Origin of the sequence: Enterobacter sp. SM3 (assembly GCF_009811935.2) — a bacterium.
GTDB lineage: Bacteria > Pseudomonadota > Gammaproteobacteria > Enterobacterales > Enterobacteriaceae > Enterobacter > Enterobacter asburiae_D.
The window spans coordinates 1,895,967-1,951,591 of record NZ_CP099971.1 but is presented as its reverse complement, the minus strand read 5'-3'; the positions used below and the strand labels follow the sequence as shown (position 1 = coordinate 1,951,591).

Here is a 55,625-nt window from a genome sequence, read left to right as displayed (position 1 = left end):
CGTCGAAGTTATGGTAATCATCTTCGATTTCCGGGCCAGTCGCCACGGTAAAGCCGAGCTCACCGAAGAAACTTTCAATGCGATCGATGGTGCGGGTAACCGGGTGCAGACCGCCGTTTTCGATACGGCGACCTGGCAGAGAAACGTCGATCGTTTCTGCGGCCAGACGCGCATTCAGCACCGCGCTTTCCAGCTCGGCTTTACGCGCGTTCAGCGCCTGCTGTACCTGCTCTTTGGCTTCGTTAATCACCGCACCGGCTGCCGGGCGTTCTTCTGGCGGCAGCTCGCGCAGGGTTGTCATTTGAAGGGTCAGGTGCCCTTTCTTCCCAAGATATTCGACGCGGACATTGTCTAACGCGGCAACATCTGAGGCCTGATTAATGGCGGCTGTTGCACTGGCAACCAGCTCTGCGAGATGTGACATGATTTTCCTCATTATGTCGGTGCAGACACCGATTTGGTGGAGTTATTCTCTCAAATTCAGGCACAAAAAAAGCCTCCATCGGGAGGCTTATCTGGCGCTGTTTTTCGTTTCATCTTTCACGCGCTAGCCTCCTGAAATCAGGTGCTAAAGTAAAAGAAGAAGCGGAAAATAGCAGCATTCATGCTTGCGTTACCTTGTCTGGTAAAAACCGTTAAGACCTTATTGAAAAGCCTGGACGGGTAAAAGTCAATGTTCTGATGATGTTAAAACAAAAGAGGGAGCAAAGCTCCCTCTCTCAACTGGCTTATGCCAGTGCTGCTTTCGCTTTTTCGACCAGAGCGGTGAACGCTACTTTGTCGAATACTGCGATGTCAGCCAGGATCTTACGGTCGATTTCAACAGAGGCTTTTTTCAGGCCGTTGATGAATTTGCTGTAAGAAATACCGTTCTGACGTGCTGCTGCGTTGATACGCGCAATCCACAGTTGACGGAACTGACGCTTACGCTGACGACGGTCACGGTAAGCGTACTGACCTGCTTTGATAACAGCCTGGAAGGCAACGCGGTAAACGCGTGAACGCGCACCGTAGTAGCCTTTAGCTTGTTTCAAAATTTTCTTGTGACGTGCACGTGCAATTACACCACGTTTTACGCGAGCCATATGTGCTCTCCTGTATCTATATTCTTAGTAAAAAAATTAAACGTTAACGGCTTATGCGTACGGCAGGCACGCGATAACCAGACCCAGATCGCCTTTAGAAACGAGGCCTTTTGGACGCAGGTGACGTTTACGCTTAGTAGATTTTTTGGTCAGAATATGACGCAGGTTTGCGTGCTTACGCTTAAATCCACCACCACCGGTTTTTTTGAAGCGCTTAGCAGCACCGCGTACGGTCTTAATTTTTGGCATCTTAATAACTTCCACTTCGCATTGTTAAATAAACGAAACATAGGCGAACAAAACCTATGAAACCCGAAGGCTCCACAGATTTTGCTGCTTGAAGGCCTTACTGTTTCTTCTTAGGAGCGAGCACCATGATCATCTGGCGGCCTTCGATCTTCGTAGGGAAGGATTCGACTACTGCCAGTTCACTCAGATCGTCACGGACGCGGTTAAGCACTTCCATACCAATCTGTTGGTGGGCCATCTCACGACCGCGGAAACGCAGTGTGATCTTGGCCTTATCGCCATCTTCCAGAAAGCGAATCAGGCTGCGGAGTTTTACCTGATAATCGCCATCGTCGGTACCAGGACGGAATTTGATTTCCTTAACCTGGATAACTTTTTGCTTCTTCTTCTGTTCCTTAGAAGACTTACTCTTTTCATAAAGGAACTTGCCGTAGTCCATGATACGACAAACTGGCGGTTCGGCGTTAGGGCTGATTTCAACTAAATCTACTCCAGCTTCTTCAGCTTTTTCGATCGCTTCTCTCAGACTCACAATCCCCAGTGGTTCACCTTCAAGATCTGTTAAGCGAACTTCCTGGGCGCGAATCTCGCCATTGATACGATTCGGACGTGCCGTTTGAACTCGTTTTCCGCCTTTAATACCTTATTCCTCCAGTTGTTGAAGACTGCGGCTGCGAATCTCTTGTTGCAGCTTCTCAATCACTTCACTTACGTCCAGGCTCCCCAGGTCTTTACCACGGCGGGTGCGAACGGCAACTTTGCCTGCTTCCACCTCTTTATCACCACAGACCAACATATACGGGACACGACGTAAAGTGTGCTCGCGGATTTTAAAGCCAATCTTCTCATTTCTCAAGTCTGCTTTTACGCGAATGCCCGCATTTTGTAGTTTCTGCGTCAATTCTTTAACGTAATCCGCCTGAGAATCGGTAATGTTCATCACCACGACCTGCACTGGCGCAAGCCAGGTTGGGAAGAAGCCTGCGAACTCTTCGGTCAGGATGCCGATGAAGCGCTCCAGAGAACCGAGAATTGCACGGTGAATCATTACCGGTACCTGACGCTCGTTGTCTTCGCCAACATAAGAGGCGCTTAAACGCTGCGGCAGGGAGAAGTCCAGCTGTACAGTACCGCACTGCCATGCACGATCGAGGCAGTCATACAGGGTAAATTCAATTTTCGGACCGTAGAATGCGCCCTCGCCCAGCTGGTATTCGAACGGAATGCCGTTCTCTTCCAGCGCCACGGCGAGATCCGCTTCTGCGCGATCCCAGGTCTCATCGCTACCGATACGTTTTTCCGGACGCGTTGAGAGTTTGACAACGATCTTCTCGAAGCCAAAGGTGCTGTACATATCGTAGACCATACGAATACAGGCGTTAACTTCGTCACGAACCTGATCTTCAGTACAGAAGATATGCGCATCATCCTGAGTAAAGCCACGAACGCGCATCAGACCGTGCAGCGCACCTGATGGCTCGTTACGGTGGCAGCTACCGAACTCCGCCATACGCAGCGGCAGGTCGCGGTAGGATTTCAGACCCTGGTTGAAGATCTGAACGTGGCCCGGGCAGTTCATTGGCTTGATGCAGTATTCACGGTTCTCAGACGAGGTGGTGAACATCGCATCTTTGTAGTTGTCCCAGTGGCCGGTTTTTTCCCACAGCACACGGTCCATCATGAACGGGCCTTTCACTTCCTGATACTGGTACTCTTTCAGCTTGGAACGTACGAAAGTTTCCAGTTCACGGAAGATGGTCCAGCCGTCGTTATGCCAGAACACCATACCCGGCGCTTCTTCCTGCATGTGATACAGGTCAAGCTGCTTACCGATTTTACGGTGGTCACGCTTCGCTGCCTCTTCCAGGCGCAGCAGGTACGCGTTCAGGGCTTTTTTATCGGCCCACGCGGTACCATAGATACGCTGCAACATCTTGTTGTTGCTGTCGCCACGCCAGTAGGCGCCCGCGATCTTCATCAGCTTAAAGTGATGACAGAAGCGCATGTTCGGCACGTGCGGTCCACGGCACATGTCGACGTATTCTTCGTGATGGTACAAGCCAGGCTTGTCATCATGAGCAATGTTTTCGTCAAGAATAGAGACCTTGTAGCTCTCGCCGCGCTTCACGAAGGTTTCACGCGCTTCGTGCCAGCTGACTTTCTTCTTGATGACGTCATAGTTCGTTTCGGCGAGCTCGTGCATGCGTTTTTCGAGCGCGTCGATATCTTCCTGAGTCAGGGTGTGGTCGAGGTCAACGTCGTAGTAGAAACCGTTGTCGATAACCGGACCGATCGCCATTTTGGTGTTTGGCCACAGCTGTTTGATGGCATGACCTAACAGGTGCGCGCAGGAGTGACGAATGATCTCCAGACCTTCTTCGTCTTTCGCAGTGATGATTGCAAGCGTCGCATCGTTTTCGATCAGATCGGAGGCATCCACCAGCTCACCGTTAACACGGCCAGCGATAGTCGCTTTTGCGAGACCAGGACCAATGTCCAGGGCAACATCCATTGGGCTAACAGCGCGGTCGAAATGGCGTTGACTGCCATCAGGAAGAGTAATTACAGGCATTTTATATCCTTATTTGCAGTGATGCCCCACACATAAGAGCATATACAAAGAAAATAATTGTGATTTGACAATAGATTACGACACCATCTGACCAACAATCGTCAAATTGGTTCGTCATCATTCACCTGCCGAATTCAGATTAATGCGGATTTACGGCAAGCGACGTAATGTTAACACTAACGCAAAGGAGATTGCACCCTCTGCGGCCAGATTGATGGGCTGGCACTTTCGTACGAATTTGCAGGTTGCTTCTCCCCTGCGCTCGCATTTCGAAGATGCTGGGCTACTCTTGAACAGGTCCTTAAACCCAAAGGTGCATACCATGAACGTATCCAGCAGAACGGTTGTGATATTGAATGTCCTTTCCGCCACAGGTTTATTGTTGATTCTAGCCGAACGATTCCATTGGTTCTGAGCCGCCCCCTGCGCTGGCATAACCTAATCGATCCTGAGAAGGGGCATATTTCGGCCCTGTTTGGTAGACTGTGGATATCAATGAACAAGGATTAGGTTATGCCAACAAAACGATTTGCCGTAAAACACTGGAAAATGGTGCTGGTGCTGATTGCCATCTGCGGCGCAATGCTGCTACTCCGTTGGGCGGCAATGATTTGGGGCTAGGGGCGAAGACAGGTCATCAGAAGGGACGTCAAAAAACCACAGACAATAAACGGGCCGACATCATCGTCGGCCCGCTTTCATTACATTCTATAACCCAGTGATACCGTGGTTCTGCGGTCGGTATGATCCGGCGCAGATTCTGGTGGTGAAGAGTTCCAGGTCACGTTGTAGGCCACTTTCAGACCAAAGTGTTCGTTGATAGCCACGTTCAGCGCCGTCTCAGAGTTCAGCGTCGTGTCGTCGGCACCAAATACAGAAACACCCTGGGTAAATTTGGTGTTGTCAGTCATCTGCCAGGCATAGGTACCGGAAGCGTAACCGAGCGGTTGGGTTTTGGTATCGCCATTGGTGTACTCGTCATAACGCACACCCGGACCGAATTCAAAACGGAGGCTGTGTACCGGACCGTTCAGGAACTGGCGACCATAACCGGCGGTGAACACATCGCGCTGGCGATAACCGTTGTAACGGTCGGTTAACCAGCTTGCCTGTCCAAACAGGTAGTCATAGTCGGTCATGTTGTAACGGCTACGTCCGCCTACCGCATATTTCTCGGAAGAACGTTCGTCATTAGCGGACGTGTTGCTGGCATTACCCCACAGAGACCAGGCGGTGGTGTTGCCGTACCAGGTGAGCGTACTGTCCGCCGTCAGAGAAGAGCTTTTCGTGTTACCGGATTGTGCCAGGTATCCGGCGTTCAGGTTACCTTCAAACGGTTTTTTCGCGGTGGAAGGATCGTCCATGACAGTAAAAACGGTATCATCAGCGGTCGCGTTCATAGCCGCAAACACGCCACCCGCCAGCATCAGTGCAGCGGGCACTGTCTTTAAAAGCTTCATTTTATTAAGGAGTCCGTACAACAAAAAAAGAGACCACACGGTCCCGGAATCTTTCTTGAGGATCAATGACAAGGCGTCCAGAGAAAGGTAACAAATTATAAAAAGCCGCAAATAACATAGCAATGTTTTCTTATTTCATTTTTTGAATAAGAACGATCTCAAAAAGCGTTTTATTTTATATATCCCCCGCCCCACTTTTTGTCAGTATTCATATTTAAAATCATACTGTTATTTACATTGCCTTCCTGTCAAATGGTGCCAGGCTAATAAGAACCCATGCTAAAAGGAGGTAATGATGGTTTCTATCTATACTCTGACGCTCTCCCCTTCCCTGGATTCCGCCACCCTGACGCCGCAGATTTACCCGGAAGGTAAATTGCGCTGTAGCGCCCCGGTCTTTGAGCCCGGCGGCGGCGGGATCAACGTGGCGCGCGCCATTACACACCTCGGCGGCAAAGCTACGGCTATTTTCCCCACCGGCGGTGCCACCGGCGAACACCTTGTCTCTCTGCTGGCAGATGAACAGGTGGCCGTAGAGACCGTCGAGGCCAAAGACTGGACGCGGCAAAACCTGCATGTCCACGTAGAATCAAGCGGCGAGCAGTACCGTTTTGTCATGCCGGGCGCGAAACTCAGCGATGACGAGTTTCGTCAGCTTGAAGAGAAAGTGCTGACCATAGAAAGCGGTGCGCTGCTGGTGATAAGCGGCAGCCTGCCGCCCGGCGTAAGCACGGAAAAATTAACGGCTCTGATTCAGGCGGTACAGCAACGCGGCATCCGCTGCATTGTCGACAGCAGCGGCGAGGCCCTGCAGGCGGCCCTGGTGCCGGGCAATCTGGAGCTGGTCAAACCCAACCAGAAAGAGTTAAGCGCGCTGGTCAACCGCGAACTGACGCAGCCTGATGATGTTCGCACCGCCGCGCAGGAGCTGGTACGCAGCGGCAAAGCGCGACGCGTAGTCGTCTCACTTGGCCCTCAGGGGGCGCTGGCCGTCGATGAATCATCGTCCGTTCAGGTTGTCCCACCGCCAATGAAGAGCCAGAGCACGGTTGGCGCGGGCGATAGCATGGTGGGCGCGATGACGCTAAAACTGGCGCAGGGTGCGTCGCTGCTGGAAATGACACGCTACGGCGTGGCGGCGGGTAGCGCCGCAACCATCAACCAGGGCACGCGTCTCTGTTCACTTGCCGATACGCAAAAAATCGTCGATTACCTGTCCCGAAATTAACCCCTTTTCCCCTTCGTCTTTACGGAGGGGAATGTCCTCTCTGAGTCGCCAAACGCAAACTATCGACTATGCTAAGAAAACTTCCATGATAACAATGAGGTGAATTATGAGCAGTGGTGACATCACACGTTACGTCGTGACCATCAACCTTCATGAAGCATCGCTGACCGAGCTGAATGAGCTCAACAATGCTTTCACCCGGGCTAATTTTCTCCTCACCCTGACGGATGACGAGGGCAATATTCATGATTTAGGCACCCTGGCATTTGGTCTGATCGGCGCCCTGAGCCAGGAAGAGGTTCATGCGCTGGCCGCCAGTCTGGTGGAGAGCGTGACCGACAAGCCTGCCGAAATCGACGTGGATACCTGGGAAAGCTGGCGGAAAAAAGAACAATAAGTGCGCTGTATGAATTTAAACCGCTCAGGTGTGCGTTAGTTCGTATTTTTTTACCGCCATTATGCGCTAACTTTATGATCTGGCAGACAACATGGGAGAGACAACATGTGGCAGGCTATCAGTCATCTTTTACGTGAGCAACTGGGTGAAGGTGAAATTGAACTGCGTAACGAACTGCCAGGCGGTGAAATCCACGCCGCGTGGCATTTACGCTACGCAGGGCGCGATCTTTTCGTTAAGTGCGATGAGCGAGAGCTGCTTCCGATATTTACCGCCGAAGCTGACCAGCTGGAGCTGTTGTCGCGCAGTAAAACGGTGACGGTCCCGCAGGTTCTGGCCGTGGGGAGCGACCGCGACTACAGCTTCCTGGTGATGGAGTATCTCCCCGCCCGGCCGCTGGATGCCCATAATGCGTTCATCCTCGGCCAACAGCTAGCGCGCCTGCATCAATGGAGCGACCAGCCGCAGTTTGGTCTCGATTTTGACAACGATCTCTCTACCACGCCACAGCCCAATGCCTGGCAGCGTCGCTGGTCGACATTTTTTGCCGAGCAGCGCATTGGCTGGCAGCTTGAGCTGGCCGCCGAGAAAGGGCTGGAATTTGGCAATATTGATGCCATCGTCGAGCACGTTCAACAGCGTCTGGCATCCCACCAGCCTCAGGCATCTCTGCTTCACGGCGATTTGTGGTCCGATAACTGCGCGCTGGGTCCCAACGGCCCCTACATCTTTGACCCGGCCTGCTACTGGGGTGACAGAGAGTGCGATCTTGCCATGCTGCCGCTTCATCCCGAGCAGCCGCCGCAAATATACGACGGATACCAGTCTGTTTCTCCCCTGCCGCCCGGTTTCCTCGACCGCCAGCCGGTGTATCAGCTTTATACGCTGATGAACCGAGCCATTCTTTTTGGCGGAGAACACCTTGTTAACGCGCAGCGGGCGCTTGAGCGTATGCTTGCCGCCTGAGAAGAAAAGGGTGGCCTTGCCGCCACCCCTATCGCTTACAGAAAACCGAGCAGTGAGAAGAAGAAGTATCCCGCCACAATGATGATGACGGGAAGGATATAGAGCGGGAAAATTTGCAGGAAAATGGTGTGACGCGGCACAACAATGCGGGATTCAATCTGCTCCCGACTCATCCCTTCCGGGCCTTTGGCCTGCTCCAGAATCAACTGATCCTCAACGCCTTCGCGTAAAAAGCGCGTCTGGCGACTCATTCTCGCGCCAGAGGCCTGCAGTGCCAGCGCGACAAAGATGAGGGCGTATATCACCCAAAAGCCGATGTTCAGCTGTTGATGAAAATCCGGGGTGGGTGAGTTAAACCAGAAAACATTCAAAAATGGCGTATTAAAACGCATCATCTCAATCATGACATGAGCGAAATCAAGCATTACCGCATTGATACCCGGCTGTTTTTCACTGTGATCGTACATAAATTTGAGTACAGAAATCAGCGTAGAAATGACGGCAGGAATAAAAATAACCCAGCCAGCAATGCGTTTTAAGACCGCAATGCGTCCAGCTTGTTGATACGTCATCAGTTCCTCTTCATAAAGACGCGTTATTTGTGCCTAAGTCTACCTGCTGGCCATCAATTTCGCCCGATCTTTGAAAGCAATATGCTAAATTGCAGATTGTGCTTAGCACGTATCGTCTGTCGAACACCCTGGATAAGGAGACGTTGTGATGTCGACACCGCGCCAAATTCTTGCCGCAATTTTTGACATGGATGGATTACTGATCGATTCCGAACCGCTTTGGGATCGCGCCGAACTGGATGTGATGGCCAGCCTGGGCGTGGATATCAGCCGCCGTAATGAACTTCCCGATACGCTGGGCCTGCGCATCGATATGGTGGTTGACCTGTGGTTTGCCCAACAGCCGTGGGTGGGTCCCGATCGCGATGAGGTGACCGCACGCATTATCAGCCGCGCCATTTCTCTGGTGGAAGAGAACAGGCCGCTGTTGCCCGGCGTACGCGAGGCCGTTGCGCTGTGTAAAGCCCAGGGGCTGAAGGTTGGCCTGGCCTCGGCTTCACCGCTGCATATGCTGGAAAAAGTGCTCACGATGTTTGAACTGCGCGACAGTTTCGACGCGCTGGCGTCCGCTGAAAAATTGCCTTACAGCAAGCCACACCCGCAGGTCTATCTGGACTGTGCCGCGAAGCTCGGCCTGGATCCCCTCAACTGCGTTGCGCTGGAAGATTCCGTTAACGGTATGGTGGCGTCGAAGGCTGCGCGGATGCGCTCCATTGTGGTGCCCGCTGAAGAAGGCCGTCACGATCCCCGGTTTGCGCTTGCCGATGTGAAGCTTAATTCACTTGCAGAACTCACGGCGCATCATCTGCAGGGCGGTTAACGCCCTCCTCCGGTTTGTGACAAACAGTTACACCGTCACCTCTTCCGCCTACTGTATAAAAACCCTATACTGTATGAATTGACAGTTTTGTGGGTTTTATCATGACGGCGGAAGGCCACCTGCTTTTTTCTATTGCGTGCGCGGTATTTGCCAGAAACGCTGAACTCACCCCCGTGCTGGCACAGGGGGACTGGTGGCATATTGTCCCTTCCGCCGTATTGACCTGCCTGCTGCCCGACATTGACCATCCCAAATCCTTCCTCGGGCAACGCCTGAAGTGGGTGTCGAAACCCATCGCCCGCGCGTTCGGCCACCGGGGGTTTACGCACAGCCTGCTGGCCGTGTTTGGCCTGCTGACGCTTTTCTATTTAAAGGTGCCCGAAAGCTGGATAGTCCCCGCCGATGCCATCCAGGGGATGGTGCTGGGCTATTTAAGCCATATTCTCGCCGATATGCTGACGCCTGCGGGCGTGCCGCTGCTTTGGCCCTGCCGCTGGCGCTTCCGTTTTCCCATCCTCGCCCCGCAGAAAGGAAACCAGCTTGAGCGCGTATTGTGCATGGCGCTGTTTGCTTACGCCGTCTGGATGCCGCAAACTTTGCCCGAAAACAGTGCAGTTCGCTGGTCATCCCAGATGATTAATTCGCTGCAATTTCAGTTTAATCGCTTTATTCATCACCAGATTGAACAGTAAACCAACAAAATTATCTCATTTGTCATAACCCATTCCATTTGGATATAAGCGCTACATCACACTTCTGCTAACCTTCCGCCAACAGGATCGGTAAAAACCGACCCAATAATAAATCAGGAGAACGGGGATGAATTTTCCACTCATCGCGAACGTCGTTGTGTTCGTTGTATTGCTATTGCTTCTCGCGCAGGCGCGCCACAAACAGTGGAGCCTGGCGAAAAAAGTGCTGGTTGGTCTGGCCATGGGTGTCGTATTTGGTCTGGCATTACAGGCAATTTATGGCTCCGATAATCCAGTTCTGAAAGACTCTATTCAGTGGTTCAACATCGTCGGTAACGGCTATGTCCAGCTGCTGCAGATGATCGTTATGCCGCTGGTGTTCGCCTCTATTCTGAGCGCCGTGGCCCGCCTGCATAACGCCACTCAGCTGGGAAAAATCAGTTTCCTGACCATTGGTACGCTGCTGTTCACCACGCTGATTGCCGCGCTGGTGGGTGTGCTGGTCACCAACCTGTTTGGCCTGACCGCAGAAGGTCTGGTTCAGGGTACCGCTGAAACGGCGCGTCTTACCGCGATTCAAACCAACTACGTGGGTAAAGTGGCTGACCTGACCGTGCCGCAGATGGTGCTCTCCTTCATTCCGAAGAACCCGTTTGCTGACCTGACCGGTGCGAGCCCAACCTCGATCATCAGCGTGGTTATTTTCGCCGCGTTCCTGGGCGTAGCGGCGCTGAAGTTGCTGAAGGACGACGCGCCAAAAGGCGAACGCGTGCTGACCGCGATTGACACCCTGCAAAGCTGGGTGATGAAGCTGGTTCGTCTGGTCATGCAGCTCACCCCTTACGGCGTGCTGGCGCTGATGACCAAAGTGGTTGCTGGCTCTAACCTGCAGGACATCATTAAGCTGGGCAGCTTCGTTGTCGCCTCTTATCTGGGCCTGGGCATTATGTTCGTGGTGCACGGCATCCTGCTGGGCGTGAACGGCGTCAGCCCGCTGAAATATTTCCGTAAAGTCTGGCCTGTGCTGACCTTCGCCTTCACCAGCCGTTCCAGCGCAGCCTCTATTCCGCTGAACGTTGAAGCGCAAACCCGTCGTCTGGGCGTGCCTGAATCCATCGCCAGCTTCTCTGCCTCCTTTGGTGCCACCATTGGTCAGAACGGCTGTGCGGGTCTGTACCCGGCGATGCTGGCGGTGATGGTTGCGCCAACCGTGGGTATCAACCCGCTGGATCCGGTTTGGATTGCCACGCTGGTCGGGATTGTTACCATAAGCTCCGCAGGCGTTGCGGGCGTTGGCGGCGGTGCAACCTTCGCCGCGCTGATTGTGCTGCCTGCGCTGGGTCTCCCCGTGACGCTGGTCGCGCTGCTGATCTCCGTTGAGCCGCTGATCGACATGGGCCGTACCGCGCTGAACGTGAGCGGCTCCATGACCGCCGGTACGCTGACCAGCCAGTGGCTGAAGCAAACCGACAAAGCGATTCTGGAAAGTGAAGACGACGCCGAGCTGGCGCACCGTTAATCACTTTAGAAATAAAAAAACCGCCTGATGGCGGTTTTTTTATGGCTGTTATTCTTCAACCTCTTCATCCTGGCGGATCTGCATCGCCCACCGCTGCGCCGATTCCGGCACCGTAAACGTGGGTGAACGACGGAAGTGTTCGCCGATCAGCACAAAGGCCACATATTTCCCCCGCAGCTGCCAGACATCGCGAAAACCCTCCACTTTCAGGGCATGGTCAGGCGGCGCGGGCTCAACGCGGGGCACATAGCTAATAACCTGGCGGTTTTGTTGACGAAGAGGTTTCATAAGCGACTGGTTCACTAAAGCAAATTCTTGAAGCAGGAAAATTCTATGATAGCCGATCCTGCTGCCTTCCGTCGCGCTCCGAGTGGGTAGGATGGCTCCTTTCGCTAATGACGGCATGTGAAAACTCTTAGTTCGCGAGCCATCTCGCGACATTGTTCTATCCTTAATAGGGTTTTTAGCAATGGATAAAGGAGAAGCGTGCAATGTCGAACAAAGATAAAACACATCAATCACCGATTCATGGCACTGAGGAATCTCAACCGGGTATGGACTCTCTTGCCCCTGCTGACGGCTCTCACCGCCCCTCCCCTGGCCCTTCCGCACCGGGCGAACAACCTACCGCACCGGGAAGCGTAAAATCACCGGACACGGGAAACGAGAAGCTGAAATCGCTTGAGCCACACCGTAAAGGTGGCGAAGGTTTTGCGCTCACCACCAATCAGGGCGTGCGCATTGCTGACGATCAGAACTCCCTTCGCGCAGGCGCGCGCGGGCCAACCCTGCTGGAAGACTTTATCCTGCGGGAAAAAATCACCCATTTCGACCATGAGCGCATTCCGGAACGCATCGTTCACGCGCGCGGTTCCGCTGCGCACGGCTACTTCCAGCCATACAAGAGCCTGAAAGCGATCACCAAAGCGGACTTCCTCTCCGACCCGGACAAAATCACTCCGGTATTTGTGCGCTTCTCCACCGTACAGGGCGGCGCCGGTTCGGCTGATACGGTTCGGGATATTCGCGGCTTTGCCACCAAGTTTTATACCGAAGAGGGTATTTTCGATCTGGTGGGCAATAACACCCCGGTGTTCTTCATTCAGGACGCGCATAAATTTCCTGACTTTGTCCATGCGGTAAAACCGGAGCCCCACTGGGCCATACCGCAGGGACAAAGTGCGCACGACACCTTCTGGGACTACGTCTCCCTGCAGCCTGAAACCTTACACAACGTGATGTGGGCGATGTCAGACCGCGGCATTCCGCGCAGCTATCGCACCATGGAAGGGTTTGGCATCCACACCTTCCGTCTGATCAACGCCGAGGGTAAAGCCACGTTTGTGCGCTTCCACTGGAAGCCGGTGGCGGGTAAAGCCTCGCTGGTATGGGACGAGGCGCAGAAGCTGACCGGGCGCGATCCGGACTTCCATCGCCGCGAGCTGTGGGAGTCCATTGAAGCGGGCGACTTCCCGGAATACGAACTGGGCCTGCAGCTCATACCGGAAGAGGACGAATTTAAGTTTGATTTCGATCTTCTTGACCCGACGAAGCTGATCCCGGAAGAGCTGGTGCCGGTTCAGCTGGTGGGTAAAATGGTGCTCAACCGTAACCCGGATAACTTCTTTGCCGAGAACGAACAGGTCGCGTTCCACCCTGGGCATATCGTACCGGGGCTGGATTTCACCAACGATCCGCTCTTGCAGGGACGTTTGTTCTCGTATACCGATACGCAGATCAGCCGTCTTGGCGGACCGAACTTCCACGAAATTCCAATTAACCGCCCAACCTGCCCGTACCACAACTTCCAGCGCGACGGGATGCACCGTCAGGATATTGATACCAACCCGGCTAACTATGAGCCGAACTCCATCAACGATAACTGGCCGCGTGAAACCCCTCCCGGGCCGAAACGCGGTGGATTCGAATCGTACCAGGAGCGTATCGACGGCAACAAAATTCGCGAGCGCAGCCCGTCGTTCGGCGAGTATTACGCCCACCCTCGCCTGTTCTGGAACAGCCAGACGCCGATTGAGCAACAGCACATTATCGGCGGCTTCAGCTTTGAGCTGAGTAAAGTGGTGCGTACCTACATCCGCGAGCGGGTGGTCGATCAGCTGGCGCGCATTGATATTCAGCTCGCCCAGAGCGTTGCGGATAACCTGGGTATTACGCTGACCGATGAGCAGCGCAACCTTGCCCCGCCGAAAGAGGTTAACGGCGTGAAGAAAGATCCGTCCCTGAGCCTGTATGCCGTGCCGGGTGGCTCGATTAAAGGCCGCGTGGTCGCCATTCTGCTGAACGACAAAACCCGCGCCAGCGACGTGCTGGGGATCATGCAGGCGCTGAAAACCCAGGGCGTGCATGCGAAATTGCTTTATTCCCGCATGGGGGAAGTGACCGCCGATGACGGCTCCGTGCTGCCGGTGGCGGCAACCTTTGCCGGGGCGCCATCGCTGACCGTCGATGCGGTGATTGTGCCGTGCGGGGATATTGACAGCCTGCTGAATAACGGTGACGCCGTGTATTATCTGCTGGAAGCCTATAAGCACCTTAAACCGATCGCGCTGTCCGGCGACGCGCGACGGTTTAAGGCGCAACTGAAGGTGGCCGATCAGGGTGAGGACGGTATTGTCGAGGGCGACAACGTTGACGATGCGTTTATGACGAAGCTGTTTGATTTGCTCGCCGCGCACCGCGTCTGGTCACGCAGCAGTAAGATTGACCTGATCCCGGCGTAAAAACCATTCCCGGTTGTGCGGCCTGATGCCCTCACCCCGCCCCTCTCCCACGGGAGAGGGAGAAAACAATAAAAACGGTAACCCAGGTTACCGTTTTGCTTTTACCTCGCCACCCGGCACCTCTTACAGATCCCCAAACGTCCCCAACCGATACCCACGCTCGGCAATCGCATACTTCAGCGACGCCGACGTCAGCACGTCCAGCTCCGCCAGGCGCGGCCAGCAGTAGGCGCTTTTCCGCACGGTATTATCGACAAAAGCAGGATGCGCCATGACCTCCAGCGACTTTTCCCCCCGCGCGGCGGAATCATCCAGCACCTTCAGGAACAGCGCTTCGTCGATCTCATCGCCGTAAAATGCGCTGCTGAACCCCTCAGTCGTTGTCACGTCGCAGGCGGGCACGCCACGCGCCTCCCTATCCACGCGCATCGCCACGCCTTTGCGCTGAGCAAACTCCGCGACAATCGGGAAAATCGCCGGGATCATATGCACGTGGTGATGGCTGTCGATGTGCGTCGGCGCCTTACCAAACACGTCAACAAAGCGGTTGAACTGACGCTCCAGCTCGCGGGCAATCTCTTCGAGAGGCAGGGCATCCTGCTCCGCCAGTTCCCAAATCCATTTGCCCAGCTGGCCGTCGCGCGTCAGGCCCGGCATTGGCGAAAGCGGCATCCCGAGCGTCAGCACAAAATGCATGCCGACGCTCAGCTCCGGCACCTCGCGGCTCAGCTGCGCCGCGTGTTCAACCGCCTCACCATTCACCAGTGCCGTGGTAGAGGTCACCACACCCCGACGACAGGCTTCAATAATGCCGTAGTTCTGGCCTTTCGAGAGGCCAAAATCATCAGCATTAACGATCAGCAGGTTTTCCATTGCGCGTCCTCTTAGTGGTGTTTGAACTTCAGCTTCTCGATCGTGGCGGCAAAGTTCGGCAACCATTTTTCATGCGCCAGGATCATCTCACTGGCCAGCTGCTCCGCATCGCGGTCGGAATGCACCAGCGGGCTAAGGTTCAGCGCCAGAAGCACGTCATTGAGCTCGCCGCTCAGCGCCGCATTGCTTGCCGCCACTTCAAAGCCTTTGATGGTGTGGATTAGGCCCATGACCTTATCATCGAAATGGGTGATGCGTGGATGCGGTTTAGCGCCATCGCGTCCCAGGATGCAGGTCATCTCAACCGCCCAGTCCGCCGGGATATTGTCGATATGGCCGTGGTGCGGCACGTTGACATAGTGCTCCGCCTGCTTGTCGTTGTAGATGGCGTTAATCACCTCGCACGCCGCATCGGAGTAGTAGGCCCCGCCGCGCTGCTCCAGCTCTTTCGGTTTGACGTTCAGGTTCGGATCTTTATACAAATCGAACAACTGCTTCTCGACTTTCTGAACAATCTGCGCGCGCGCGCCGCCCTTATAGTACTCGCCCATTTCGATGGCCAGCATCTCTTTCTGCTTGAAGTAGTAAAGCAGGTACGAGCACGGCAGCAGGTTCAGCGAGCGGATCAGCCCTTCGCTGAACGGCAGGTCAAAGATGTTTTTCACGGAGGCCGCCGTCAGGCGACCGGAAGCCACGCCGTCGAGCAGTTCGGCAAAGCGCGATTTTCCGTTCACGATAACGTCTTTAATGAACACCATGTGGTTCAGGCCGAACAGGTCGATAGAGAGATCGTCGCTGTCGGTCAGCGCCAGCACGTCGCGGATAAACATCTTCATACCGATCGGAATATTACAGACGCCGATAAAGCGTTTGAAACCGGTATGACGATAGACCGCCTCGGTCACCATCCCGGCCGGGTTGGTAAAGTTAATCACCCACGCGTTCGGGCAGATCTCATGCACGTCTTTGACGATGTCGAAAATCACCGGAATGGTACGCAGACCTTTGAACAGGCCGCCCGCGCCGTTGGTCTCCTGACCGAGATAGCCGTGGCTCAGCGGAATACGCTCGTCCAGCTCTCGCGCTTTCAGCTGACCCACGCGCAGTTGGGTGGTGACGAAATCCGCATCTTTCAGAGCCAGACGGCGGTCCAGGGTTTTATGCACGGTTAGAGGCACGCCCGCTTTCTCCACCATGCGCTTGCACAGGTCGAAAATAATATTCAGCTTCTCCTGGCCTTCCTCAACGTCCACCAGCCATAATTCGCTGACCGGTAATTCATGATAACGTTTCAGGAAACCTTCAAGTAATTCCGGGGTATAGCTGCTGCCGCCACCAATGGTTACGACTTTTAATTTCTTCTGCATAATATCTCCCTTAGCGTATCAGGTTAATCGCCTGCAAGGTATAGCGTACTCTTCCCGCTATTTGGGCAAGCCATTAAAGCAATATTTGTGGCGGGTAATCCGCCGAAAGTTAATTAATTACCGTTAAATTTTTCCGGTAACTGTTCGGTGTGAATGAAGTCAGTTTCTTAAAGGTCTTAATAAACAGGCTGGGACTGCTGTATCCTGACTCGTACGCAATATCGGTAACAGAGTAGTTGGTAATTTCCAGCTGTTTCTTGGCAAAATTAATGCGGATTTCATTAATAATTTGCACGGGTGTTTTACGATAATAGCGCTGCGTCGCACGGGTCAGATATTCCTGGGATTTCCCCGACAGGGACACCATATTTTCCAGCGCATTTTCGCTGAACTGGTCTTTATCGTGCATCAGCTCAACGGTGCCGCGCAGCCATTGCGGAATATCATCCGTCACCTGCTGCTCTTCACGATGGTGGCGCAGCCGGTTCATCACGTAGAAGGTCACCGTTTCAATAAACTCATCAAATTCATTGTCGCGGAAGTTAAGCGAGGCGATAACCGTTTCAATCCAGGTCATAAACTCGTTTTTGACACGATAGACCTGGGAGGCCACGAAGCAGAACGGCACCAGCGGCAGATAGTGCTTCTCAAAGAAGCGTCTGCTGACGCCCACATTCAGAATACGGGTGGCACCAAATTCGTAAAAGCTCTGGTGATAAGACCCCATCGGCAGGAAGACAAAATCTCCTCGCTCAAGCAGGACGCGCTTACCGTTGATCTCCTGGTAGTAGCGGCCGGTCAGAACAATCGTGAATTCGTAGTAGTCATGCTGGTGCAGACCACTGGCGCTCTCCGTTTTGTTGTAGATAACCACGTGAAAATTTTTGCCGTTAAACAGCTGCTGCTCAAGTGCGGTTTTAATTTCCATCGTGCTGACCTCCTGCTACTCAGTCTGACTTAGTGCATTTTCTCGTGAAGCTCAATGAGCTCCGCCACCAGCTCACGCGCCAGCATCGAGGTCATCAGGTGATCCTGCGCGTGGACGAGTACCAGGCTGACCTTCATCTTCCCTTCGCCCTGGTCGCTTTCAATCAGCTTTGTCTGCACCAGGTGCGCTTCGTTGAGCGCCGTGCGGGACTGTTCCATCATGGTTTTCGCGGCGACGAAATCCCCCTGCTTGGCCTGCTTCAGCGCGGCATAGGCCAGGCTTCGGGCCTGTCCCGAGTTGATGATAAGCCCCATCACCACTTCTTCGAGATCGTTCTCGACGGCTTCGTCTGCGACAATACTATCCAAATCTAACATTTTTAAGCTCCTTGTGGCTGGCGCGGGCTTCCCCGCGCCGGTCAATCTTAGAATTTCAGTGAGAGGGCGATATCCTCTTCGCTCTCTTCTTCATCAATAATGGTGGCTGCTTTGTTGGCAATCGCCACAAACGGCATGTACAGCAGGGTAGCAATCCCGAGGTTGAATATCGCCAGCAGGAAGGCCGCGACGCTGCCGTTGGTGTTGAAGAAGGCACCCAGGCCCGCCGGCATGGTCCACGGCGCAATGTTGGTGACCGGTGGAATAATGCCCAGGTAATACGCCGTCAGGGTAATGGCGGCCAGCAGCGGCTGAATCAGGATGAACGGAATGAACATTACCGGGTTCATGATGATTGGCAGACCGAACAGAATCGGTTCGTTAATCTGGAAGATGCCTGATGGCAGCGCCAGCTTCGCGACCTGACGATAGTCGGCACGACGAGAGACAATAAAGACCGCGATGATCAGACCCAAGGTCGCCCCGGTACCGCCCAGGAAGATATAGGAGTCAAGCATCGGCTTCGCCCACACATGGAAGGTTTTACCCGCTGCCAGCGCCGCGTCAACGGAGCCGTACTGCTGGTAAAGCGCAACGTTTTCCAGTGCCCAGGGGGTCATAATCCCGCTGTCCAGCGCGGCCAGTGCCAGTGAACCATGCACGCCAAAGAACCACAGCAGAGAGGTGAAAATCACATACGCCCAACCGACCACGCCACCCATCGACGCCAGCGGCGTAGAGATAGAGTCCATGATGATCTGGTGGAAGTTTGTGCCCCAGTGGGAGAGCGCCCAGGCGATAATCCCCATGATGGAGAGAATAATGAAGCCTGGAATCAACGCGGAAAATGAACGAGATACGGAAGCCGGTACGCTATCCGGCAGGCGGATAACCCAGTTGCGACGGATAATAAAGGTGAACATTTCTGCCACCACCAGGCCGATAACAATACCTGAGATGATGTTGGCCCCACCCAGCCAGTTGGCGCCAACGGCATAGGCTTCACCCACGCTATATGGCGTCACGGTCATAAAAGCGGCGATGGATAATAACCCGGCAGCCAGCGGATCCACTTTACGCTCTTCTGCCAGTGCCATCCCAATAAAGAAAGGCGCCATCAGCGACATAATCCCCAACGTACCGTTATAGACGTTGCCGCCGATGGCTTTAAAACCATTAAGGGTTTCAATAGTGGAAGCGTCTAACCGAATTCCTAATGAATAAAAGAAGGAACCTTCACCAAAGCTCAGAAAAACGTTGTTAATTAAAACGAACATGGCCCCGGCCAGCGTCAACGGCATTAATTTAATAAAGCCGTTTTTGATGGCGTTAACGTGAGGCTGCTTTCCTATTTTAACAGCAAAAGGAAGGAGTACCTTTTCAAGTGAAGCGATGACTTTACTCATAGGAAAATACCCTTAAATGCCGTAACGCATGTTACGGCGTATTGTGTGTGAAATAACTCTTTGACGGGAAAAATAAAAATTAATTAGCAGCTTTTTTAATTGCTGCCACAGCAGCTTTAAGAACACCTAAACCATCAATCTTGCCGTACAGCCCCGAGTCGATCACTTCGACCGGTTTATTCGGTAACAGTCGTTGAATTTCGGGCAACATATAGGCAATTTGCGGCCCCAGTAAAACGACATCGGCTGTCTGGCCTTTTTCGCCCGCCAGCGTCTCTGGAAACGCTTCAATCACCACAGGGACTTCATACTTTTCAGCCTGCGCACGCATCTTTGACACCAGAAGCGACGTAGACATGCCCGCTGAGCAGAACAGGTAGATATGTTTCTTTTCCATCGTGATTTCCCTCTTGTATGACTACCTGCCATCGCGCTATCACTCGACTCGCTGTCCCGGCAGACAGGTAGCTTGCGTACTGTTGTTTATCGTTGGAGTGAGTATACGCAATGGTACAGACAGGGGATAATTCTGGATAGGCTCAAATTGTTTCTCATTGACCTGGCTTGTTGACTCCCTTCACATTTCGGGCAAATAATTCGCGCAAAGAAATAAGATTTTCTGATACATAAAAAAACCGGCCCGTGGGCCGGTTTGTTAACATCCTCAGGCAAGCAGGGTTACTGCGCCTTAGGTGCCTGTGGATCGGTGTCGTATTCAGCACAGGTCTGATAGCCGGAGTTGATCACATGACCGGTATCATCCAGGGCGACGAAGTAGGTTTCTGCCTTACCATCACGTTGACCCAGGATATAGGTCTGGCAGGTTCCCTTCGCATGAATCATGGTCACTTCAGAAGATGGTTTACCGGCAATCGCAGCCACCTGCGAACGGGTCATCCCTTTTTTGACGTCTTTTACTACGGGCTGCGTAAACTGATCCTTGGTGCGATCGTAAGCCGTACACCCTGCCAGCATAGTCAGTACCGCCGCTGCGCTAAGAATTCCTGCTACGTTCTTGTTCATATTCCGTCCTCTTGTTTATCAGCGTGTTATCTAAGCATGGGATAAAAAGTACTATTGTTCAACTTTGTGAATTACGCCAGACGAATTTCGGAAAATTCTAATAAAACAACGATAACCTGCTAAATCGGCGCAAATTAGCGCACTCGAAACTGTGATCCTTGTCGTTTCACGCCCAAAGGGTTAGTTTTAACAGCTAACACATTCTGTTTATGTACTGCATATGGAGGGCGTGATGGCTCTGCAACAAGAGATTATTCAGGCACTGGGCGCGAAGCCTACGGTAGATGCACATGAAGAGATCCGCCGCAGCGTGGATTTTTTAAAGTCGTACTTAAAAAAGAACGCGTTCCTGAAATCCCTGGTGCTGGGCATCAGCGGCGGCCAGGATTCTACCCTGACCGGTAAACTCTGCCAGATGGCGATTTCAGAGCTTCGCGAAGAGACGGGCGATGAGACACTGCAGTTTATCGCGGTGCGTCTTCCTTATGGCGTACAGGCGGACGAGCAGGATTGCCAGGATGCGATTACCTTCATTCAGCCTGACCGCGTGCTGACCGTGAATATTAAGGGCTCGGTGCTGGCAAGCGAGCAGGCGCTTCGCGAAGCGGGCATTGAGCTGAGCGATTTTGTTCGCGGCAACGAGAAAGCCCGCGAGCGCATGAAAGCGCAGTACAGCATCGCCGGGATGACCAAAGGCGTCGTCGTCGGTACCGACCACGCGGCAGAAGCGATCACCGGTTTCTTCACCAAATACGGCGACGGCGGCACCGACATTAACCCTATCTTCCGTCTCAACAAGCGTCAGGGTAAGCAGCTGCTGGCCGCGCTGGGCTGTCCTGAGCATCTTTATAAGAAAGCGCCGACAGCGGACCTTGAAGACGATCGCCCTTCCCTGCCGGATGAAGCGGCCCTTGGCGTCACCTATGACAACATTGATGATTATCTGGAAGGCAAAAAGCTGGATGAAGGTACCGCGAAAATCATTGAAGGCTGGTATCTGAAAACCGAGCACAAGCGCCACACGCCCATTACGGTGTTTGACGATTTTTGGAAGAAATAGCCAACATTTTTGCCCAGCGGCGCTTCGCTTGCAGGGCCTACGGTTTCGCGCTGTTGTAGGCCGGGTAAGCGCAGCGCCACCCGGCTCTTTTTTAACCACCACACTCCTGCTACACTGTATGCCTGAACAGTATATGGAGCAGTATGTGAGCAGGCGTCAATCCGCCCCGCGTCTTGAGTTTGAAGCGGCGGCTATCTACGAATATCCCGAACACCTTCGCCCCTGGCTTGAGGCGCTGCCTAAACAGCCGGGCGTGTACATCTTTCACGGCGAAAGCGACACCCTGCCGCTTTATATCGGCAAGAGCGTGAACATTCGCAGCCGGGTGTTATCCCATCTTCGTACGCCGGACGAGGCCGCCATGCTGCGCCAGTCGCGACGCATTACCTGGTTCCAGACGGCGGGAGAAATGGGCGCGCTGCTGCTGGAGGCGCGGTTGATAAAAGAACAACAGCCGCTGTTCAATAAGCGCCTGCGCCGCAACCGTCAGCTCTGCTCCCTGCAGATCAACGATGGCAAGCCGCAGGTCGTCTACGCGCGCGACGTCGATTTTTCTCATGCCCCGAATCTCTATGGGCTGTTCGCCAATAAGCGTGCCGCACTCCAGGCGCTGCAGACGCTGGCGGACGAGCGTCAGCTTTGCTACAGCCTTTTGGGTCTGGAGGCAACCACCCGCGGACGCGCCTGTTTTCGATCCGCGCTGAAGCGCTGCGCTGGTGCCTGCTGCGGGAAAGAGAGCGTTGAGGCGCATCACGCCAGGCTCCTTAGCGGTCTGGCGGCCATCAGCGTAAACTGCTGGCCGTGGGAAAGCGCCGTTGCGCTAAAAGAAGTGGGCGAGGCAATGACCCAGTATCACATCGTCAACAACTGGCTCTGGCTGGGCGCCGTCGACGACATCAGCGACGCGGCTACCCTGCTGCGCACGCCCGCCGGATTTGACCACGATGGCTATAAAATTCTCTGTAAACCGGTCCTGGCCGGAAAGTTTGAGATAGTTGTGCTCAATGACCTGGCAGCCACGTGATTTCGCTGAACAATAAGGTGCCCTGAGCCTCCAGCAGACGCAGCGTATGGGTACCTTCCTCCCAGCTGGCGCCCTGATCGGCCGTCAGCAGTTTATCACCCAGCTGCCACGCCCCGCTCAGCACAAACGCCACGCCCCCGCGCGAGCCAAAGGTGGTAAAGGTTCGGTCAGCAACGCGCACCTTCGCCTGGCAGCAGTCGCGCCGGGTCATGATGTTAAAGTCCATCGCCATCCGCCCATCACAAAGCAGCGCTTTCACCGGCAAATCGCCGGCAAAACTGTAGGGCTGATGATGCTTCAGGGTATGGAAGAACGCCTGGCCCGCATCCAGCGTCACCTCTCCCCCTTCCAGCAGGGTAATCACCCGGTCGACACCGGGAAACGAGGAGAATTCGCCGTTGCTGGCGATAGTCGCGATACTGGCACGCCAGTGAAAATCGCGCGTCGCGGGAGGGAAGCAGCAAATCTCACGCGTTTCGCCAGCACCATTGCGCCAGAGGCTGACCGGCATCTTACGGATATCAAAGAACTCCATCACCACTCCTGAATGGCACAATCCGTGCCAGGGCAAGGATATCGCTATCGTTGCTGTCTTGTTTGTTATCGTTGGGTATTCACAGAAACAGTATCGGCAGCAGAGCGGACAGGCCTTAGCGGAACGTTAATAAAAATTCTAACGCCATGACTCTGCAAACATTCTCTGAAGCGACTACAGGAGGATACCGCGCTGGCGGCGGCAGGCAAGAGGGCAGGAAAGAAAAACCGCCGGTCCTGTCCACAGCGGTTGCGCTTTTGTGGACAGGATCCCGGCGGTCTTAAGAGTGTGAACCGATTATTCGGTTGGTGCTGGCATTTTACCTTCCATCGCCGGACGGTCTGTCAGACGCTTCTCAAAATTCGCATTAAATTGTTTTTTCTGTTCCGGAGTCAGAATGTTGTAGATCTTGTTCTGGGTTTCCATGTGAGCCAGCATGCGCGCTTTGTGCTGCTCGGCCATTTTGTCGATCTGCGCTTCGGCTTTCGCCTTATCGAAGCTGTCGCTGGCGATGATGTCATGCATCGCACGGCGCTCTTCAAGCGGAGGACGTTTCATCTGGTCGCGTTCACCTTTTCTGATGTCGCGGATCTGCTGCTTCTGCGCATCCGTCAGGTTGAGATCCTTAAACATCATCATCTCGTTGTGCATACCCGGACCTTTATGATGCATCATCATTTTGCCTTCAGCAGGCGCGGCAGTCGTAGTGGTCGCAGTATCTGCGGCGAACGCCATGCTGGTAGCGCCCAGAGCCAGGGTAGAAGCAACAAACAGTGCAGTAAACTTACGCATAATTTATTTCCTTTCTTTCAGTTATTCTTCGGCGCTATGCCGTGTTGACGAGATTAACTTTACGGGGTTTATCGTCAATTAGTCAGAGCAACGGTAAAACAATGAAAGTGTAAAAAACAAATTTTCGTCAAATGTGGAGGAAATAAGGATAAAGCGTGGAGAGTTGCAACAAAAAATATTCAATGCGATGATTTTAAAGAAATTTAGCAGAAGTATAGCGAAGTGCAGATCAATAATAAAGCAATTCACCAGGAATATTCTGCAAAACAAGCGCAAGCGCTTTAATCGTTAAGAAAAGTTTTTTGCTTCCCCCTCCCGGATGATGAGAGGGGAAAGGTTCAGGATATTTTTTCCAGCATCAGCCCGGCCCGCAGGCCAAACGCGACGGTGGGGTTAGGGAATAAGACATACTCGGTGGTTTTCTGCACCTCGTAACGTTCCTCGCCATCCTCAGCCAGCAGCGCCCCTTTGCGGAACGGGGTGAAGTTCAGGGTGTGCGCGGCCATGTGGAGCAGGAAAGCATCGCTGCGGCGCGTGATCTGCTGTACGACACGATAGCGCTCAACGGGCTGATGCGTGTGCTCGGGAGCCTTTCCTCCCAGCAGCGCCCGAAGGGCGAGATGCGTAGGCGCAAAGCGGGTCAGATCGTTCTGGCCAAACGGTAGCGCTTTTCCCAGCTCCAGCGTGCAGGCCAGCGCAGCGAAACGTTCACAGGTGAAATGGGTAAACGTTCCGCCCGGCGACTGATGAAACACCAGCGCCTCCAGCCCGGCGTCACCCAGCCAGCTCAGGAACGCTTCATCCCACGGCTGACTGCGCTGCGGCAGAACGCCGAAGCGAACGTGGTAGGACGCGCGGATTGCCGTATGCAGATCCAGATGCCAGCGCGCCGGTCCCGCGGCGGCAAAAAACGCGGTAACGACGTTCTCCAGCCACTCTGCCCGCGCCGTTTCATCGCTCTGAGGAAACTGCGACCAGCGGCCGCCGAACATGCGGTTAATGTCGCTCACCAGATACCGTTTGTTTTGCGCCAGCGCAGGGGGATTGCCGAGCACCACCAGCACGCGGCACTTCAGGGCGATCTCATTGCGGTACAGCGCACGCAGCAGCATATCAACAATCTCAACGGGCGCGGTTTCATTCCCGTGGATACCCGTTGAAAGCAGCAGCGAGAGATCGCTTTTTACGGTCGGCGTCAGCTCAAGCACCCCGCGCCCCAGCCACCGCCAGCGAAATGAGGGGCCGTCCCCCTCTTTCTGTTCCGGCGTCTCATCGGCCAGGGTCAGCGCCAGTAAATTGTCCATATCCACTCCTTTAGCGCTGGAACGGGTAAACCGATCCCAGCTGCAGGATTGTCGATAACGCGTCCAGCGCCTCGCGCCCTTCACGCAGAAGCTGCGGGTCAACCAGATCCGCTTGCGTCAGACGATCGCGATAGTAGCGATCGACCCAGTCATTCAGCCGCGTAAAGAGCGTATCGTTCATCATGACCGCTGGGTTCACTGCCTGCATTTCGTCCTGGGTCAAGACCACGCGCAGACGCAAACAGGCTGGACCACCGCCGTTGGCCATGCTTTCGCGCAGGTCAAACACGCGCAGCTCGTCAATCGGGTTATCGGCCTTGACCAGCTCCGTCAGGTAGCGCCACACGCCTTTGTGATCCCGAGACTCCTGCGGCAGGACCAGCATCATGCTGCCATCGTCACGGCTGAGCAGCTGGCTATTGAACAGATACGTTTCTACCGCGTCCTGCACGCTCACCGCCTCCGTGGGCACCTGGACTGGCGTGAAGCCGCGCACGCGCTCATGCAGCGTGGCGAGCAGCTTCTCCTGATGGGCAAACGCCTGCTCGTGGCAGAACAACACCTGGCGGTTAGAGACGGCAATCACGTCGTTATGGAACACGCCCTGGTCAATCACATGCGGGTTTTGCTGGGCAAAAACCACCTGGGAAGGATTGACCTGGTTCAGGCGGGCAACCGCCTGGCTCGCCGCCAGCGTCTGACGAGCAGGATAACGGGTTGGCGCGGCGTGGCCCCCCTCTTCTCGCCCGTAGATAAACAGCTGCAGGCCCGGGTCGCCATAGTCGCCCCCAAGGCGGTTATGGTTGGCCGCGCCTTCGTCGCCAAACATCGCCACCTGCGGCAGGGCCTGATGCACCTCGAAATGGGCGTCATGGTTGAAAATGGCGCGCAGCACGCGCTCGGTGGTTTCCGCTTCGGTGGCGCGGTGGAATTTATTGTTCAGGTTCGCCACCGTCAGATGAACTTTGCCATCCAGCGTGTCGGCTGACGGCGCGACGGTCGCGGCGTTTGCCACCCACATAGAAGAGGCAGAGCTTGCCGCGGAGAGCAGGTGCGGCGTCTGCGTACCCGCTTTTTCAACCACCTGCTCATCAGTACCGCTAAAACCGAGCTGACGAAGGACTGCCACGTTCGGTCGTTCCTGCGGCGGGATCACCGCCTGCGGGAAACCGGCATCCGCCAGCGCCTTCATTTTTAGCAGCCCCTGCTTCGCCGCCAGCTTCGGGTTCGAGACCTGAAAGCGGTGCTTCGTCGAGGCTTCATTCCCAAAAGAGAGACCGGCATAGTGGTGCGTCAGCCCCACCAGCCCGTCAAAGTTAACCTCACGCGCTTTCATGACGATCCCCTCCGGTAAAATCCAGCCCCGGATTAAGCGTCTCCGGCAGCGTCAGCGCCGGGGTTTCCAGGCTCGCCATCGGCCACGCGCAGTAATCGGCAGCATACCACGCGCTGGCGCGATGGTTGCCCGACGCGCCCACGCCGCCGAAAGGCGCGGTGCTCGCGGCCCCGGTCAGCGGTTTATTCCAGTTTACAATCCCGGCGCGCGCTTCCAGCAGCAGTTGGTCAAACTTCTCGCGATGCGGTGAGATCAGCCCGCTCGACAGGCCATAGCGCGTGTTATTCGCCATCGCAATGGCCGCATCGAAATCGTCATAGCGCCAGACGCACAGCAGCGGGCCAAAGACCTCTTCATCCGGCACGTTGCTCGCGCCGCTCATCTCCACGATGCCTGGCGTCAGCAGCGAGGTACCCGGCTGAACCTGCTTCGGCTCCAGCAGGGTTTTCGCGCCGCGCGCGACGTGGTCCTGCCAGGCCTTCAGCACGTTCAGCGCGGCCTGTTCGGAAATCAGCCCGCCGATAAACGGCTGCGGGTCGGCATCCCATGCGGCAGGCACCAGGCGCGCGCTCACTTCTACCAGACGCTTCAGGAAGGTATCCCCCTGCGCGCCGCGCTTGACCAGCAGGCGGCGGGAGCAGGTACAGCGCTGTCCGGCGGTAATAAAGGCGGACTGAATCGTCAGGTGCACCGCGGCGTCGATATCATCAGGGTCTTCCACAATCAGCGGGTTGTTGCCGCCCATCTCCAGCGCCAGAATTTTCTCCGGCTGCCCTGCCAGCTGGCGGTGCAGCTGATAGCCCGTACCGGCGCTGCCGGTGAACAGCAGGCCGTCAATATCGCTCAGCGCGCTCAGCGCCTGACCGGTTTCCCGCCCGCCCTGCACCAGGTTCAGCACGCCCGGCGGCAGGCCAGCCTGTTCCCACAGCTTAACCACCGCCTCGCCGGTGAATGGGGTGAGCTCGCTCGGTTTGAAAATAACGGTATTGCCCGCCAGCAGCGCAGGCACAATGTGGCCATTCGGCAGGTGTCCCGGGAAGTTATACGGGCCAAACACCGCCAGCACGCCGTGCGGACGGTGGCGCAGCGTGGCCGCGCCGTCCGGCATGTCGGTATGCTGTTCGCCGGTGCGGGTGTGGTACGCCTTAATCGAAATGGCGATTTTGTTGATCATCGCCGTCACTTCGGTTGTGGCTTCCCAGCGCGGTTTACTGGTTTCAGACGCGATGATGCGCGTCAGTTCGGCCTTGTTTGCCTCCAGCAGCCCGGCAAACTTTTCAACAATTTCCTGGCGCACGGCGAAAGGCTGTTTTGCCCACGCCGGAAACGCGCGGCGAGCGGCCTGGCAGGCCTGTTCTACCTGCCCGATGCTGGCGTCATGCCCCTTCCAGAGCACCTCTTTTCCAACCGGATTGGTTTTTACACGCTCTTCGCCTTCGCCCGTTACCCAGTCACCGTTAATCCATAATGTCATGCTGTTTTCTCCTCAGGGCAGAGACGCACCAGGCGAACCGTATCGCCGGCGTTACATTTCAGGGCATCCAGTTCTGCAGCCGTCAGCACCAGACGTTCACATTTCGGGTTGGTACGCACCAGCATGGCACGGAAGTTGGCGTAATTTTCGTTCGCCACCAGGCAGGCGGGCCAGTCACCCGGCGCGGGCTGACCTTCAGAGACCTCAACCAGACGGCTTTTACGGATCGCGCGCACGCGGTCGATGTCGCACTCAAGCGTAGGCCCGCCGTCAAAGATGTCGACATAGTTCCGGTAGCGGAACCCCTCTTTCTCCAGCACCGCGCGGGCAGGCGCGGTTTGCGGATGGACTTCGCCAATCACCGCCTGCGCTTCCGGGCTGAGGAAATGGGTATAGATAGGATGCTTCGGCATCAGCTCGGCAATAAAGGCTTTCTGGCCGGTACCGCAGAGATAGTCCGCCCGGCTGAACTCCATCGAGAAGAAGCGCTCGCCCAGGCTCTCCCAGAACGGCGAGTAACCGGTGTCGTCGATCACGCCGCGCATCTCTGCGACCACTTTTTCGTTAAAGCGATCGCGGAAGGCGGCCATAAACATAAAGCGCGATTTGGAGAGCAAATAGCCGTTGCCCTCTTTGCGCCACGCCGGGTCGAGGAACAGCGTGCAGAGCTCGCTGGCGCCCGTGTGGTCATTGCAGAGAAACAGCGTGGGCAGCGCGTTATAAACGTTCAGCTCTTTCGAGGCGTGAACCATGGTGCCGACGCGGTAGTTGTACCACGGGTCGTTAAGCCCGACGGCCACTTCAATGGCGCAGATCCCGGCTACGGTCCCCGTGTCGGTGTCTTCCAGCACGAACACGTACCCCTGTTCGCTTTTTGGCAACGTCCCCTGCCAGGTTTGCAGGGCGCGCTCAATGCGCGCCGACAGCGTTTTTTCATCGGCAGGAAGCGAGGTCAGCCCGCCTCCCGTCTTACCGGCAAGCTGCATGAGCCCGGCGATATCGCCGCGCTCAACGGGACGGATGACCATCATGATGACACCCCGGATTTCACTTTTTCACACGCCAGCGCAAAACGGTCCAGACCGGTTTGCACCTCTTCCTCGCTGACGATCAGCGCGGGCGCGAAACGCACCACGTTGGCACCGGCAATCAGCACCATCACGCCCACTTTTGCCGCTTCCTGTGAAATAAGTTTAGCTTTTCCGGCAAACTCAGCGGTGAGCTCGCAGCCGATTAACAGCCCCAGACCGCGAATTTCTTTAAACAGCCCCGTTTTGCCGTTGATGGCATTCAGGCGCTCGACAAACCAGTCGTGACGCTGCTTAACGCCTTTCAGCACCTCAGGCGTGTTAATGATGTCGAGAACCTGCCCGGCGACGGCGGTGGCCAGCGGGTTGCCGCCGTAGGTGGTGCCATGGGTGCCCACGGTCATCACGCTGGCGAATTTATCGGTGGTCAGCGTCGCCCCAATAGGGAACCCGCCGCCCAGCGCTTTGGCGGTCGACAGCACGTCCGGCGTCACGCCATAGTGCATATAGGCATACAGCTCGCCGGTGCGGCCCACGCCGGTCTGCACTTCGTCGAAAATCAGAACCGCGTCGTGGCGATCGCACAGCTCGCGCAGCCCCTGCAGGAAGGCTTTTTGCGCCGGAAGCACGCCGCCCTCGCCCTGCATCGGCTCGACGATCACCGCGCACGTGGTGTCGTTAATCAGCTCGCTGGCGGACTGCAGATCGTTATAGATGCCGTGGCGAATCTCCGGCGGCAGCGGGGCAAAATCCTGCGAGTAGGAAGGCTGGCCGCCCGCGCTGACGGTAAACAGCGTGCGCCCGTGGAAGGCGTTTTTAAACGCCACGATGCCGCTCTTGTGGGTACCAAATTTATCGTGCGCATATTTGCGCGCCAGCTTCAGCGCCGCTTCGTTGGCTTCCGCCCCCGAGTTACAGAAAAAGACTTTTTCGGCAAACGTCGCGTCGATCAGTTTTTTGGCCAGGCGCAGCGCGGGCTCGTTGGTAAAGCCGTTGCCGGTATGCCAGAACTTCGACGCCTGGTCATTGAGCGCCTGACGCAGCGCAGGGTGCGCATGACCCAGCGCGTTGACCGCAATCCCACCTGCAAAGTCGATATACTCTTTACCCTGCTGATCCCACAGGCGCGAGCCTTCCCCACGAACCGGAATAAAAGCCGCCGGAGCGTAAACCGGCATCATCCATTCATCGAAATTTTCACGCGTAATTGACAGAGACATAGCGACCTCATCCGGTAAATAAAAAGTTATTTGAATGTTAAATAATTGAGTGTTTGCACTGTGAATGTAGATTGCAGCCTTCGTGCCAGCCAGCGATAAAAATGCATAAACGGGTTGGGGTAACAGAATATCAACAAGTTACGATATGGAGTTATTCACTGTTAGTGCATAAAAAGTGAATATTTTTACGACAAGCGGCGCTTTGCCGCATGAAAATCAGAAAGAGTATGCACAGGCCAAATATAATTCTGGAATTGTGATCGCTCGCGAAATTTATCGGTCATTTACGCCCTGTTTGAGGGCGGGACGCGTCAGAATGGTGCAAATATTGCACCACCGGCATTATCTGTCGCAGTTATTGGTCGAACCCGGTAACAGTTGACGCAAATTCTGCTACCATCCATGCACTATTCACCTTGCACTGGCAGCGACTATGAAATTTGTCTCTTTTAATATCAACGGCCTGCGCGCCCGCCCCCATCAGCTTGAAGCTATCGTTGAACAACATCAGCCAGATGTGATCGGCCTGCAGGAGACCAAGGTTCACGACGACATGTTCCCCCTCGAAGAGGTGGCGAAACTCGGCTACAACGTCTTCTATCATGGGCAGAAAGGCCATTACGGCGTTGCGCTGTTGACCAAAGAGACGCCAGTTTCCGTGCGCCGTGGGTTTCCCGGCGATGACGAAGAAGCACAGCGCCGCATCATCATGGCGGAGCTGCCTTCCCCGCTGGGTAACATCACCGTGATTAATGGTTACTTTCCCCAGGGCGAAAGCCGCGACCATCCGACCAAATTCCCGGCCAAAGCCAAGTTTTATCAGGATCTGCAGGACTATCTGACCACCGAACTGAACAAAGACAATCCGGTGCTGATCATGGGAGATGTGAACATCAGCCCGACCGATCTGGATATTGGCATCGGTGAAGACAGCCGCAAACGCTGGCTGCGCACCGGGAAATGCTCCTTCCTGCCGGAAGAGCGCGAGTGGATGCAGCGCCTGCTGGACTGGGGCCTGGTGGATACCTTCCGTACCGCCAACCCGGACACGCAGGACCGCTTCTCCTGGTTTGACTACCGCTCAAAAGGCTTTGACGACAACCGCGGCCTGCGCATCGACCTGCTGCTGGCCAGTTCGCCGCTGGCAGAGCGCTGCATCGAAACCGGGATCGACTACGACATCCGCAGCATGGAAAAACCGTCTGACCACGCGCCGGTGTGGGCTAAATTCAAGCTGTAATGACGCGTGAACATTCGAAAAATCGCTTTCCTGTGCGCCCTTCTGGGCGCATTTATTCTGACGTTTGTCATGCTTCCTCCAGCCGCGCTCTCCCTGGAAGGGATTAAGACCCACCAGCAGGCACTCCTTTCCTATGTTGACCACGCGCCGCTACGAAGCGCGCTGATCTTTTTTGCGCTCTATGTGGCGGTCTCCGCCCTGTCGATCCCCGGCGCGGCGATCCTCACCCTGCTGGGCGGGGCGTTATTTCCCCTGTGGGAAGGCACCGTGCTGGTCTCGTTTGCCTCCACGCTCGGGGCCACGCTTGCGATGCTCGCCAGCCGATATCTGCTGCGCGAATGGGTCCAGCGGCGGTTTGCTCAGCAGATGAAAACGGTGAACGCCGGTATGGCGCATGACGGCGCGGGCTATCTTTTTGCCCTGCGCCTGATGCCGCTGTTCCCGTTTTTCCTGGTGAATTTGCTGATGGGGCTGACCCGCATTGGAGTCTGCCGCTACTGGTGGGTCAGCCAGGTCGCCATGCTGCCCGCGACGGTTGTCTTTCTCAACGCCGGGCGCGAGCTGGGGAAAGTGGCGTCGCTACGCGATATTTTGTCGCCGGGCATGCTAATCGCCTTTACACTACTGGGGTTATTGCCGCTGGCCACGCGCCGGCTGTTTTCCCGTTATCTCCCGTCTGCTAAAAAGTGAGGCATTATGCGCCGTGTGCGTTTTTGCGCGTTTCTGACCGGTCTGCTGCTGGCAGCCCCCCTGTGTGCCGCCGAGGGCTGGCACGCAATCCAACAACAGGCCAAAGGCCAGACCGTCTGGTTTAACGCCTGGGGCGGCGATCCGGCGGTCAACCGCTACCTTGAGTGGGTCAGCGGTGAGATGCAAACGCACTACGCCATTACCCTCAAAATCGTCCCGCTGGCGGATGCCGCCGACGCGGTAAAACGTATTCAGACCGAAGCCGCGGCAGGGCGTAAGACCAACGGCTCGGTCGACCTGCTGTGGGTCAACGGCGAAAACTTCCGCACGTTAAAAGAGGCGAACCTGCTGCAAACCGGATGGGCGCAAACGTTGCCAAACTGGCGCTATGTCGATACCCGTAAACCCGTCACGGAAGATTTTGCGATTCCCACCGACGGGGCGGAATCGCCGTGGGGCGGCGCGCAGCTGACCTTTATCGCCCGCAAAGCCAGCATGCCGACGCCGCCGGAAGATCCGCAGGCGCTGCTGGCCTACGCGCAGCAGCACCCGGGCAAGGTCAGCTATCCTCGCCCGCCCGATTTTACCGGCACGGCATTTCTTGAGCAGCTGCTTCTGACGCTCACCGATCGCCCTGAGGCGTTACAAAAAGCGCCCGATGCAACGTTTGAGCAGGTGACGGCGCCGCTCTGGGCCTACCTCGATAAGCTGCACCCGCTGCTGTGGCGCGAAGGCAAAGACTTTCCCCCTTCCCCTGCGCGGATGGATGCCCTGCTTGCCAGCGGCAGTCTGAACCTGTCGCTGACCTTTAACCCGGCCCATGCGCAGCAGAAAGTGGCGAGCGGCGAACTGCCTTCCGACAGCTACAGCTTTGGTTTCCATAGCGGAATGCTCGGCAACGTCCATTTTGTGGCTATCCCGGCCAATGCCGGCGCGAGCGCAGGTGCGAAAGTGGTCGCTAATTTCCTGCTGTCGCCGCAGGCGCAAATCCGCAAGGCCGACCCGGCCGTCTGGGGGGACCCGAGCGTACTGGATGCGAAAACGCTGCCCGAAGGTGACGCGAAACAGCTGCGGGCCCATACGCCTCAGGGGCTGCCGCAGGTGCTTGCCGAGCCGCAGTCCGCCTGGGTGAACGCGCTGGAGCAGGAATGGCTGCGTCGTTACGGCACCCGCTGAGCGGGCTTGTCTGGCTGGCGATGGCGGTGATTTATCTGCCGCTTCTGCCTGCCAGCGTCATGCTGTTCGCACCGGCGTTTTCCGTGACAAACTGGCAGCAGCTGCTGAACGACCCGCAGCTGCCCCAGGCGACCGTCGCCACGCTGGTCTCAACGCTCATCGCCACGCTGGGGGCGTTGCTGATTGCCCTTTTCCTTATCTGCCTTTTGTGGCCCGGTCAACGCTGGCGACGCCTCTCTACCCGCCTGCCGTGGCTACTGGCGATCCCTCACGTGGCGTTCGCTACCAGCGCGTTGCTGCTGTTTGCCGAGGGCGGTCTGTTTTATCAGATCTGCACCGTCTGTTCGCCGCCGTTTGACCGCTACGGCGCCGGGCTGGGCCTGACGCTCGCGGTCAAAGAGAGCGCGTTTGTACTGTGGGCCATTTACGCCGTACTGCCGGAAAAACGGCTCGCGCAGCAGAAGATCGTCCTGCAAACCTTAGGCTACGGGCGTATTCAGACGCTCAGCTGGCTGATCCTCCCGGCAATCGCCCCTGTCCTCGGCGCGGTGATGCTGGCGGTGCTGGCGTGGTCACTTTCGGTCGTGGATGTGGCGATCGTACTCGGGCCCGGCAACCCGCCCACCCTGGCCGTGCTGGCCTTTCAGTGGCTAAGCCAGGGCGACGCCGAGCAGCAGGCAAAAGGGACGCTGCTGTGCCTGCTTCTCCTTATGATGCTGGCCGCGCTTGCCGCCCTCGGGTACGGCCTCTGGAAAGCATGGCATCGCACGATCCCGGACCTCGCGGGGACGCGCCCCCGGTCTCCACTCGTCCTGCCTGAGCGGGCATTCAGCGGATTACTTCCCGCGTGCGGCATCCTGTGCGCCGCGGTACTGCTGATGCTGGCGCAAGGAGGCGACGTGGGTCCCGTGGGGACCAGCCTCTCCTTCGGTCTGCTGTCGAGCCTGATCGCCCTCATCGTCATTTTTCTCTGGCTGGAATGGGGACCGCAGCGCGGCGCAGCGTGGGTGTGGTCACCGCTCGCCCTTCCAGCGCTGCCGCTCGTCACCGGGCAATACTTTATTGCTTTGCGTCTGGGACTCGACGGGCACTATGCCGCCGTGCTCTGGAGCCATCTGCTGTGGGTGTTGCCGTGGATGCTGCTGGTTCTGCAGCCCGCCTGGCGGCGGATCGATCCCCGGCTTATCCTTACCGCCAGAACGCTCGGCTGGCGACGGGCGAAAATATTCTTACTGCTGAAATGCCCCCTGCTGGTGCGCCCTGCGCTGCTGGCCTTTGCCACGGGCTTTTCCGTCAGCATGGCGCAATACATGCCGACGCTCTGGCTTGGCGCGGGGCGTTTCGCCACGCTGACCACCGAAACCGTCGCGCTCAGCAGCGGGGGCAGCATCCCCGTTATCGCCAGCAGGGCGCTGGGATTGCTGCTGGTCACGGGCACGGTGTTCGGTCTTGCCGCCCTGTTATCCCGGCTCGCGGGCCGCTACCGTCAAGGATTACGATAATGCTGAAGGTAAACCATCTCACCATCGAACCGCTTTTCCGCGAGGTCAGTTTTTGCGTTCCCCGCGGGGAGATCGTTACCCTGATGGGGCCGTCCGGCAGCGGCAAATCGACCCTTTTTGCGTGGATGGTCGGCGCGCTGTCAGGCGATTTTCAGGCCCGGGGCGAACTGTGGCTCGACGCGCGTCGCTGCGACGGTCTTCCCGTTGAATCCCGCGGGCTGGGCATCCTCTTTCAGGACGCGCTGCTGTTTGAACAGTTCAGCGTCGGGCAAAATTTGCTGCTGGCGCTGCCTGAGCGGATCGTCGGGCGCGCGCGGCGGGACGCGGTCGAGCAGGCGCTGGATTCCGCCGGGCTGAGCGGTCATTACGCCAGCGATCCGGCCACCCTCTCCGGCGGGGAGCGTGCCCGGGTCAGCCTGCTACGTGCCCTGCTCGCAGAGCCGCAGGCGCTGCTGCTGGACGAACCGTTCAGCCGCCTCGATAAAACGCTGCGCACGACGTTTCGGACATGGGTATTTGACGCCGTCCGCGCGCGCAACATCCCGGCGGTGCTGGTCACGCACGATGAGGACGATATTCCGCCCGGCGGCAAGCTGATTGAGATTTCTCGCTGGCAATAATGTGCTAACGCAATGTTTTCCGTTTCCGGAGAGACGACAATGCCCCCCTCTTTTACTGACGTCAGGTTATTCGATGAAACGTGTTTCTCAACTGACCGCGCTGGCCCTGCTTTGCGGCCTCGCTTCCTTTTCCTCTCTGGCGGCTGATATGGCCAACGCGATAACGCTGTCTCAGCTTCAGGCGCAGCGCGGCACGCCTGTCGACACCCGTCCCAGCGCGTTTTACAACGGCTGGCCGCAGACCCTCAGCGGCCCCTCCGGGCATGAACCCGCCGCACTCAACCTTGCTGCCGCCTGGCTGGGCGCAATGAGCGACGAGCAGATTGCGAGCTGGGCAAAACAGCATCAGCTTACGCCTGCGACGGCCATCGCCCTGTACGGTGACGAGAACGACAACCAGGCGGTGAAGTCCCGCCTGGAGAAAACCGGATACCGCCACGTCTCGCTGCTCAGCGACGCGCTGCAGACGCCCGACCGCCTTCAGCGCCTGCCCCACTTTGAACAGCTGGTTTACCCGCAGTGGATCCACCGCCTCCAGCAGGGTAAACCCGTGACCGCCGCACCGTCGGGTGACTGGAAAGTGATTGAAGCCGCCTGGGGCGCACCGAAGTTTTACCTGCTGAACCACATTCCCGGCGCGGGCTACATCGACACCAACGAGGTGGAAAGCGAGCCGCTGTGGAATAAAGTCTCCGACGACCAGCTGAAAGCGATGCTGGCGAAGCACGGGATCCGTCACGATACCACCGTCATTTTGTATGGCCGCGACGTTTACGCCGCCGCGCGCGTGGCGCAGATAATGCTGTATGCGGGCGTGAAGGATGTGCGAATTCTCGACGGCGGCTGGAAGGCGTGGTCAGATGCAGGCCTGCCGATTGAACGCGGCACGCCCGGTAAAATAACGCCAGCCCCCGATTTCGGCGCGCCGATCCCTGGCCAGCCGCAGCTGATGGTCGATATGGAGCAGGCGCGCGGGATGCTGCACCGTCAGGATGCCTCCCTGGTCAGCATTCGTTCGTGGCCGGAGTTCATCGGCGAAACCAGCGGCTACAGCTACATCAAGCCAAAAGGTGAAATAGCCGGTGCCCGCTGGGGTCACGCGGGCAGCGACGCGACCCATATGGAAGACTTCCATAACCCGGATGGCACCATGCGCAGCGCGGACGATATCGCCGCCCAGTGGAAGCGCTGGAATATTCTGCCGGAACAGCACGTCGCGTTTTACTGCGGCACCGGGTGGCGGGCGTCAGAAACCTTTATGTACGCCCGGGCGATGGGCTGGAAGAATGTTGCCGTCTATGACGGCGGCTGGTACGAATGGAGCAGTCACCCGCAAAACCCGGTCACTACCGGCGCGCGCGGGCCAGAGAGTGCGCTCTAAGGGTTGAGTGACTTCAGCGTCACATAGCCGCTCCAGATGCGCGTTGTGGTGGTCAGCCAGCACAGCGCGCCGAATACCCACGCGAATAGCGCAAAGTGCGCCGGGAAGAGGCAGCACAGCACGAACAGCGCGATGGTCTCCGTCCCTTCCGTTAACCCACCGATGTAATAAAACGACTTGTGCGCATAGCCGGGGTTGTCGATGTCGTGCTTCGCGGCCAGCGCGGCAAACGCCAGAAAGCTGCTGCCGGTACCGATAAACGCAAACAGCAGCCAGGCGGCCGCCAGCGCATTTTCTGCGGGAGCCGCGAGCGCAAAGCCAAACGGAACCAGGGCGTAGAACAGAAAATCGAGCGCGATATCGAGAAATCCCCCCGCATCGGTCAGCCCTCTCCGGCGCGCCAGCGCGCCGTCCAGGCCATCCAGCAGGCGGTTAAGCACGATGGCGACCAGCGCCGCCGGATACCAGCCGAGGGCCAGAAACGGCAGCGCCAGCACGCCGACGGCAAACCCGGTCAGGGTTAATCCGTCGGGCGTGATGCCCGGCTTATCCAGCACGGAAACCAGACGATTCAGAGCGGGCTTAACCCGCGGGTGCAGGTGACGGTCAAGCATGGGGAGTCTCGTTAAACGTGGCGCACAGCCCCTGCGCCGGAATATCCAGCGCGGCATTAAAGCGGGCGGAGAGATTCTGAAACGCAATGAGCGCCGTCATCTCGGTGATGGCCTCGTCCGTGAAGTGGCGTTTCAGCGTCGTTCTGATAGCCTCATCCGCTCTGGGCGGCGTGGCGGTCACCGCCTCGGCGTAGGCCAGCGCCGCGCGCTCCTGCTCGGTGAACAAAGTGGAATCATGCCAGTCGCCCACGGCCTGAACCTTATCCAGCGCGCCGCAGCGCTCGGCCAGCCGCAGGCTGTTGGCATCAATACAGAAAGCGCAGTGACAGAGCTGGGACACCCGCGTCATGAGAAGCGAACGAAGCACGGGCGTCAGGCGCGCGCGACGGCGCTCCAGAAAACCGACAAACAGCGCCACCAGCCAGAACAGACGCGGCATGCGCCCCCACCAGCGGGTGGGATTGAGCACCGCGCCAAAATGCTTTTTCTGCATGGCGGCAATCGGTTTAAGGCTGGCGGGAAGGGTTTCGAGGGGGGCAACCCAGGCGGTGGTCTCTTTCACCTGATTCTCCTGATTACTGGACTCTGAGAAAGGGCACGATAATATGTCTTTTTTCGCTATCAATTATTGACGACCATGCTGAAAACACTCGATGTCGTTGCCGCCATTATCGAAAAAGACGGCAACATTTTACTGGCGCAGCGCCCTGCCCATGCCGACCAGCCGGGAATGTGGGAATTTGCAGGCGGTAAAGTCGAGGCAGGAGAAACCCAGCCAGAAGCGCTTATCCGCGAGCTGCGTGAAGAGTTGGGCATTGACGCCCTGCCGGGGCAATACGTGGCAAGCCACCAGCGGGAAGTCTCCCAGCGGTTGATCAATCTGCATGCCTGGCACGTTCCTGCTTTTCGCGGCGAGCTCACGGCGCACTACCACAGCGCGCTCGCGTGGTGTACGCCGGAAGAGGCGTTTGGCTACGCCTTAGCCCCCGCGGATATTCCGCTGCTGGAAGCGTTTATTGTTTTACGCGACGCCAGACCAGCGGGTTTGTGCTGATGGCGCGCTCGTCGCGCTGGCACTGCAGCAGAATACCGTCCGCTTTCACAACGGCCCCTTCCGAGTAGTTCTGATTCTGATAGATACAGCACTGATTGCAGGGTTGTACCGTTTGATTCTGGCCGCTGGAGCTAAACACTTCCGGCGGCACATTCACCTCCACGTCCGGGCGAATGCGGTCAGCCTGCGCGCCTGCGGTAAAGATCAAGCATAACGCGGTGAGTAGATAACGTTTCATAGACACATCTTCCTGTAGTTCCTTGATAAAGACTATAACGGTAAACCCGAGCGGAACCATTAATTTATCTCTTCATCGCTTTTGGTTATGACGCCCGCGCGCTCATTAATTTCCCTTTCGGCATACATTTCCGCTTGCCTCACAAAGCGGTACGGGTGGTATAGTCAAAAAAACAACACAAATCGCATAAGTAATACACATAAAATACGATAAGAGGTTCTTATATCTATGGATCAGACACGCTCTCTGGAAAGTTTCCTTGCCCATGTTCAGCAGCGCGACCCGCACCAAAGCGAGTTCGCGCAGGCCGTACGAGAAGTTATGACCACCCTGTGGCCCTTCCTTGAACAAAACCCGCGTTATCGCCAGATGTCGCTGCTTGAACGCCTCGTCGAGCCAGAGCGCGTGATCCAGTTCCGCGTGACGTGGGTTGACGATCGCAATCAGGTACAGGTTAACCGCGCGTGGCGCGTACAGTTTAACTCGGCCATTGGCCCGTTTAAGGGCGGCATGCGTTTTCATCCGTCCGTGAACCTGTCGATTCTGAAATTCCTCGGCTTCGAGCAGACCTTTAAAAACGCGCTCACCACGCTCCCGATGGGCGGCGGTAAAGGTGGCAGTGATTTCGACCCGAAAGGCAAAAGCGAAGGCGAAGTGATGCGCTTCTGCCAGGCGCTGATGACTGAACTCTACCGCCACCTTGGTCCTGACACCGACGTGCCTGCCGGTGATATCGGCGTGGGCGGACGTGAAGTGGGCTTTATGGCCGGGATGATGAAAAAGCTCTCCAACAACAGCGCCTGCGTCTTTACCGGCAAGGGGCTGTCGTTTGGCGGGAGCCTGATACGCCCGGAAGCGACTGGATACGGCCTGGTTTACTTCACCGAGGCCATGCTCAAGCGCCACGGTTTAGGCTTTGAAGGCATGCGCGTCGCGGTGTCCGGCTCCGGTAACGTGGCGCAATACGCGATTGAGAAAGCGATGCAGTTTGGCGCTCGCGTGGTAACCGCCTCTGACTCCAGCGGCACGGTGGTGGATGAAGCGGGCTTCACGGCAGAAAAACTGGCGCGCCTGTGTGAAATCAAAGCCAGCCGCGACGGTCGCGTGGCGGATTATGCCCGGGAGTTTGGCCTGACCTACCTCGAAGGTAAACAGCCGTGGGGCGTGCCGGTGGATATCGCCCTGCCGTGCGCCACGCAGAACGAGCTGGATGTTGAAGCCGCGCGTACATTGGTTAGCAACGGCGTAAAAGCGGTGGCCGAAGGGGCGAATATGCCGACCACCATCGACGCGACGGACCTGTTCCTGGAAGCGGGCGTGCTGTTTGCGCCGGGCAAGGCCGCTAACGCGGGCGGCGTGGCGACCTCCGGCCTCGAAATGGCGCAAAACGCCGCGCGTCTCGGTTGGAAGGCGGAGAAAGTGGATGCGCGCCTGCACCATATCATGCTGGATATTCACCATGCGTGCGTGGAGTACGGCGGCGAGGCATCGCAAACCAACTACGTGCGCGGAGCGAATATCGCCGGATTCGTGAAGGTGGCGGATGCGATGATTGGGCAGGGTGTGATTTAAGGTTTATATCGTGCGGCCGGGTGCCCTCACCCCGGCCCTCTCCCACAGGGAGAGGGAGAAAACCGGGCGTATCAGGCCGCGCTCTTTTTCTTCTTGAACGGTTTCTTCGCGCCGCTACCGGGTGCAACCATTCCTCTGAACGTTTTCACCGGCGTGCTGCGCGCCTGATCGATCAGCTGGTAAAGCGTCCCGACCAGCGGCTGCATAAAGTCCTGGTAGCGGCACTGCTTCTCGCTGATCTGCGTCAGAACCGACTCCCAGTGCGCGGTCATGTCCGGCCTGGCGGCCAGCTCCGGCAGCGAATGAATCAGGGCACGGCCCGGCTCTGTCGAATGGATATAGCGCCCTTTTTTCTCGAGGAAACCACGCTTAAACAGCAGCTCGATAATCCCTGCTCGCGTCGCTTCCGTCCCCAGACCGTCGGTGGCGCGCAGGATCTTCTTCAGATCTTTATCCTGCACAAAGCGGGCGATCCCGGTCATCGCCGACAGCAGCGTCGCGTCGGTGAAATGGCGCGGCGGCTGGGTCTGACGTTCAACCACTTCGCCCTTCTCGCACAGCAGTTCGTCATCTTTGGCGACCACCGGCAGCGGCGTGCCGTCGTTCTCTTCGTCGCGCTCTTTATTCCCCAGCAGCGTGCGCCAGCCTGCCTCTGCGAGGAAACGCGCTTTGGCGATAAACTTGCCTTTGGCAATCTCAAGCTCAATCACGCACTTGCGGAATACGGCGTCCGGGCAGAACTGCATCAGGTACTGACGGGCGATCAGGTTATAGACCTTCGCTTCGTTATCCGTCAGGTTGACGCTGCTGGCGCGGGCCGTCGGGATAATCGCGTGGTGGGCATCCACCTTTTTATCATCCCAGCAGCGGTTATGGGTGTCCGGGTTTACCGCCGGCTGCGGGAGCAGATCCGGCGCGTGCACGCCGATGGCGTTCATCACCAAGTGGCGTCCGGCAAAGTGCTCTTCCGGCAGATAGCGGCTGTCCGAACGCGGATAAGTGATGAGCTTATGGGTTTCGTAGAGCTTCTGACAGATATCCAGCACGTTCTGCGCGCTCAGGCCAAACTTTTTGGCCGCCTCAATCTGCAGGGCCGACAGCGAAAACGGCAGCGGCGCGGGTTCTGATTCCCGTTTATCGTTATAGCTGGTGACGATTGCGGGCTGCCCGGTAATGCGGTTAACCACATGATCGGCCAGCGGACGATGGAGCAGGCGCCCCTCTTCATCCTGGTACGATTCGCAGGCATCGCTCGGCTGCCAGACGGCGGTAAAGCGTTCGTCTTTAGGCGTGACGATATGCGCTTTCACTTCAAAAAAATCTTTGGCGACGAAGTTCTCAATCTCTTCGTCACGACGCACCACCAGCCCCAGCACCGGCGTCTGCACGCGGCCCACGGAAAGTACGCCCTGATAGCCCGCGTTGCGCCCGAGGATGGTGTAGGCGCGGGTCATGTTGATGCCGTACAGCCAGTCGGCGCGGGCGCGGGCTAAAGCCGAGACGCACAGCGGAATAAACTCGCTGTTGGCGCGCAGGCGCGAAATCGCCCGCTCGACGGCCTGCGGGTTGAGGTCGTTGATCAGGCAGCGCTGCACCTGCTGGCGCTTTTCCGGCGCCAGCTCAAGATAGTCCAGCACCTCATCCACCAGCAGCTGACCCTCCCTGTCCGGGTCACCCGCGTGCACGATTTCAGCGGCTTCATGCAGGAAGCGCTTGATCACGTTGAGCTGTTTGGTGACCGAAGGCCGGGGCTGCAGGCGCCATTTTTCCGGCACGATGGGCAGATCGTTCAGGTTCCAGCGGGCGTAGCGGCTGTCGTAGACATCCGGCTGCGCCTGCTCAAGCAGGTGACCAATACACCAGGTGACCACCTGCCCGTTACCGCATTCGATAAAGCCGTCACCTTTGCGATGCGGTTTAGGCAGCACGTCGGCGATGGCGCGAGCCAGGCTCGGCTTTTCGGCAATAAACAACCGCATCGAATTAACGGATCTCAATCATCGGTCGGCCACCGCGCGCGGTCACCAGCTCGCCGATCGCCGTCAGGGTGATGCCGAACTCGGCGGCAGTGGCCTGAACCTCGGCTTCGGATTCCGGCGTGACCGCCAGCAGCAGGCCGCCGGAGGTTTGCGGATCGCACAGCAGGTTGCGCCACTCCTCAGGCATCTCGCCCATCAGGTGACCGTAGCTGGCGAAGTTGCGCTGAGTACCGCCCGGGACCGCGCCCTGAGCAATATACTCCTCCACGCCCGGCAGCTTAGGCACGTCCTGATACCAGACCTGCGCCTGCACGCCCGCGCCCTGACACACTTCAGAGAGGTGCCCCAGCAGACCAAAACCGGTGACGTCGGTCATCGCCTTCACGCCGTCGATATTGGCAAACGCCGCACCGGCGAGGTTCATCTGGCACATGACTTCCGTTGCCAGACCTTTGTGCTCCGGTTTCAGCAGGGATTTTTTCTCAGCCGTAGTCAGCACGCCAATGCCCAGCGGCTTGGTAAGGAACAGTTTGCAGCCCGCCTGCGCGGTGCTGTTGCGCTTCACGCGTTCGGTCGGCACCACGCCGGTGACGGCCAGACCGAAGATCGGTTCGGGCGCATCAATAGAGTGACCACCGGCCAGCGCAATCCCCGCCTGCTGGCAGGCAAAACGACCGCCATCAATCACTTCACGGGCCACTTCCGGCGGGATGGTGTTGATCGGCCAGCCCAGAATGGCAATCGCCATGATCGGCTTACCGCCCATCGCGAAGATATCGCTGATGGCGTTGGTGGCCGCAATGCGACCGAAGTCGAACGGGTTGTCGACAATCGGCATAAAGAAGTCGGTGGTGCTGATAATGCTGGTGCCGTTACCTAAGTCATAAACTGCAGCATCGTCACGCGTTTCGTTGCCGACAAGCAGGTTCGGGTCGACAAACTTCGCCTGTTCACTGTGCAGGATGGTCTCCAGCACTTTCGGGGAAATTTTACAACCGCAACCGGCTCCGTGGCTGTACTGCGTTAAACGAATGGTTTGCTCGCTCATGGACGTCTCCTGTCATCTCAATCGCGCTATGGTAGCGCTCATTCCATAAAGAGGTAAGTATGACTGTCTGAATTCTGCGGCAGATGCTCAGAATCCAGACAGTTTAGCGTGCGTTATCAGAAACGGCTGACGAAAGGCGTGGTGTCCGGCACGCTGATGGTGCTGGAGGCTTTAAGCTGTGGGGTGCCGAGATAGAGGAAGCCGACAATTTTATCGTGCTCGCCACAGGCGAAGCCATCACGCACGACCGAACTTTCGGTCAGCGGCCCGGTGCGCCAGATGCCATTGAAGCCCTGCGCGACGGCGGCCATCTGCATTGCCATAACCGCGCAGCCTGCGGACATTTCCTGCTCCCAGACCGGCACCTTATGGTCAGCCTGGCATTTCGCCACGACGGCGATAATCATCGGGGCGCGGAACGGAGCATTGCGCGCCTTGTCGATACCTTTCTCATCCTGCCCGGCGGCAACCGCGCCCTGCTCCAGCAGCTGGCTAAAACGATCGCGGCCTTCGCCTTCAATCACAAAGAAGTGCCACGGCTGCAGCGTACCGTGATCGGGGGCACGCATGCCGGCACGCAGAATGTTCTCCAGCTGCTCGCCTGCCGGGGCAGGTTCGGCCAGACGGGAAGCGCTACGGCGGTTAACAAGCAGTTCGAGTGCGTCCATTGGTTAACTCCTTTCTTGAAATTTACTCACAAAATTAACACGGCGGCAGATTTTGTTACAGCCTGGCAGGCGATTCCTGCTGACAAGTGGCGGTTGGGTCATTACGATAACCCAACATTACCGTCCAGTGGCGACGGAAACAGTCATTTTCTGGTTAGGGAGAATACATGCGAACCCTTTGGCGAATCTTTGCCGGTTTCTTTAAATGGACGTGGAGACTGCTCAACTTCGTCCGCAACCTGGTGATGAACATCTTCTTCATCTTCCTGGTTCTGGTTTGCGCGGGCATCTGGATGCATATCAGCAATGCGAATCAGGCGCAGCATTCAACGCGCGGCGCGCTATTACTCGATATCACCGGCGTTATTGTTGATAAGCCGTCCACCAGCAGTCGCCTGAGCGTGATTGGTCGCCAGCTGTTTGGCGCAACCTCAGATCGTCTGCAGGAAAATTCCCTGTTTGATATCGTCGATACCATCCGCCAGGCCAAAGACGACCGTAACATCACCGGGATCGTACTGGATCTGAAAGATTTTGCCGGGGGCGATCAGCCTTCAATGCAGTACATCGGTAAAGCGCTGCGCGAATTCCGCGACAGCGGCAAGCCGGTGATTGCCGTGGGCGACAGCTACAGCCAGGGGCAATATTATCTGGCGAGCTTCGCCAATAAAATCTGGCTCTCCCCGCAGGGCACTGTGGATCTGCACGGCTTTGCCACCAACGGCCTGTACTACAAATCTCTGCTCGACAAGCTGAAGGTCACCACCCACGTCTTCCGCGTCGGCACGTATAAATCAGCCGTCGAACCGTTTATCCGCGACGATATGTCCCCTGCCGCCCGTGAAGCGGACAGCCGCTGGATTGGCGAGCTGTGGCAGAACTATCTGGGCACCGTTGCCGCCAACCGCCAGATTACGCCTGAGCAGGCGTTCCCGGGCGCGCAGGGCGTGCTGGAAGGCCTGCGTAAGGTTGACGGTGATACCGCGAAATATGCGCTGGATAACAAACTGGTTGATGCCCTGGGCACCAGCGCCGAGATTGAAAAATCCCTGAGCAAGCAGTTTGGCTGGAGTAAAGAGGATAAAAATTACAGCGCCATCAGCATGTATGATTACTCGACGAAAAAGCCGGATGACAGCGGTGACAGCGTAGCCGTGGTGTTTGCCAACGGCGCCATCATGGACGGTCAGGAGACCCCGGGTAACGTGGGCGGCGATACTACCGCGTCACAAATCCGCGATGCTCGCCTGGATCCGAAAGTGAAAGCGATTGTCCTTCGGGTGAACAGCCCTGGCGGCAGCGTCAGTGCCTCTGAAGTGATCCGCGCTGAACTGGCCGCGGCGCGCGCCGCCGGCAAGCCGGTCGTCGTATCCATGGGCGGAATGGCCGCCTCCGGGGGTTACTGGATCTCAACGCCAGCCAACTACATCGTGGCTAACCCAAGCACGCTGACCGGTTCGATTGGCATCTTCGGGGTGATCAACACCGTGGAGAACAGCCTGGATTCCCTGGGCGTGCATACCGATGGGGTGGCCACCTCTCCGCTGGCGGATGTGTCGGTGACCAAATCTCTGCCGCCGGAAGTCTCTGAGATGATGCAGCTCAGCATTGAGAACGGCTATAAACGCTTTATCACCCTGGTCGCGGACTCGCGTAAAAAGACGCCTGAGCAGATCGACCAGATCGCGCAGGGCCACGTCTGGACCGGCCAGGATGCGAAGAGCAACGGACTGGTGGACAGCCTGGGCGACTTCGATGACGCGGTGAAGAAAGCCGCCGAGCTGGCAAAACTCAAGCAGTGGCATATCGAGTATTACCAGGACGAGCCGTCGTTCTTCGATATGGTCATGGACAGCATGTCCGGCTCGGTACGCGCCATGCTGCCGGAGGCGATGCAGGCTTACCTGCCTGCGCCGGTTGCCACGGCGGCGAAAGCGATGAAGGCGGAAAGCGACAAGCTCGCGGCCTTTAACGATCCACAGAGTCGTTACGCGTTTTGCCTGACCTGCGCTAACGTCCGTTAAAAACCGTCCCCTCTTCCCGCGAAGAGGGGATTTTTTTCTTTTGAAGAACAAGAACTCACTACCATGCAGAAGAAATCGATTTATGTAGCCTACACTGGCGGTACCATCGGTATGCAGCGCTCTGAAAACGGCTATATCCCTGTCTCCGGCCACCTTCAGCGTCAGCTTGCGCTGATGCCAGAATTCCACCGTCCGGAAATGCCTGACTTCACCATCCACGAATACGAGCCGCTGATGGACTCCTCCGACATGACGCCGGAAGACTGGCAGCATATTGCGGATGACATTAAAGCCCATTACGACCAGTACGACGGCTTCGTGATCCTGCACGGCACCGACACCATGGCGTTTACCGCCTCGGCGCTCTCCTTCATGCTGGAGAACCTGAGCAAGCCGGTTATCGTCACCGGGTCGCAAATCCCGCTGGCGGAGCTGCGCTCAGACGGGCAGATCAACTTGCTGAACTCCCTCTACGTTGCGGCGAATTACCCGATCAACGAAGTGTCTCTGTTCTTTAACAACCGTCTGTATCGCGGCAACCGCACCACCAAAGCTCATGCCGACGGTTTTGACGCCTTCGCCTCCCCTAACCTGCAGCCGCTGCTGGAGGCCGGGATTCATATCCGTCGTCTGGGCACGCCGCCTGCGCCGAACACCGCTGGCGAGCTGATTGTGCATCCGATTACCCCGCAACCGATTGGCGTGGTTACCATCTATCCGGGTATCTCTGCGGACGTGGTGCGTAACTTCCTGCGTCAGCCGGTGAAAGCGCTGATTCTGCGCTCTTACGGCGTCGGCAATGCGCCGCAGAACGGCGAATTCCTGAAAGAGCTTCAGGAAGCCAGCGAGCGCGGAATTGTGGTCGTGAACCTGACCCAGTGCATGTCCGGAAAGGTCAACATGGGCGGCTATGCCACCGGTAACGCGCTGGCGCATGCGGGTGTTATCAGCGGCTTCGATATGACCGTTGAGGCAACGCTGACTAAACTTCACTATTTACTGAGTCAGGATCTGGACATTCAGTCCATTCGCAGCGCGATGATGCAAAACCTGCGTGGCGAGCTGACCCCGGACGAATAAGGAGTGCTCATGAAGCAACGCGCCCTGCTACTGGTCGATTTGCAAAATGATTTCTGCGCGGGCGGTGCGCTGGCCGTCGCCGAAGGTGACAGCACCGTTGACGTGGCAAACACGCTGATGGACTGGTGCAAAGCCCGCGGCGAAGCGGTTGTTGCAAGCCAGGACTGGCACCCGGCGAACCACGGCAGCTTTGCCAGCCAGCACGACGTCGAGCCTTTCACTGAGGGGGAACTCGACGGGCTGGCGCAAACCTTCTGGCCGGATCACTGCGTACAGCAGACGGAAGGCGCGGAGCTGCATCCGCTCCTGAATCAGAAAGCCATCGACGCGGTGTTCCACAAAGGTGAAAACCCGGCTATCGACAGCTATAGCGCGTTTTTTGATAACGGGCATCGCCAGAAAACGGCGCTGGACGCGTGGTTACGTCATCACGAAATCACGGAGCTGATTGTGCTGGGCCTGGCGACGGATTACTGCGTGAAGTTTACCGTTCTGGACGCGCTCCAGTTAGGTTACACCGTCAGCGTCATCACCGACGGCTGCCGCGGGGTGAACATTCACCCGCAGGACAGCGCTCAGGCGTTTATGGATATGGCTGCGGAAGGCGCGACGCTGTATACGCTCGAAGACTGGCTGGAGACGCAGGCGTAAGTCTTTTAAGCCGGGTGGCGGCTGCGCCTTACCCGGCCGACCTTTCCCCGTAGGCCGGGTAAGGCGCAGCCGCCACCCGGCAATCCCCCTCTCCAATCCCCCATAAAGTGAACTCCCTCGCATCCTCAGCGAAGCTGCAATGCTATTCTCGTCAGGCTGTTTTTTCGCCACGCCTTTTCTGTGGCGTGGTTAATTTTATTAAGTCAAAGAGGAACTTGTATGAAACGTTTGCCCTTGCTGGCAGCATTACCCTTGCTTTGCGCGTCAGTTGCCTCCGCCAGTACCCTGATGTCCGTGGGCTACTTTAACGGGGGTGGCGATGTCACCGCCGGACCGGGTGGCGATATCAATAAATTAGACGTTCGCCAGATCACCCACCTGAACTACTCGTTTGGTCTGGTCTATAACGACGAAAAAGACGAAACCAACGCTGCGCTAAAAGATCCGGCGAAACTGCATCAGATCTGGCTATCGCCAAAAGTCGCTGCCGATCTGGCCCTCATCCCTACCCTGCGTAAGCAAAACCCGAACCTCAAAGTGCTGCTTTCCGTTGGCGGCTGGGGCGCGCGTGGCTTCTCTGGTGCAGCGGCAACCAAAGAGACGCGCGCGGTGTTTATCCGCTCCGCGCAGGAGATTGTCGACAAATACGGCCTGGACGGGATCGATCTCGACTGGGAGTATCCGGTCAACGGCGCCTGGGGGCTGGTCGCAAGCCAGCCCGCCGACCGGGATAACTTCACCGCCCTGCTGAAAGAGATGCGTACGGCGTTCGGGCATAAAAAGCTGGTGACCATTGCGGTAGGCGCGAATGCGGAAAGTCCGAAAAGCTGGGTGGATATTAAAGCCATCGCGCCCCTGCTCGACTACATCAACCTGATGACCTACGACATGGCGTACGGTACGCAGTACTTCAATGCCAACCTGTATGACTCCAGCGCCTGGCCGACGGTGGCTGCCGCAGACAAATACAGCGTAGATTTTGTGGTGAATAACTATCTGGCCGCCGGGCTGAAGCCGCAGCAGATGAACCTCGGGATTGGTTTCTATGGCCGCGTACCGAAACGCGCCGTTGAGTCGGGTATCGACTGGACGAAACCGGATGCGCAAAAAAATCCGGTTACCCAGCCCTACTTCGGGCCTCAGGAGATCGGGTTGTTCAAGTCACTCGGCTATGACCTGACCAAAGATACCTACGTGAAGTACAACGATATTGTGAAGAAGCTGTTGAACGATCCGCAGAAGCGCTTTACCGAGCACTGGGACGACCAGGCGAAAGTACCGTGGCTCTCGGTGAAGGGTGCCGATGGCAACGCGCTGTTCGCGATTTCGTATGAGAACCCGCGTTCCGTTGCCATCAAAGCGGACTACATCAAAGAGAAAGGTCTCGCCGGGGCGATGTTCTGGGAGTACGGGGCTGATGACAACAATCAGTTAGCGAAGCAGCTGGCGGAATCGCTCGGGATCCCGCATAAGTAGTAAGACAATCAAGCCCTCTCCCCGTGGGAGAGGGTTGGGTGAGGGCATCAACCCGCACCCTTATTGCATTTTCATCGTCGCAATCGGCTTCGGCGTGATGCCGAAGTCTTCTTTCAGCTCGCGCTTGCTCTTCATCACCATCTGGCCCTGGGTGTCGATAGTCATGTGCTGCGCGTCGGTGTTATTGCGCGCCTGCCACAACATCACCAGCTGCAGGCTGTTCTCTTTTTGCTCCGGCGTCAGCGCGACGCCATCGGGCCATTTTCCCAGCTCTACGGCGGTCACCAGACGCTGATAAATCTCCGGCGTCATACCGCTAATCATGTCATCAATATTCACAATCGCGCCCTTTTAGAGGAATAATTAGCTGAATCGTTTTTTCAACCCTTCACCTGGTCGCCGTTTTCGTCGTCAGTGAAGCTCATTGAGGCTGAGTTCACGCAGAAACGCTCGCCCGTGGGCTGAGGGCCATCAGGGAAGACGTGCCCAAGGTGCGCATCGCAGTTGCCGCAGCGAATTTCCGTGCGCACCATGCCATGCGACGAGTCGGTCAGGTAGCGGATGGCTTCATCGCTCACCGGCTCGTAGAAGCTCGGCCAGCCGCAGCCAGAATCAAATTTCGTTTGTGAGTTGAACAGCGGCGCATCACAGACCAGGCAGTGGTAGACGCCGTCTCGCTTGTTGTGCAGTAAACGCCCGGTGAACGGCGGTTCCGTCCCGTGATTCTGCGTCACGTAAAACTGCATTTCTGTGAGGTTTTTTTTCAAATCTTCAGGGTTACGTTGGTTCGACATATGCTTACATCTCGCTGTAGAAACAGACATCTTTTAACCCGGATTCTAACAAAACATTAACACCCTTGCGTGCACTTTTGATCTAAACTTATGTGTCGCGAAAAGGCGGTCAGGCAATTGTGATCATGCTCACATTTTTATCCTGCGAGGCCTTTAAAATCCCGGCGCAGCCCCCATATGGGTGCAAGCTCAAAGGGAAAGTGAGGCGAGTCAGTCGCACAAACGTTAGTCACAGGATTGATTTGTCGCAATGATTGACACGATTCCGCTTGACGCTGCGTAAGGTTTTTGTAATTTTACAGGCAACCTTTTATTCACTAACAAATAGCTGGTGGAATATATGACTATCAAAGTAGGTATCAACGGTTTTGGCCGTATCGGCCGTATTGTTTTCCGTGCTGCTCAGAAACGTTCTGACATCGAAATCGTTGGTATCAACGATCTCCTGGACGCTGAATACATGGCGTACATGCTGAAGTACGACTCAACTCACGGTCGTTTCGACGGCACCGTTGAAGTGAAAGACGGCCACCTGGTTGTTAATGGCAAAACCATCCGCGTTACTGCTGAAAAAGACCCAGCTAACCTGAAATGGAACGAAATCGGTGTTGACGTTGTTGCTGAAGCAACCGGTATCTTCCTGACCGACGAAACTGCACGTAAACACATCACTGCGGGTGCGAAGAAAGTTGTTCTGACTGGTCCTTCCAAAGACAACACCCCAATGTTCGTTCGTGGTGCAAACTTCGAAACTTACGCTGGCCAGGATATCGTGTCTAACGCATCCTGTACCACCAACTGCCTGGCACCGCTGGCTAAAGTTATCAACGACAACTTCGGCATCATCGAAGGTCTGATGACTACCGTTCACGCAACCACCGCTACTCAGAAAACCGTTGATGGCCCGTCTCACAAAGACTGGCGCGGCGGCCGTGGCGCGGCTCAGAACATCATCCCATCCTCTACCGGTGCTGCTAAAGCTGTAGGTAAAGTACTGCCAGAACTGAATGGCAAACTGACTGGTATGGCGTTCCGCGTTCCAACTCCTAACGTATCCGTTGTTGACCTGACCGTTCGTCTGGAAAAAGCTGCTTCTTATGAAGAAATTAAGAAAGCAATCAAAGCTGCTTCCGAAGGCGCAATGAAAGGCGTTCTGGGCTACACCGAAGACGACGTTGTATCTACCGATTTCAACGGCGAAATCTGCACTTCAGTATTCGATGCTAAAGCTGGTATCGCACTGAACGACAACTTCGTTAAACTGGTATCCTGGTACGACAACGAAACCGGCTACTCTAACAAAGTACTGGACCTGATCGCTCACATCTCCAAATAAGTTGAGATGAGTGTTTGATCCAAAAAGGCGACTTCGGTCGCCTTTTTTTTATTGGTTTAAATTGTTGTTTAATATCATTTTTATCATCTCCATAAACCGCATACTGCCCACTATCATAGTGAATATCACTCACTCCCCTCATAAAAATGGGTATAAAAACCTTTCCCCCATTTCTGCCTTATGATTTTATGTCTCTGGGAGAAAGATTGTCATTTGAGGGAGTATATAAAATGGACAGCGCGAAAATATTAGCAAAAAGAATGCTGAAAAGCCTTAATGCGGACGACTCCGGATTTTTGGTTTCAATTGCTCATGGCATGCTCTCCTTCCCCGTCAGCATGTATTATCTAGGCTATGATTTCCTGGATACAACCCATCGTCATTCTAACTTTGATGATCGGGTTCGAATGGCGAACATGCTCAAACGAGGTATGTCACTCAATCAGGAGGCTCAAAAGATAGTAAATGTCGTTGTCAGAGAGTTCATGTCAAAAGTTAATATGGATGATGTTCAGGGGATTGCGCAAAATTTTACTGGCGTAATGGCTGGTAAATTTATATTTGCAGAGTTAACCGGAATAAAACTAGGTGCGGCGATATCCTCACAGATAATGGTTTCCTTTGCTTCTGGAGTGGTACTCGGAAGTGTTCTCACCATTGGTGCCGAGACCTCCAGGGCCATCTACACAGCCCGCAAACTTGAAAACCAGAACCCCGCTCTTTACTACCGACTTAAAGGGATGGGTGATTTGGATCTTCTTTACTTCCTTGTTGAAGATAAATTGAAACCTTTCATTGACGCTTGCAGTATGGCAGATGTTAACAAGCAAGAATTTAATGAGATGTGCAAATATTTTTTCGGTGGATTATGAACGTACAAGACTCTATCAGATTTATAGCATCCCGAATCTTGCGTGGATTAGGGATGGGGATTGCTTCTGCTGGCCTATTGTTCTGTATTTATTTCTTTTCATTTTCAAAAGATGAATCCCGATTCATCTGGGGCGGAGCGTCTGTTGCTCTCATTATCGTTGGTTACTTTATATACCGAGTAGCTATCCTTAAGATATTTGACGAACGATGATGGTCTCACTACCCTCCCCCTGTCATTAAGCCCTCCATCGGTGGGTGTGATGCTAAAGAACCAGACATGTCTGCTCCCAGTGAATTTCACCCACTCCCAGGATCGGCGGAGCAGACATTTTTTCTTCGCCGTCTCGGATCCGCTTCCGTCTACCTTCTGTCGCTGCATCTGTGAGGCGTGGTTTAACAATTGCCCCAATCACTGATGTTAGGCGTGGTTTTATGCTGTAGAATGTTGTGACCACATTACTGCAAAAACAGTAGCTTACTGAATTCACCAAATCATGATGGGCCACTTCGGTCGCCTTTTTTATTTATAAGACAGAGGATTGCTTAATGATTAATAAAATTTTTGCACTTCCGGTAGTCGAACAACTTACCCCTGTGCTCTCCCGCCGTCAGATTGACGGTGCCGACGTTATCGTCGTTGACCATCCGCGCGTCAAAGCGTCCGTGGCGCTGAACGGCGCCCACCTGCTTTCCTGGAAACCGGAAGGCGAAGCCGAAGGATTGTGGCTGAGCGATGCGACCTCCTTCAAAAAAGGGGCCGCTATTCGCGGTGGCGTGCCGATCTGCTGGCCGTGGTTCGGCCCGTCCGCACAGCCGGGTTTACCGTCTCACGGTTTTGCCCGTAACCAGCAGTGGACGCTGAAAGCACATAATGAAGATGACAACGGCGCCGTGCTGACCTTTGAGCTGCAGGCTAATAATGAAACCCGCGCCCTCTGGCCGCACGATTTCACCCTGTACGCCCGCTTTAAGCTGGGTAAAACCTGTGAAATCGAACTGGAAGCCCACGGTGAGTTCGAAACCACCGCCGCCCTGCACACCTACTTCAACGTGGGTGATATCAGCGCCGTGAAGGTGAGCGGTCTTGGCGATACCTTTATCGACAAAGTGGATAACGCCAAAGAAGGTAAACTGAGCGACGGCGTACAGACGTTCCCTGACCGTACCGACCGCGTCTACCTGCACCCGGAAGCGTGCAGCGTGATCCACGACGGCGCGCTGAGCCGCGCAATTGAAGTGGTCCATCATCATCACAGTGACGTGGTGGGCTGGAACCCGGGTCCGGCGCTGTCCGTCAGCATGGCCGACATGACGGATGAAGGGTATAAAACGTTTGTCTGCGTGGAAACCGCCTGCGTGAGCACGCCGCAAAAAGCGAGCGACGAAAAACCGTCTCGTTTAGGGCAGACAATTAAGATTGTGAAACGCTAAGGCATTTCACCTCCCCCGCTTCACTGCACCACATTAAAGCAAACGGGGCGCAAGCGCCCCGTTTTAATGCATCAATTGCACAATATTAGTGCGAAATCAGAACTTGTAGCTCACGCCTACAGAGAAAATACCCGCCCAGGATTTGTCGACCATCGGGCTATCCTTCACTTCGTCGCTCAGTCGCTCATAGCGGCCGGTACCGTACACGCTCCAGTCGCCAAGGAAGTTGTAGCTCGCGGTCAGCTCCAGGTAAGGATCCCAGCCGTCATCTGCACTATAACTTTTCAGACCACTGCGGCGGGACTCGTTTTTAGAGACGCCGTAGTAGTAGTCGTTGTAGTTCTCGCTGTTGTATTGCACACCGATACCCGGCGTCAGAGTCAGCCCACCGTTGGTATAGCGGTACAGCCACGCCAGATCCCAGATAAAGCCGTTGCTGTTATCCAGCGTATCACCCGCCAGGGCCGTACGCAGGAAGCCATACTGGGTGTTATGCACGTATGAGAGCCCGGCCATCATCGAGCTTTTGCGCTTGTCGAGCTGGCGAAGCGCGTGGCTATCGCTGTCACCCGGCTTGAAGTGCGTTGGATCGTAGTAGGCCATGATGGAGAGCTTATCGGCCTTATCGTTCCAGAGATAGTAGCCGCCGCCGAGCCCGCGGAACCAGACGTTATCGCCTTCATAGGTGATAACGGGAACAGGATACACATCACGGTCATACTGTTTGTACGGGCTGTTAATGACGCCAACACCCGCGCCAACCGTCCACTGACTTTCCGCCTGTGCGGTGTTCACTGCGGTCGCGGCAAGGATGCCCAATGCCAGAAGTTTGAGTTTGGTCACAATCCATTCTTTCCTGTAGTCAAATAATCAGCGGATGAAGTGTAACCGCCATTCCCGTACATCCCAAAATTTTTTGCCTGCTAATCAGTCTGATTAACCCGTTATTTTTAACTTTTCAGATGACAGCCCGCTTTCATTTATATGACCACTGAATGAAAAACGTGCATTTGTCTTATAACGACAGTGGAAATTTTTGGATGAGTTATTGATATGTCATTGAAAGTAGATTTTCTGGGCATGCAAGTTTTGCAAATGCCATCTACGCTTTAATTTAAGAAGAGTTTTCCTGAACACCTGCGGTTCTTAGCGTCTGACCTGGCACACAGGTTGCTGCTCTGGCAGTGAGGTGCGAGAGATTCTCTTCCGGGAGCCTCCACTACTCATACGAACGGCTCTTATCCTGTGCTAAAAAACGAAAGGACGGCATGCCATGAATATATTCGATCACTATCGCCAGCGCTATGAAGCTGCCAAGGACGAAGAGTTCACACTGCAGGAGTTTCTTACCATCTGTCGGCAAGATCGCAGTGCCTATGCCAATGCGGCAGAACGGCTATTAATGGCTATTGGTGAGCCAAACATGGTTGACACTGCCCTGGAGCCTCGGCTTTCCCGTCTCTTTTCGAATCGGGTGGTCGCCCGATACCCGGCGTTTGAAGAGTTCTATGGTATGGAAGATGCCATCGAACAGATTGTCTCCTATCTGAAGCATGCCGCTCAGGGTCTGGAAGAGAAGAAACAGATCCTCTATTTACTTGGCCCGGTGGGTGGCGGTAAATCCTCGCTGGCTGAACGCCTGAAGTCGCTGATGCAGCGCGTGCCTATCTATGTACTGAGCGCCAACGGTGAACGCAGCCCGGTGAACGACCATCCGCTGTGCCTGTTCAATCCGCAGGAAGATGCGCAGATTCTGGATAAAGAGTATGGCATTCCGCGTCGCTACCTTGGCACCATCATGTCGCCGTGGGCGGCAAAACGCCTGCACGAGTTTGGTGGCGATATCACCAAGTTCCGCGTGGTGAAAGTCTGGCCATCTATCCTTGAACAGATCGCCATCGCCAAAACAGAACCCGGTGATGAGAACAACCAGGACATCTCGGCGCTGGTGGGTAAAGTCGACATCCGCAAGCTGGAAAACTTCGCGCAAAACGATCCGGATGCCTACGGTTACTCAGGCGCGCTGTGCCGCGCGAACCAGGGGATTATGGAATTCGTCGAGATGTTTAAAGCACCGATTAAAGTGCTGCATCCTCTGCTGACGGCGACCCAGGAAGGTAACTACAACGG

Annotated in this window: 59 protein-coding genes and 1 other annotated feature (2 of these 60 cut by a window edge); of the genes, 27 read left to right on the top strand and 32 right to left on the bottom strand. The window is 56.1% G+C overall.

Going from position 1 to position 55,625, the window contains the following annotated elements; translation table 11 throughout:
- From pheS to thrS, 6 genes are all read right to left on the bottom strand, one after another.
- On the bottom strand, positions 1–424 hold the 5' portion of the coding sequence (gene pheS, locus GVO84_RS09190) for a phenylalanine--tRNA ligase subunit alpha (RefSeq protein WP_010426091.1). Its footprint begins 560 nt before the window's first position; 424 of the gene's 984 nt are visible here — the first part of the coding sequence; it begins with the start codon at positions 422–424; its stop codon lies beyond the left edge, outside the window.
- A gap of 62 nt (positions 425–486) precedes the next feature.
- Positions 487–611: a sequence feature (Phe leader region), on the bottom strand.
- Positions 562–606, bottom strand: a complete 45-nt coding sequence (gene pheM / locus GVO84_RS09185) for a pheST operon leader peptide PheM (RefSeq protein ID WP_001386830.1) — start codon at positions 604–606, stop codon at positions 562–564. (Overlaps the previous feature by 45 nt.)
- Positions 612–728: 117 nt before the next feature.
- Positions 729–1,085: a 50S ribosomal protein L20 gene (gene rplT, locus GVO84_RS09180; RefSeq protein ID WP_000124850.1), complete on the bottom strand. Its 357-nt coding sequence runs from the start codon at positions 1,083–1,085 to the stop codon at positions 729–731.
- A gap of 51 nt (positions 1,086–1,136) precedes the next feature.
- Entirely contained in the window at positions 1,137–1,334 is a 198-nt protein-coding gene (gene rpmI, locus GVO84_RS09175) for a 50S ribosomal protein L35 (protein WP_003030583.1), read from the bottom strand.
- A 97-nt stretch (positions 1,335–1,431) separates the two neighbouring features.
- A complete protein-coding gene (gene infC, locus GVO84_RS09170) occupies positions 1,432–1,974 on the bottom strand; it encodes a translation initiation factor IF-3 (protein ID WP_014069901.1) in 543 nt (180 codons plus the stop codon).
- A 3-nt stretch (positions 1,975–1,977) separates the two neighbouring features.
- The gene (thrS, locus tag GVO84_RS09165) at positions 1,978–3,906 is read right to left on the bottom strand and encodes a threonine--tRNA ligase (protein ID WP_159513932.1); all 1,929 of its coding nucleotides are present in this window, start codon (positions 3,904–3,906) and stop codon (positions 1,978–1,980) included.
- Positions 3,907–4,048: 142 nt separating this feature from the next.
- On the opposite strand from thrS, the gene yncL reads away from it, so the two are divergent.
- Both yncL and yniD read left to right on the top strand, forming a co-directional pair.
- Positions 4,049–4,321 (top strand): stress response membrane protein YncL, encoded by a 273-nt coding sequence (gene yncL, locus GVO84_RS09160; RefSeq protein WP_306432116.1) that lies wholly within the window; start codon positions 4,049–4,051, stop codon positions 4,319–4,321.
- A 98-nt stretch (positions 4,322–4,419) separates the two neighbouring features.
- A complete protein-coding gene (yniD, locus tag GVO84_RS09155) occupies positions 4,420–4,527 on the top strand; it encodes a small membrane protein YniD (RefSeq protein ID WP_008500658.1) in 108 nt (35 codons plus the stop codon).
- Positions 4,528–4,607: 80 nt separating this feature from the next.
- Here the strand turns inward: yniD and GVO84_RS09150 are convergent, their stop codons facing one another.
- Positions 4,608–5,366 (bottom strand): DUF481 domain-containing protein, encoded by a 759-nt coding sequence (locus tag GVO84_RS09150; RefSeq protein ID WP_029740435.1) that lies wholly within the window; start codon positions 5,364–5,366, stop codon positions 4,608–4,610.
- A 295-nt stretch (positions 5,367–5,661) separates the two neighbouring features.
- Between GVO84_RS09150 and pfkB the strand changes: the two genes are divergently transcribed.
- The 3 genes from pfkB (at position 5,662) to GVO84_RS09135 (ending at position 7,957) form a co-directional block, all read left to right on the top strand.
- Positions 5,662–6,594: a 6-phosphofructokinase II gene (gene pfkB, locus GVO84_RS09145; RefSeq protein ID WP_121423437.1), complete on the top strand. Its 933-nt coding sequence runs from the start codon at positions 5,662–5,664 to the stop codon at positions 6,592–6,594.
- Positions 6,595–6,700: 106 nt separating this feature from the next.
- Positions 6,701–6,991 (top strand): type V toxin-antitoxin system endoribonuclease antitoxin GhoS, encoded by a 291-nt coding sequence (ghoS, locus tag GVO84_RS09140; RefSeq protein ID WP_047648044.1) that lies wholly within the window; start codon positions 6,701–6,703, stop codon positions 6,989–6,991.
- 105 nt (positions 6,992–7,096) lie between these two features.
- Complete coding sequence (locus GVO84_RS09135) at positions 7,097–7,957, top strand: fructosamine kinase family protein (RefSeq protein WP_024909435.1); 861 nt, start codon at positions 7,097–7,099, stop codon at positions 7,955–7,957.
- A 35-nt stretch (positions 7,958–7,992) separates the two neighbouring features.
- Here GVO84_RS09135 and GVO84_RS09130 read toward each other — a convergent pair whose 3' ends face one another.
- Positions 7,993–8,529, bottom strand: coding sequence for a YniB family protein (locus GVO84_RS09130; RefSeq protein ID WP_023311291.1), 537 nt, complete (start codon positions 8,527–8,529; stop codon positions 7,993–7,995).
- A gap of 148 nt (positions 8,530–8,677) precedes the next feature.
- Between GVO84_RS09130 and hxpB the strand changes: the two genes are divergently transcribed.
- From hxpB to GVO84_RS09115, 3 genes are all read left to right on the top strand, one after another.
- Complete coding sequence (hxpB, locus tag GVO84_RS09125; RefSeq protein WP_159513931.1) at positions 8,678–9,349, top strand: hexitol phosphatase HxpB; 672 nt, start codon at positions 8,678–8,680, stop codon at positions 9,347–9,349.
- Positions 9,350–9,450: 101 nt separating this feature from the next.
- The gene (locus tag GVO84_RS09120) at positions 9,451–10,041 is read left to right on the top strand and encodes a metal-dependent hydrolase (RefSeq protein ID WP_159513930.1); all 591 of its coding nucleotides are present in this window, start codon (positions 9,451–9,453) and stop codon (positions 10,039–10,041) included.
- A gap of 127 nt (positions 10,042–10,168) precedes the next feature.
- Positions 10,169–11,560, top strand: coding sequence for an L-cystine transporter (locus GVO84_RS09115; protein ID WP_029740442.1), 1,392 nt, complete (start codon positions 10,169–10,171; stop codon positions 11,558–11,560).
- 48 nt (positions 11,561–11,608) lie between these two features.
- Here the strand turns inward: GVO84_RS09115 and cedA are convergent, their stop codons facing one another.
- Positions 11,609–11,965, bottom strand: coding sequence for a cell division activator CedA (cedA, locus tag GVO84_RS09110; protein ID WP_268891362.1), 357 nt, complete (start codon positions 11,963–11,965; stop codon positions 11,609–11,611).
- An 86-nt stretch (positions 11,966–12,051) separates the two neighbouring features.
- Here cedA and katE point away from each other — a divergent pair, with 86 nt between their 5' ends.
- Entirely contained in the window at positions 12,052–14,301 is a 2,250-nt protein-coding gene (katE, locus tag GVO84_RS09105) for a catalase HPII (protein ID WP_159513929.1), read from the top strand.
- Between the two features lie 123 nt (positions 14,302–14,424).
- Here katE and chbG read toward each other — a convergent pair whose 3' ends face one another.
- The 7 genes from chbG to osmE all read right to left on the bottom strand — a co-directional run bounded on the left by chbG (position 14,425) and on the right by osmE (position 20,275).
- Entirely contained in the window at positions 14,425–15,174 is a 750-nt protein-coding gene (chbG, locus tag GVO84_RS09100) for a chitin disaccharide deacetylase (RefSeq protein ID WP_159513928.1), read from the bottom strand.
- A gap of 11 nt (positions 15,175–15,185) precedes the next feature.
- Positions 15,186–16,541, bottom strand: a complete 1,356-nt coding sequence (locus GVO84_RS09095) for a 6-phospho-beta-glucosidase (RefSeq protein WP_159513927.1) — start codon at positions 16,539–16,541, stop codon at positions 15,186–15,188.
- Positions 16,542–16,650: 109 nt separating this feature from the next.
- Positions 16,651–17,469 carry a transcriptional regulator ChbR gene (gene chbR / locus GVO84_RS09090; RefSeq protein ID WP_159513926.1) on the bottom strand — a complete coding sequence of 273 codons (819 nt, stop codon included), beginning with the start codon at positions 17,467–17,469 and terminating at the stop codon, positions 16,651–16,653.
- Between the two features lie 29 nt (positions 17,470–17,498).
- A complete protein-coding gene (chbA, locus tag GVO84_RS09085) occupies positions 17,499–17,846 on the bottom strand; it encodes a PTS N,N'-diacetylchitobiose transporter subunit IIA (RefSeq protein WP_121423432.1) in 348 nt (115 codons plus the stop codon).
- Positions 17,847–17,893: 47 nt separating this feature from the next.
- Positions 17,894–19,252 (bottom strand): PTS N,N'-diacetylchitobiose transporter subunit IIC, encoded by a 1,359-nt coding sequence (gene chbC, locus GVO84_RS09080; RefSeq protein WP_121423431.1) that lies wholly within the window; start codon positions 19,250–19,252, stop codon positions 17,894–17,896.
- Positions 19,253–19,331: 79 nt separating this feature from the next.
- Positions 19,332–19,649: a PTS N,N'-diacetylchitobiose transporter subunit IIB gene (chbB, locus tag GVO84_RS09075; protein WP_008500676.1), complete on the bottom strand. Its 318-nt coding sequence runs from the start codon at positions 19,647–19,649 to the stop codon at positions 19,332–19,334.
- A gap of 281 nt (positions 19,650–19,930) precedes the next feature.
- Positions 19,931–20,275 (bottom strand): osmotically-inducible lipoprotein OsmE, encoded by a 345-nt coding sequence (gene osmE / locus GVO84_RS09070; protein ID WP_010430142.1) that lies wholly within the window; start codon positions 20,273–20,275, stop codon positions 19,931–19,933.
- A 232-nt stretch (positions 20,276–20,507) separates the two neighbouring features.
- On the opposite strand from osmE, the gene nadE reads away from it, so the two are divergent.
- Positions 20,508–21,335, top strand: a complete 828-nt coding sequence (nadE, locus tag GVO84_RS09065) for an ammonia-dependent NAD(+) synthetase (protein ID WP_023335358.1) — start codon at positions 20,508–20,510, stop codon at positions 21,333–21,335.
- Positions 21,336–21,480: 145 nt separating this feature from the next.
- Positions 21,481–22,359, top strand: coding sequence for an excinuclease Cho (gene cho, locus GVO84_RS09060; RefSeq protein WP_201283060.1), 879 nt, complete (start codon positions 21,481–21,483; stop codon positions 22,357–22,359).
- On the opposite strand, the gene ves is transcribed toward cho, so the two are convergent.
- The 7 genes from ves to astC form a co-directional block, all read right to left on the bottom strand.
- Positions 22,337–22,894, bottom strand: a complete 558-nt coding sequence (gene ves / locus GVO84_RS09055; protein WP_121423429.1) for an environmental stress-induced protein Ves — start codon at positions 22,892–22,894, stop codon at positions 22,337–22,339. The genes cho and ves overlap by 23 nt on opposite strands.
- A gap of 297 nt (positions 22,895–23,191) precedes the next feature.
- Positions 23,192–23,686 carry an ATP-independent periplasmic protein-refolding chaperone Spy gene (gene spy, locus GVO84_RS09050; protein ID WP_159513924.1) on the bottom strand — a complete coding sequence of 165 codons (495 nt, stop codon included), beginning with the start codon at positions 23,684–23,686 and terminating at the stop codon, positions 23,192–23,194.
- A 338-nt stretch (positions 23,687–24,024) separates the two neighbouring features.
- Complete coding sequence (gene astE, locus GVO84_RS09045; RefSeq protein ID WP_121423427.1) at positions 24,025–24,990, bottom strand: succinylglutamate desuccinylase; 966 nt, start codon at positions 24,988–24,990, stop codon at positions 24,025–24,027.
- A 10-nt stretch (positions 24,991–25,000) separates the two neighbouring features.
- Entirely contained in the window at positions 25,001–26,326 is a 1,326-nt protein-coding gene (gene astB, locus GVO84_RS09040) for an N-succinylarginine dihydrolase (RefSeq protein WP_094935579.1), read from the bottom strand.
- The gene (gene astD / locus GVO84_RS09035; protein ID WP_159513923.1) at positions 26,313–27,800 is read right to left on the bottom strand and encodes a succinylglutamate-semialdehyde dehydrogenase; all 1,488 of its coding nucleotides are present in this window, start codon (positions 27,798–27,800) and stop codon (positions 26,313–26,315) included. Before astD ends, astB begins: the two co-directional genes overlap by 14 nt.
- Positions 27,797–28,831: an arginine N-succinyltransferase gene (astA, locus tag GVO84_RS09030; protein ID WP_159513922.1), complete on the bottom strand. Its 1,035-nt coding sequence runs from the start codon at positions 28,829–28,831 to the stop codon at positions 27,797–27,799. Before astA ends, astD begins: the two co-directional genes overlap by 4 nt.
- On the bottom strand, positions 28,828–30,048 hold the full coding sequence (astC, locus tag GVO84_RS09025; RefSeq protein ID WP_159513921.1) for a succinylornithine/acetylornithine transaminase: 1,221 nt from the start codon (positions 30,046–30,048) through the stop codon (positions 28,828–28,830). Before astC ends, astA begins: the two co-directional genes overlap by 4 nt.
- Before the next feature lie 433 nt (positions 30,049–30,481).
- Here astC and xthA point away from each other — a divergent pair, with 433 nt between their 5' ends.
- The 6 genes from xthA to GVO84_RS08995 all read left to right on the top strand — a co-directional run bounded on the left by xthA (position 30,482) and on the right by GVO84_RS08995 (position 36,657).
- Positions 30,482–31,288 (top strand): exodeoxyribonuclease III, encoded by an 807-nt coding sequence (gene xthA / locus GVO84_RS09020; RefSeq protein WP_126543766.1) that lies wholly within the window; start codon positions 30,482–30,484, stop codon positions 31,286–31,288.
- Positions 31,289–31,294: 6 nt separating this feature from the next.
- Positions 31,295–31,978 carry a TVP38/TMEM64 family protein gene (locus GVO84_RS09015; protein WP_159513920.1) on the top strand — a complete coding sequence of 228 codons (684 nt, stop codon included), beginning with the start codon at positions 31,295–31,297 and terminating at the stop codon, positions 31,976–31,978.
- Between the two features lie 15 nt (positions 31,979–31,993).
- Positions 31,994–33,154, top strand: coding sequence for an ABC transporter substrate-binding protein (locus GVO84_RS09010; RefSeq protein ID WP_370686476.1), 1,161 nt, complete (start codon positions 31,994–31,996; stop codon positions 33,152–33,154).
- Positions 33,127–34,656 (top strand): thiamine ABC transporter permease, encoded by a 1,530-nt coding sequence (locus tag GVO84_RS09005; RefSeq protein ID WP_159513918.1) that lies wholly within the window; start codon positions 33,127–33,129, stop codon positions 34,654–34,656. The genes GVO84_RS09010 and GVO84_RS09005 overlap by 28 nt, the downstream gene beginning before the upstream one ends.
- Entirely contained in the window at positions 34,656–35,276 is a 621-nt protein-coding gene (locus GVO84_RS09000) for an ATP-binding cassette domain-containing protein (protein WP_159513917.1), read from the top strand. Before GVO84_RS09005 ends, GVO84_RS09000 begins: the two co-directional genes overlap by 1 nt.
- 73 nt (positions 35,277–35,349) lie before the next feature.
- Positions 35,350–36,657, top strand: coding sequence for a sulfurtransferase (locus GVO84_RS08995; RefSeq protein ID WP_159513916.1), 1,308 nt, complete (start codon positions 35,350–35,352; stop codon positions 36,655–36,657).
- Here GVO84_RS08995 and GVO84_RS08990 read toward each other — a convergent pair.
- Both GVO84_RS08990 and GVO84_RS08985 read right to left on the bottom strand, forming a co-directional pair.
- Positions 36,654–37,271, bottom strand: coding sequence for a CDP-alcohol phosphatidyltransferase family protein (locus GVO84_RS08990; protein ID WP_159513915.1), 618 nt, complete (start codon positions 37,269–37,271; stop codon positions 36,654–36,656). The genes GVO84_RS08995 and GVO84_RS08990 overlap by 4 nt on opposite strands.
- The gene (locus GVO84_RS08985) at positions 37,264–37,833 is read right to left on the bottom strand and encodes a carboxymuconolactone decarboxylase family protein (RefSeq protein ID WP_159513914.1); all 570 of its coding nucleotides are present in this window, start codon (positions 37,831–37,833) and stop codon (positions 37,264–37,266) included. Before GVO84_RS08985 ends, GVO84_RS08990 begins: the two co-directional genes overlap by 8 nt.
- A gap of 75 nt (positions 37,834–37,908) precedes the next feature.
- On the opposite strand from GVO84_RS08985, the gene GVO84_RS08980 reads away from it, so the two are divergent.
- Complete coding sequence (locus GVO84_RS08980; RefSeq protein WP_121423414.1) at positions 37,909–38,325, top strand: pyrimidine (deoxy)nucleoside triphosphate diphosphatase; 417 nt, start codon at positions 37,909–37,911, stop codon at positions 38,323–38,325.
- Here GVO84_RS08980 and GVO84_RS08975 read toward each other — a convergent pair.
- Positions 38,285–38,563, bottom strand: a complete 279-nt coding sequence (locus GVO84_RS08975) for a DUF1496 domain-containing protein (RefSeq protein WP_115874800.1) — start codon at positions 38,561–38,563, stop codon at positions 38,285–38,287. The genes GVO84_RS08980 and GVO84_RS08975 overlap by 41 nt on opposite strands.
- Before the next feature lie 228 nt (positions 38,564–38,791).
- Between GVO84_RS08975 and gdhA the strand changes: the two genes are divergently transcribed.
- Positions 38,792–40,135, top strand: coding sequence for an NADP-specific glutamate dehydrogenase (gdhA, locus tag GVO84_RS08970; RefSeq protein ID WP_159513913.1), 1,344 nt, complete (start codon positions 38,792–38,794; stop codon positions 40,133–40,135).
- Positions 40,136–40,206: 71 nt separating this feature from the next.
- Here the strand turns inward: gdhA and GVO84_RS08965 are convergent, their stop codons facing one another.
- The 3 genes from GVO84_RS08965 to GVO84_RS08955 form a co-directional block, all read right to left on the bottom strand.
- The gene (locus tag GVO84_RS08965) at positions 40,207–42,114 is read right to left on the bottom strand and encodes a DNA topoisomerase III (RefSeq protein WP_159513912.1); all 1,908 of its coding nucleotides are present in this window, start codon (positions 42,112–42,114) and stop codon (positions 40,207–40,209) included.
- Positions 42,115–42,118: 4 nt separating this feature from the next.
- Complete coding sequence (gene selD, locus GVO84_RS08960; RefSeq protein ID WP_008500702.1) at positions 42,119–43,162, bottom strand: selenide, water dikinase SelD; 1,044 nt, start codon at positions 43,160–43,162, stop codon at positions 42,119–42,121.
- A gap of 116 nt (positions 43,163–43,278) precedes the next feature.
- Positions 43,279–43,830 carry an NAD(P)H nitroreductase gene (locus tag GVO84_RS08955; RefSeq protein ID WP_121423411.1) on the bottom strand — a complete coding sequence of 184 codons (552 nt, stop codon included), beginning with the start codon at positions 43,828–43,830 and terminating at the stop codon, positions 43,279–43,281.
- 167 nt (positions 43,831–43,997) lie between these two features.
- Here GVO84_RS08955 and sppA point away from each other — a divergent pair, with 167 nt between their 5' ends.
- The 4 genes from sppA to GVO84_RS08935 all read left to right on the top strand — a co-directional run bounded on the left by sppA (position 43,998) and on the right by GVO84_RS08935 (position 49,061).
- The gene (gene sppA, locus GVO84_RS08950; RefSeq protein WP_159513911.1) at positions 43,998–45,854 is read left to right on the top strand and encodes a signal peptide peptidase SppA; all 1,857 of its coding nucleotides are present in this window, start codon (positions 43,998–44,000) and stop codon (positions 45,852–45,854) included.
- Positions 45,855–45,917: 63 nt separating this feature from the next.
- Positions 45,918–46,934 (top strand): asparaginase, encoded by a 1,017-nt coding sequence (ansA, locus tag GVO84_RS08945; protein ID WP_008500705.1) that lies wholly within the window; start codon positions 45,918–45,920, stop codon positions 46,932–46,934.
- A 9-nt stretch (positions 46,935–46,943) separates the two neighbouring features.
- Entirely contained in the window at positions 46,944–47,585 is a 642-nt protein-coding gene (gene pncA / locus GVO84_RS08940; protein WP_121423409.1) for a bifunctional nicotinamidase/pyrazinamidase, read from the top strand.
- A 219-nt stretch (positions 47,586–47,804) separates the two neighbouring features.
- A complete protein-coding gene (locus GVO84_RS08935) occupies positions 47,805–49,061 on the top strand; it encodes a glycoside hydrolase family 18 protein (protein WP_159513910.1) in 1,257 nt (418 codons plus the stop codon).
- Between the two features lie 60 nt (positions 49,062–49,121).
- Here the strand turns inward: GVO84_RS08935 and GVO84_RS08930 are convergent, their stop codons facing one another.
- Positions 49,122–49,385, bottom strand: coding sequence for a YeaC family protein (locus tag GVO84_RS08930; RefSeq protein ID WP_196239757.1), 264 nt, complete (start codon positions 49,383–49,385; stop codon positions 49,122–49,124).
- Positions 49,386–49,441: 56 nt separating this feature from the next.
- Positions 49,442–49,855, bottom strand: coding sequence for a peptide-methionine (R)-S-oxide reductase MsrB (msrB, locus tag GVO84_RS08925; protein WP_024908573.1), 414 nt, complete (start codon positions 49,853–49,855; stop codon positions 49,442–49,444).
- Positions 49,856–50,195: 340 nt separating this feature from the next.
- Here msrB and gapA point away from each other — a divergent pair, with 340 nt between their 5' ends.
- The 3 genes from gapA (at position 50,196) to GVO84_RS08910 (ending at position 53,495) form a co-directional block, all read left to right on the top strand.
- Positions 50,196–51,191 (top strand): glyceraldehyde-3-phosphate dehydrogenase, encoded by a 996-nt coding sequence (gene gapA, locus GVO84_RS08920; RefSeq protein WP_023311257.1) that lies wholly within the window; start codon positions 50,196–50,198, stop codon positions 51,189–51,191.
- 230 nt (positions 51,192–51,421) lie between these two features.
- A complete protein-coding gene (locus GVO84_RS08915) occupies positions 51,422–52,063 on the top strand; it encodes a hypothetical protein (RefSeq protein WP_236545796.1) in 642 nt (213 codons plus the stop codon).
- Positions 52,064–52,610: 547 nt separating this feature from the next.
- The gene (locus GVO84_RS08910; RefSeq protein ID WP_159513909.1) at positions 52,611–53,495 is read left to right on the top strand and encodes a D-hexose-6-phosphate mutarotase; all 885 of its coding nucleotides are present in this window, start codon (positions 52,611–52,613) and stop codon (positions 53,493–53,495) included.
- Positions 53,496–53,591: 96 nt separating this feature from the next.
- Here GVO84_RS08910 and GVO84_RS08905 read toward each other — a convergent pair whose 3' ends face one another.
- Positions 53,592–54,338, bottom strand: coding sequence for a MipA/OmpV family protein (locus tag GVO84_RS08905; protein WP_121423406.1), 747 nt, complete (start codon positions 54,336–54,338; stop codon positions 53,592–53,594).
- A 430-nt stretch (positions 54,339–54,768) separates the two neighbouring features.
- Here GVO84_RS08905 and yeaG point away from each other — a divergent pair, with 430 nt between their 5' ends.
- Positions 54,769–55,625 carry the 5' portion of a protein kinase YeaG gene (gene yeaG / locus GVO84_RS08900; RefSeq protein ID WP_008500713.1) on the top strand. The gene runs 1,078 nt beyond the window's last position, so the window shows 857 of its 1,935 coding nt (coding positions 1–857); its start codon is at positions 54,769–54,771; its stop codon lies beyond the right edge, outside the window.

Excerpts from the sequence above, each read along its gene's own strand:
- GVO84_RS08910 (WP_159513909.1), top strand. The coding sequence starts at position 52,611 with ATGATTAATAAAATTTTTGCACTTCCGGTAGTCGAACAACTTACCCCT.
- GVO84_RS09000 (WP_159513917.1), top strand. The coding sequence starts at position 34,656 with ATGCTGAAGGTAAACCATCTCACCATCGAACCGCTTTTCCGCGAGGTC.
- selD (WP_008500702.1), bottom strand. The coding sequence starts at position 43,162 with ATGAGCGAGCAAACCATTCGTTTAACGCAGTACAGCCACGGAGCCGGT.
- rplT (WP_000124850.1), bottom strand. The coding sequence starts at position 1,085 with ATGGCTCGCGTAAAACGTGGTGTAATTGCACGTGCACGTCACAAGAAA.
- GVO84_RS08965 (WP_159513912.1), bottom strand. The coding sequence starts at position 42,114 with ATGCGGTTGTTTATTGCCGAAAAGCCGAGCCTGGCTCGCGCCATCGCC.
- ghoS (WP_047648044.1), top strand. The coding sequence starts at position 6,701 with ATGAGCAGTGGTGACATCACACGTTACGTCGTGACCATCAACCTTCAT.
- GVO84_RS08975 (WP_115874800.1), bottom strand. The coding sequence starts at position 38,563 with ATGAAACGTTATCTACTCACCGCGTTATGCTTGATCTTTACCGCAGGC.
- GVO84_RS09130 (WP_023311291.1), bottom strand. The coding sequence starts at position 8,529 with ATGACGTATCAACAAGCTGGACGCATTGCGGTCTTAAAACGCATTGCT.
- GVO84_RS08980 (WP_121423414.1), top strand. The coding sequence starts at position 37,909 with ATGCTGAAAACACTCGATGTCGTTGCCGCCATTATCGAAAAAGACGGC.
- astD (WP_159513923.1), bottom strand. The coding sequence starts at position 27,800 with ATGACATTATGGATTAACGGTGACTGGGTAACGGGCGAAGGCGAAGAG.
- nadE (WP_023335358.1), top strand. The coding sequence starts at position 20,508 with ATGGCTCTGCAACAAGAGATTATTCAGGCACTGGGCGCGAAGCCTACG.
- GVO84_RS09120 (WP_159513930.1), top strand. The coding sequence starts at position 9,451 with ATGACGGCGGAAGGCCACCTGCTTTTTTCTATTGCGTGCGCGGTATTT.
- GVO84_RS08955 (WP_121423411.1), bottom strand. The coding sequence starts at position 43,830 with ATGGACGCACTCGAACTGCTTGTTAACCGCCGTAGCGCTTCCCGTCTG.
- ansA (WP_008500705.1), top strand. The coding sequence starts at position 45,918 with ATGCAGAAGAAATCGATTTATGTAGCCTACACTGGCGGTACCATCGGT.
- GVO84_RS08995 (WP_159513916.1), top strand. The coding sequence starts at position 35,350 with ATGAAACGTGTTTCTCAACTGACCGCGCTGGCCCTGCTTTGCGGCCTC.
- msrB (WP_024908573.1), bottom strand. The coding sequence starts at position 49,855 with ATGTCGAACCAACGTAACCCTGAAGATTTGAAAAAAAACCTCACAGAA.
- GVO84_RS09135 (WP_024909435.1), top strand. The coding sequence starts at position 7,097 with ATGTGGCAGGCTATCAGTCATCTTTTACGTGAGCAACTGGGTGAAGGT.
- gdhA (WP_159513913.1), top strand. The coding sequence starts at position 38,792 with ATGGATCAGACACGCTCTCTGGAAAGTTTCCTTGCCCATGTTCAGCAG.
- spy (WP_159513924.1), bottom strand. The coding sequence starts at position 23,686 with ATGCGTAAGTTTACTGCACTGTTTGTTGCTTCTACCCTGGCTCTGGGC.
- GVO84_RS08930 (WP_196239757.1), bottom strand. The coding sequence starts at position 49,385 with ATGATTAGCGGTATGACGCCGGAGATTTATCAGCGTCTGGTGACCGCC.
- GVO84_RS08915 (WP_236545796.1), top strand. The coding sequence starts at position 51,422 with ATGGACAGCGCGAAAATATTAGCAAAAAGAATGCTGAAAAGCCTTAAT.
- pncA (WP_121423409.1), top strand. The coding sequence starts at position 46,944 with ATGAAGCAACGCGCCCTGCTACTGGTCGATTTGCAAAATGATTTCTGC.
- chbB (WP_008500676.1), bottom strand. The coding sequence starts at position 19,649 with ATGGAAAAGAAACATATCTACCTGTTCTGCTCAGCGGGCATGTCTACG.
- chbC (WP_121423431.1), bottom strand. The coding sequence starts at position 19,252 with ATGAGTAAAGTCATCGCTTCACTTGAAAAGGTACTCCTTCCTTTTGCT.
- chbG (WP_159513928.1), bottom strand. The coding sequence starts at position 15,174 with ATGGAAAACCTGCTGATCGTTAATGCTGATGATTTTGGCCTCTCGAAA.
- hxpB (WP_159513931.1), top strand. The coding sequence starts at position 8,678 with ATGTCGACACCGCGCCAAATTCTTGCCGCAATTTTTGACATGGATGGA.
- astA (WP_159513922.1), bottom strand. The coding sequence starts at position 28,831 with ATGATGGTCATCCGTCCCGTTGAGCGCGGCGATATCGCCGGGCTCATG.
- rpmI (WP_003030583.1), bottom strand. The coding sequence starts at position 1,334 with ATGCCAAAAATTAAGACCGTACGCGGTGCTGCTAAGCGCTTCAAAAAA.
- astB (WP_094935579.1), bottom strand. The coding sequence starts at position 26,326 with ATGAAAGCGCGTGAGGTTAACTTTGACGGGCTGGTGGGGCTGACGCAC.
- astE (WP_121423427.1), bottom strand. The coding sequence starts at position 24,990 with ATGGACAATTTACTGGCGCTGACCCTGGCCGATGAGACGCCGGAACAG.
- gapA (WP_023311257.1), top strand. The coding sequence starts at position 50,196 with ATGACTATCAAAGTAGGTATCAACGGTTTTGGCCGTATCGGCCGTATT.
- GVO84_RS09115 (WP_029740442.1), top strand. The coding sequence starts at position 10,169 with ATGAATTTTCCACTCATCGCGAACGTCGTTGTGTTCGTTGTATTGCTA.
- chbR (WP_159513926.1), bottom strand. The coding sequence starts at position 17,469 with ATGGAAATTAAAACCGCACTTGAGCAGCAGCTGTTTAACGGCAAAAAT.
- sppA (WP_159513911.1), top strand. The coding sequence starts at position 43,998 with ATGCGAACCCTTTGGCGAATCTTTGCCGGTTTCTTTAAATGGACGTGG.
- GVO84_RS08935 (WP_159513910.1), top strand. The coding sequence starts at position 47,805 with ATGAAACGTTTGCCCTTGCTGGCAGCATTACCCTTGCTTTGCGCGTCA.
- GVO84_RS09095 (WP_159513927.1), bottom strand. The coding sequence starts at position 16,541 with ATGCAGAAGAAATTAAAAGTCGTAACCATTGGTGGCGGCAGCAGCTAT.
- pfkB (WP_121423437.1), top strand. The coding sequence starts at position 5,662 with ATGGTTTCTATCTATACTCTGACGCTCTCCCCTTCCCTGGATTCCGCC.
- yncL (WP_306432116.1), top strand. The coding sequence starts at position 4,049 with ATGCGGATTTACGGCAAGCGACGTAATGTTAACACTAACGCAAAGGAG.
- xthA (WP_126543766.1), top strand. The coding sequence starts at position 30,482 with ATGAAATTTGTCTCTTTTAATATCAACGGCCTGCGCGCCCGCCCCCAT.
- GVO84_RS09150 (WP_029740435.1), bottom strand. The coding sequence starts at position 5,366 with ATGAAGCTTTTAAAGACAGTGCCCGCTGCACTGATGCTGGCGGGTGGC.
- GVO84_RS08990 (WP_159513915.1), bottom strand. The coding sequence starts at position 37,271 with ATGCTTGACCGTCACCTGCACCCGCGGGTTAAGCCCGCTCTGAATCGT.
- astC (WP_159513921.1), bottom strand. The coding sequence starts at position 30,048 with ATGTCTCTGTCAATTACGCGTGAAAATTTCGATGAATGGATGATGCCG.
- cedA (WP_268891362.1), bottom strand. The coding sequence starts at position 11,965 with ATGCCGTCATTAGCGAAAGGAGCCATCCTACCCACTCGGAGCGCGACG.
- katE (WP_159513929.1), top strand. The coding sequence starts at position 12,052 with ATGTCGAACAAAGATAAAACACATCAATCACCGATTCATGGCACTGAG.
- chbA (WP_121423432.1), bottom strand. The coding sequence starts at position 17,846 with ATGTTAGATTTGGATAGTATTGTCGCAGACGAAGCCGTCGAGAACGAT.
- yniD (WP_008500658.1), top strand. The coding sequence starts at position 4,420 with ATGCCAACAAAACGATTTGCCGTAAAACACTGGAAAATGGTGCTGGTG.
- osmE (WP_010430142.1), bottom strand. The coding sequence starts at position 20,275 with ATGAACAAGAACGTAGCAGGAATTCTTAGCGCAGCGGCGGTACTGACT.
- thrS (WP_159513932.1), bottom strand. The coding sequence starts at position 3,906 with ATGCCTGTAATTACTCTTCCTGATGGCAGTCAACGCCATTTCGACCGC.
- ves (WP_121423429.1), bottom strand. The coding sequence starts at position 22,894 with ATGGAGTTCTTTGATATCCGTAAGATGCCGGTCAGCCTCTGGCGCAAT.
- GVO84_RS09005 (WP_159513918.1), top strand. The coding sequence starts at position 33,127 with ATGGCTGCGTCGTTACGGCACCCGCTGAGCGGGCTTGTCTGGCTGGCG.